Genomic DNA, 57671 nt, shown 5'->3' with positions numbered 1-57671 from the left:
GCGCAGATACCCCACGTACACCGCCAGCGAGTTGGAACCGGGCCCGAAGTCGCGGCCCCACACCAGCTCATGGATCAGCTCACGGGGCAGCACCTGGCCGGGGTGCCTCAGCAGCAGTTCGAGCAGTGCGCACTCGGTGCGGCTGAACTCCAGGGGCCGCCCGCCCCTGCTGCCGGTGCGGGCGACCGGATCCACCACCAGATCGGCGAAGCGCAGCTCGTCGCCTTCCCCGGGTTCCGGGGGCGCCGTGCGGCGGAGCAGCGCTCTCAGCCTGGCCGTCAGCTCGTCGAGGGCGAAGGGCTTCACCAGATAGTCGTCGGCGCCGGCGTCCAGCCCGTCGACGCGCTCGCTCACCGAGTCCAGGGCGGTCAGCACGATCACGGGCGTACGGTCACCGAGTGCCCGCAGGCGCCGGCAGACCGCCAGCCCGTCCAGGACCGGCATCATCACGTCGAGTACCAGGGCGTCCGGCTGCCAGGCGGCCATCTCCGACAGCGCGGCGAGGCCGTCGGCGGCCTCCCGCACCTCGTACCCCTCGACGGTGAGGGCATCCGCGACCGCCGCGCGCACCTCGGGGTCGTCGTCGACCACCAGGATCCTCGCCGCGCCCGCTGTCGCCCCCGCGCCTGTTCCTTCTCCCGGGCCTGCTCCCGCTCCTGCTCCCGCGCCGATGCTCATGCCCGTGCCGCCCAAGTCCGTGCCCATGCCGTAAAGCCTGCCAAACCGAGCTCTTAGAACCCTCTTAAGGCGCTTCGCGACCGTGGCGTCCATGCACACACCACCCACACCACCCGCCTCACACGGATCGGGGCCCGTCCCGCACCGTCCCCTGTCGGTGGTCATCGGCGCGGGCGGCACCGGCGGCCATATCTACCCCGGCCTCGCACTCGCCGACGCGCTGCGGCGCGCCCTGCCCGACGCGGTGATCTCGTTCGTCGGGACCACCCGGGGCCTGGAGGGCGAGCTGATACCGGCCGCCGGGTACCGGCTGCACACCGTCGACATGATCCCCTTCGATCCGTCGCTCGGCGCCCGTCGCTATCTGCTGCCCGCCGCGCTGCTGAAGTCGGGCGCCCAGTGCCGCGCCATCCTGCGGGCGCAGCGGGCGCAGGTCGCCGTCGGCATGGGCGGCTATCCGAGCGCGCCCGTCATCCTCGGGGCCCGGCTGGCCGCGCTGCCCAGCGTGATCCACGAGTCCAACGCGGTGCCCGGCCGGGCCAACCAGTTCGCCGCCCGCCTGACACCGCATCTCGCCGTCGCCTTCGACCACAGCCGCGCCCATCTGGCGGGCGGCGAGAACGCCCTGACCACGGGCATGCCGATCGCCGCGCCGCTGGCAGGGCTTGACCGTCCCGCTCTGCGCGAGCACGCCCGCCGGATGCTGGACGTCCCGGACGGGGCGCGGCTGCTGCTGGTCAACGGCGGCAGCCTCGGCGCCGCACGGCTCACCGACGCCGCCGTCGGGCTCGCACACCGGTGGCGCGAGCGCGCCGACGTCCATCTGCTGATCAAGACGGGACCGGCCGCCCTGGAGGAGACCCGCCGCCGCCTCGGCGACTCGCCCGTCGCCCGGGCCGTCCCGTATCTCGACCGGATGGACCTCGCCTACGCGGCGGCGGACCTGGTGGTCTGCCGGGCCGGCGCGGCGACCGTGGCGGAGCTCGCCAGCACAGGAGTCCCGGCCGTGCTCGTCCCGTACCCGCACGCACCCGGCGACCACCAGACACACAACGCGCGAGTGCTGACCGACGCCGGGGCCGGACTGCTGCTGCCGGACGCCGAGACCACCGCCGAACGCCTCGACGCGCTCACCGCGCCCCTGCTCGCCGACCCGGCACGGCTCGCCGCGATGAGCGGCGCCGCCGACCCAGGCCCCCACGCCCGCGCGGCGGACCTGCTGGCCGCCCGTGTCATCGAACTCGCCTCCCACACCAAGGAGTACGCAGCATGACCAACCCCATCGGCCGCAACAACGGGAACGACCGGAAGAGCGGGAATGACTGGAACAACCGCACCGTCCTCGTCACCGGAGCCGAAGGCTTCATCGGGTCCACCCTCGTGGATCTGCTCGTCGAGCGGGGAGCCGACGTCCGGGCGTTCGTCCACTACAAGCCGTACGCCGAACGCGGCCACCTCGCCCACCGCATCGGCGAGTTGGAGATGATCACGGGGGACGTGCGCGACCCGGGGCGCGTCATGGACGCCGTCGAGGGCTGTGACACCGTCTTCCACCTCGCCGCGCTGATCGGCATCCCCTACAGCTACGACTCACCCGGGGCGTACGTCCAGACGAACGTCAACGGCACCGAGAACATCGCCGAGGCCTGCCGCCGTCACGGGGTCCGGCGTCTGGTGCACACCTCCACCAGCGAGGTCTACGGCACGGCCCTGACCGCGCCGATCTCCGAGGACCATCCGCTCCAGCCGCAGTCGCCCTACTCGGCATCGAAGATCGGCGCGGACATGATGGCCCTCTCGCACTGGCACGCCTTCGAGCTGCCGGTGACGGTGGTGCGGCCCTTCAACACCTACGGCCCACGCCAGTCGGCCCGTGCCGTGATCCCCACGATCCTCGCCCAACTCCACGCGGGGACGACGGAGATCAGGCTGGGCTCGCTCAGCCCGACCCGCGACTTCACCTACGTCACGGACACGGCGCGCGGCTTCCTGGCGGCTGCCGACTGCGACCGGGCGCTCGGGCAGGTAGTCAACCTCGGTACGGGGCAGGAGATCTCGGTCGGTGAGCTGGCGACCCGGCTGATCGCCGCCTCGGGGCGCAGGGCCGAGGTCGTCGTGGACCCGGCGCGGCTGCGCCCGTCCGGCAGCGAGGTGGAGCGGCTGCTCTCGGACAACCGGAGGGCGCGGGAGTGGATGGGCTGGGAGCCCGAAGTCCCTCTGGACGAGGGCCTGAAGCGGACGTCGGAGTGGGTGGCGGAGAACCTGCACCTGTTCGCGGCGGAGCGCTACCAGGTGTGAGCCGGCGACGGGGGCGGCGGAGCCCGGCTCGTGCGGCAGCTCAGTCGGGCCGACCCGCCCCCGCCGGTCCGTCCGGGAGATCGGTCGAGCCGGCCCGCTGCCCGTCCGGGGCTCTGCCGATTCGCCCCGGCCCGCCCAGCAGCTCAGTCGAGCCCGCCCGCCGCCCCGAGCCCGCCCAAAAGCACCGCCGTGAAGCGCCTGACCCAGTCCTCGTCCACCGGTTCGCCGCTCACCAGGGCCCGGTGCACCACCGCCCCCGCGACCACGTCGAAGATCAGGTCCGCGGTGCGGGCCGCGGCTTCCGGGCTGGTCTCCACCGGGAGTTCGCCGCGCGCCTGCGCCCGCTCGCGGCCCGTCAGGACCAGTCGCTTCTGGCGGTCCACGATCGAGACCCGGATGCGCTCGCGCAGCGGTTCGTCGCGGGTCGACTCGGCGACCACCGCCATCATCGCCGTCTTGGCCTCCGGGCGCTGGAGCAGCTGGGCGAACTGCAGCACCACGCCCTCGATGTCCGCGGCCAGCGAGCCCCGATCGGGCAGCTCCAGCTCGTCGAAGAGCACCGCGACCGCGTCCACGACGAGCTCGCTCTTGTTGGCCCAGCGTCGGTAAAGCGTGGTTTTGGCCACCCCGGCGCGCTTCGCCACATCCCCCAGTGTCAGCTTCGACCAGCCGAGCTCGACCAGCGCAGCCCTGGTCGCGTCCAGGATGGCGGCATCCGCCTCGGCGCTGCGGGGGCGACCGGCGCGGATGGTTTTCGGACGGCTGTGGCTGCACATGACCGCGACCATACCGGCCAGTACGCCGATCGCCCGGGGTGCGGTGGCTGCCACGCGCTGTGAGCCACTTCACCGGTGGAATCCACACGCCGCGGTGGTATTGGAGTTACGCTACGACTCGTAGCGAAAACACTGCTGGGTGACGACCACAGGCGCCAGGTGGGGACCGGGCGCCACAGCACGACCGAAGACCGTGATGCCGCCGGTCATATGACTTCAGGCGGGCTTTTCACTCGTGCGCGCGGAGGGGGGAGGATGTAGACATGCAGCAGCCTAGGAACATGTCCATGAGCGGCGTCGTCGACCTCGCCGCGGTGAAGGCGGCCGGTGAGGCCAAGGCCAAGGCGGAGCAGGCCCGTGCCGAGGCCGCCCGTAGTGGCGGCGGCGGTGCCGTGTCTCCCTCCAGCCTCGTGATCGACGTAGACGAGGCGGGTTTTGAGCGCGACGTCCTCCAGCGCTCGACCGAAGTCCCGGTCGTCATCGACTTCTGGGCCGAATGGTGCGAGCCCTGCAAGCAGTTGAGCCCGGTGCTGGAGCGGCTCGCCCGTGAGTACAACGGCCGTTTCGTGCTCGCCAAGATCGATGTCGAAGCCAACCAGCTGCTGATGCAGCAGTTCGGGATCCAGGGGATCCCGGCCGTTTTCGCCGTGGTCGCGGGCCAGGCCCTCCCGCTCTTCCAGGGCCTCGCGCCCGAGCCGCAGATCCGGGGGACCCTCGACCAGCTGGTCGAGGTCGCCGAGCAGCGCTTCGGTCTCACCGGGATCACCGTCGACGCGGAGGCCGAGGACGGCGACGTTCAGGCAGCCCCCGCCGCCCCGGCAGGACCGCACGACGCGGCGCTCGAAGCGGCCGTGCAGGCGCTCGACGCGGGCGATCTGGGCGGTGCGGTGCAGGCGTACAAGAACGTGCTCGCCGACGACCCGGGCAATGTGGAGGCCAAGCTCGGCCTCGCCCAGGCCGAACTGCTGCACCGGGTTCAGAGCATGGACGCCTCCGTCGTACGCAAGCAGGCCGCTGACAAGCCGGACGACGTCGAGGCGCAGATCACCGTGGCCGACCTGGATCTGGTCGGCGGACATGTCGAGGACGCCTTCGGCCGGCTTGTCGACACCGTCAGCCGCACGGCGGGCGCGGACCGCGACACCGTCCGGCTGCATCTGCTGGAGCTGTTCGAGGTGATCGGTCCTGACGACCCGCGGGTGACCGCCGCGCGCACGGCGCTGGCACGGGTGCTGTTCTGACGCACCCGATATCTGCGGCCTCGGCTCCTGCTCCGTAGGGGCGGGGCGTGGTCGCCGATTTGGCGACAGAGTGACAAAGTGCGGTCGCGCTTTACCAAAACTTGGTAAACGCGACCGCTGTTACTCGTAGTAAATCGATCACGATGGTCTGTCCCGTTTTGGGCAACAATTCCCGCACCTTCTGTGGCGGGTGAGGCACCCTGTGTGGCTGGGCGATACCGCCGCGTCGCGGCGTGGTTATCGGCCCGTTACTACCGAGTAACGAACCCCCTTGTGCCTCGGCTTCTAATGCACCACGATCGGCCGCACTCGGTCCATCACCGCACCACTCGGCAGCCAGCCGCGTCAGGCGGTCCTGGGTCCCCACCGGGTCGGTCGGCGGCAGAGGCGTCGACCGCGGACAGGGGGGTTCCTGCCTGAGCGGCGGGGCCTGTCCATTGAGGTTGCGCGAAACGGCGTGGCCAGTGGTTGTCGCTCGGGGGTGATCGCCGGTGAAGCGGACGCGGCTCGCGCCCGTTGACTCGGTGCTCCCCTTCCCGAGGACGTAGCACTTCTCCCATCCCAGGGCGGACCCCCCGGTCCGTACCGGAGATGTACGTCCGTCGAAGGAGGAACAGATATGTCCCAGGTTCGTGGTGGGACCAGATGGAAGCGGTTCGCGGTCGTCATGGTGCCGTCCGTGGCCGCCACGGCTGCGATCGGCGTGGGCCTGGCCCAGGGCGCACTCGCGGCTTCGTTCGCGGTGTCGGGCCAGGAGTTCAAGGTTACGGCTGGGTATCTCAAGGGAACCGGCTTCGCCCAGTACGGCGGCGTCGACATGGGGTACGCGGACCTCAAGGGTGACGAGAAGGTGGCGCACCCGGTCGCGATCTCGTCGTTCCAGAACGCGACGATCGAGGACATGTGCCAGTCGGTCGTCACCGACGTGCCGTTCGTCGGCAAGATCACCCTTCAGCTGAAGGCCGGTGAGGGCGACAAGTCGGTAACGGCCAAGAACCTTTACCTGGATGTCTCCTACCTCAAGGGTGACGCCACATTCACCAACATCGACATCGGTGTTGCGGCCAAGAACACCGGCAACCCCGCGGCGGGTGGCAAGGGTCCCGCCGTCAAGCCGGGCGAGAACATCCTGCCGAACGGCTTCGCGCAGCAGGCTGAAGTCGCAGAGCTGCGGGACGTTCAGCAGAAGGCGTGGGCGACCACTGCCGGCACCTTCACGCTCGGCGGTCTTCAGATGGATCTGAAGAAGGGCTCTGGCGCCGGAGTCGAGTGCTACTGACGGTGAATCCGTCCGGACGGGCGGGCGAGGCCACACGGCTTCACCCGCCCGCCCAACTCTCCACATCGCAACACCAGTTCCAGGGAGCTGTTTTCCATGAGCGTCGCCGAGTCCACGGAACAGAACGAGCACTTCCTTAGCGTCTTCCGCCGGCGGTTCCGCGCATGGCGGGGGCAGCGGCCTTTCTGGGCGGGCCTGCTCACCCTGCTCGGCGGCATACCGATCATCTACTTCCCGTATGCGAGCCTGAAGCTCGGGCACATGACGCTCTCCCTGCAGACGAACGCAGGCTCAGGGGCGCTGATCATCGGCGTGCTGCTGTTCACGCTGGGGTTCACATTGTGGTTCCAGCCCCTGGTCAGGACCTTCGCGGGTATCGCCGCGATTCTGCTGGCGCTTGTCTCCATTCCGCTGGCGAACCTGGGCGGTTTCTTCTTCGGTTTCCTGTTCGCCCTGATCGGCGGAGCCCTCGGTGTCGCATGGGCGCCGGGGAAGCCGGCGGACGAATCGCCCGCCACCGACGGTGAAGTGCCCGACCCAGCCGAGCCGCCGCATGCCTACGCGTCGGACTCGGATCAGGGCCCGGAGCCGTGGGGCCCGCATGGCGAGAAGACGACGCACGCGACCACCATCGATGCAAACGGCGGGAGGAACAGTGCCGGGTGATGTCACACCGCTGAGCACGGCGGGGGGTGACGGGGCAGACGCCAGACGGGGTCCGCGTCATGCGGCCCCGAGGAAGTCGCTGCTGACCAAGCTCCAGATGCCCGCCGGTAAGGCGATGGCCCTGGCCGCCATGCCCACCGCTGTCTTCGTGGGGATGAGCCTGGCTCCCAGGCTCGCCCTCGCCGACGACAAGGACATACCCTTCGCGCCGGGACCGTGCGTTACGCGCTCCGACGAGCCATCCGAGTCGGAGTCACCGTCCCCGTCGGACTCGGCGAAGCCGTCCGACGAGGCGTCGGACGAGTCCTCGGACAAGAAGTCGGACGAGCCTTCGGCGAAGCCCTCCGGCAGTGCCTCCGATGCCGCGGACGACTCGGGTCAGACACGGGACGAGCCGAAGCCGGCCGAGTCCCCGTCGGCCTCCGAGTCGGCGGCCGAGGGTGACAGCGCGTCGAAGCCCGCTGAGGACGCTGAAGACTCCGAGTCGGGTGAGTCCAAGAGCCTGCTCGACCCGCTGGGCCTCGGCGACAAGATCAAGGATCTGTTCGACGGCTCTGACGGTTCCGACGACGAGGAATCGGCGGCCGAACCGGCCGCGAGCGAGTCGGCGAAGCCCACCGACGAGCCGTCGGACGAGCCCACCGCGGACCAGTCCGAGTCGGAGAGCACGTCCGACGACGAGGACCCGGCGCGCGACGAGGCCGACGAGCCCGACAAGACCGATGAAGGCGACAAGGCTGACGAGACCGAAAAGGTCACGGACAAGACCAAGGACGCCATCAAGGACGCGGCTGAGAAGGCCGGCGCCCAGGTCGAGGAGCTCGACGACAAGGTCAAGGGCACGGACCCGGTAAAGGACGAGGACATCCCGGAGGGCGCCAAGCCGCGCTTCCCGTGTCCGACCGCCGACCCGGAGGCCCTCGCGGCCGCCGAGGTGGAGCCGGGCATCCCCTCGCTCCCGGACGAGCCCTGGGTGCTGGAGAGCTCCCTGCTCACGCTGACGGGCCTGGACTACGAGGGCATCGTCGAGGTGAAGACCGGTAGCGGCAAGATCAAGAAGGCGCTGAAGTTCACCGCGTCGGGCGTCGACATCAAGGACCTGCACCAGACCGTGGTCGGTCCGAACGGCACCACGATGCACGTCGAGGCGAGCAAGGGCTCTACATCGAAGATCCGCAACGGCAAGGTGACGATGTACACGGAGGAGCTGAAGGGCAACCTCTTCGGCCTGATCCCCGTGACTTTCAGCCCCGAGACCCCGCCGCCCCTGAACGTCCCGTTCGCCTTCTTCACCAACGTGAAGGTGACCCAGGCGGCCCAGTTCGGCGGCACGCTGACCGTCCCCGGTCTGCACAACTACTTCACCGGCGGCAACGCCGGCTGAGCCCTCCGGGAGCCGCATAGAGCCGTGGGCCGCACTCCTGCGAAGGGGTGCGGCCCACAGTTCTTCATGTCACGAGTGGCGTCAGCGCAGTGCCTCACGGGCCGTGTGCCGGATCCGCTTCGTCCTGCCGTGGTCGGCGAGCGAACGTAGCAGGTCAGCGTCCTGGGCTGCGCTGGCAACGCGCAGCTGCAGCCAGTCGGTCCAGCCCTCGATCATGCCGATGGCTCCGCCTGCGGCGAACTCACCGGACTGGACGGCCTCCAGTACTCCGAGCTCCCGCGCGCGGCGTTCACTGAAGGAGCGAACCGAGGGGGCAAGAGCCTGGACCCACGCGTCTCGCTCCAACGGCGAAACCCGCTCAAGGACTTCCCCTACAACTCCAGAAGCCAGACTGCCGTCCGGCTCTATTGAGACAGCCTTCAGTAGGAGGGGTAGTGCCCCGTCGGAGCGAAGGGCTGCGCGGTAGAGGTCCCAGCGCGCATGCCCGTCTTCAGGTTTGGGTGTAGTCGGCCTGTCCAGGTACTTCTCCAAATTTCGGAGAAGGGCCAGCAGCTCAGGGGAAGGCTCAGCATCCACCATCGGCCTTGTGCCTCTCCATAGCGACTCGCAGATTCTCCCTGATGCTACGGATGTTGCTGTCGACAACAGCCCTCTGGAGACGTGACAACTCCGGCTCGTTCTTCAGCGGCTTGCCATTCTGGCCAATCCGGACCTCAGGGCCCTTGCCCTTGACATCTGCGTGAGCCGACGCGTGATCGGTGGAGTAGATCTGGATGGTGACGCCATCCTGGTTCACGATGCTGCCTACACCCGGGTAGTCGGAGGAGGAAGCCGAGCGTGTCGTAGTGCCACGACCGAACGCGACGGCGCTCATCCGAACCGCCGAAGGCTTCGGTTTCACCGGGCAGGAGGGTGACTTGCCCTCCTTGGCTTCCTTGATGATCTTCCGGAAGTGGTCTTGATGTCACCCGCAAAACTTCATGTCTGGCAGATTCAGGGCGTTATTGCTTTGTGAGTGCCCGAAGGTGCAGGTCGCGCCATCCGTGGCGTCCGCCTCACGCCGATCCGTCGGGAACGGCGAAGGCGGCGCCCCGGTCCGCACAAGTGGACCGGGGCGCCGCCTCTTTTGCTGCGAGGCTGCCGTCAGTGGTGCTTCTCGCCGCCCAGGTGGTGGACCCGCACCATGTTGGTGGTGCCGGGGACGCCGGGAGGGGATCCAGCGGTGATGATCATGGTGTCGCCCTGGTTGAAGCGCTTCAGCTTCAGCAGGGCCGCGTCCACCAGGTCCACCATCGCGTCGGTGGTCTCGACGAACGGGGCGATGAAGGGTTCCACGCCCCAGCTCAGGGTGAGCTGGTTGCGGGTGTTCTCGTCCGTCGTGAAGGCGAGGATCGCCTGCTCCGCGCGGTAGCGGGACAGGCGGCGGGCGGTGTCGCCGGACTGGGTGAAGGCGACCAGGGCGCGGCCGCCGAGGAAGTCGGCGATCTCGCAGGCGGCGCGGGCCACCGAACCGCCCTGGGTGCGGGGCTTCTTGCCGGGGACCAGGGGCTGGAGGCCCTTGGAGAGGAGCTCCTCCTCGGCGGCGGTGACGATCTTGGACATCGTCTTGACCGTCTCGATCGGGTACGCGCCCACGCTGGACTCCGCGGAGAGCATCACGGCGTCCGTGCCGTCCAGGATCGCGTTGGCGACGTCGGACGCCTCGGCGCGGGTCGGACGGGAGTTGGTGATCATCGATTCCATCATCTGGGTCGCCACGATCACCGGCTTGGCGTTGCGGCGGCACAGCTCGATGAGCCGCTTCTGCACCATCGGGACCCGTTCGAGCGGGTACTCGACGGCCAGGTCGCCGCGGGCCACCATCACGCCGTCGAAGGCCATGACGACGGCGTCCATGTTCTCGACGGCCTGCGGCTTCTCCACCTTGGCGATGACCGGGACCCGGCGGCCCTCGTCGTCCATCACCTTGTGGACGTCCTTGACGTCGCTGGCGTCCCGTACGAAGGACAGTGCCACGAGGTCGCAGCCCATCCGCAGGGCGAAGCGGAGATCCTCGACGTCCTTGTCGGACAGGGCCGGGACGTTGACCGCGGCACCGGGAAGGTTGATGCCCTTGTGGTCGGAGATGACACCGCCCTCGACCACGATCGTCTTCACCCGGGGGCCTTCGACCTCGACCACCCGCAGCTCGACGTTTCCGTCGTTGATCAGGACCTGGTCGCCCTTGGAGACGTCTCCGGGCAGGCCCTTGTACGTGGTGCCACAGATGGACTTGTCACCGGGGACGTCCTCGGTGGTGATGGTGAACTCGTCACCGCGGACCAGCTCGACCGGTCCCTCGGCGAAGGTCTCGAGGCGGATCTTGGGGCCCTGGAGGTCGGCGAGCACACCGACGGGGCGGCCGGTCTCGGCCGCCGCCCTGCGGAGGCGGTCGTACCGCTCCTGGTGCTCTGCCTGGGTCCCGTGGCTCATGTTGAAACGGGCCACGTTCATGCCGGCCTCGATGAGCGCTTTCAGCTGCTCGTAGGAGTCGACGGCGGGGCCCAGTGTGCAGACGATTTTGGAACGGCGCATAAGGCGATCCTATCGGTTTGTTTCTAGCCGGAATATTCCGTCTGGTGAAAAGTACAAATGGGCGCTCTGCCGCTCAGGCGTGAAACTCTCCAGTAGGTGTGTTCCCGATAGTCGTGTTCCCGATCAGCGCGAAGGTCTGCCGGGCGATTTCCAGCTCCTCGTCCGTCGGCACCACGGCGACCGCGACCCGTGCGTGGGCCGGCGAGACGAGCCGCGGCTCACCCGACCGTACGGCGTTGAGCTCCGCGTCCAGCACGAGCCCCAGCTCCTCCAGACCGGCGATGGCAGCCTCCCGTACCTCGGCCGCGTTCTCACCGACCCCCGCCGTGAACACCACCGCGTCCACCCGGCCGAGTACCGCGTAATAGGCGCCGATGTACTTCCGCAGCCGGTGGACGTAGATCTCGAAGGCGAGCAGCGCGGCGCGGTCGCCCTCGCCGATCCGGCGGCGGATCTCCCGCATGTCGTTGTCGCCGCACAGCCCGATCAGACCGCTCCGCTTGTTGAGCAGGGCGTCGATCTCGTCCAGGGACATTTCGGCCACCCGGCCCAGGTGGAAGATCACGGCCGGGTCGAGATCACCCGAGCGGGTGCCCATGACCAGCCCCTCCAGCGGGGTCAGCCCCATCGAGGTGTCCACGCAACGACCGCCCGCGACCGCCGAGGCCGAAGCGCCGTTGCCCAGGTGCAGCACGATGACGTTGACGTCTTCGGGTGACCTGCCGAGCAGCTCGGCGGCCCGGCGTGAGACATAGGCGTGCGAGGTGCCGTGGAAGCCGTAGCGCCGGATCCGGTACGTGTCCGCGGTTCCGGTGTCGATCGCGTACCGCGCCGCGTGCTCCGGCATCGTCGTGTGGAAGGCGGTGTCGAACACCGCGACCTGCGGCAGATCCGGGCGCAGCGCCCGGGCGGTGCGGATACCGGTGATGTTCGCCGGGTTGTGCAGCGGTGCCACGGGGACGAGGCGCTCGATCTCCGCCAGCACCTCGTCGTCCACCACGGTGGGCGCGGTGAACCGCTGGCCGCCGTGCACCACCCGGTGGCCGATGGCGGCGAGTTCGGGGGAGTCCAGGCCCAGGCCGTCCTGTGCCAGCTCCTCGCCCATGGCCTTCAGCGCCGCGCCGTGGTCAGGGACGGGGTCGGTACGCTCGCGCGTCCCTGCGTTCGGGCCCGCGGGCGCGGTGTGGACCAGCCGGGAGGTCTGCTCCCCGATGCGCTCGACCAGACCGACGGCGAGACGGGTGCCGTCGCGCATGTCCAGCAGCTGGTACTTGACCGAGGAGGAGCCGGAGTTCAGCACCAGGACGCGGGTCGCGGCAGGCGTCGTGGAGGCGGTGGAGGCGGCAGTGGCGGTCATGCGGGCAGCTCCTGGGCCTGGGACTGGATCGCGGTGATCGCGACCGTGTTGACGATGTCGCTGACCAGAGCGCCCCGCGAGAGGTCGTTGACCGGCTTGCGCAGCCCCTGGAGCACCGGTCCGACGGCTACGGCCCCGGCCGAACGCTGCACCGCCTTGTACGTGTTGTTGCCGGTGTTGAGGTCGGGGAACACCAGCACCGTCGCCTGGCCCGCCACTTCGGACCCGGGCAGTTTCGTCGCGGCGACGGACGGCGCCACCGCCGCGTCGTACTGGATGGGACCCTCGATCTTCAGCTCCGGGTGGCGCTCGCGCACCAGCTTCGTCGCCTCGCGCACCTTGTCCACGTCGGCGCCCGAGCCCGAGCTGCCGGTGGAGTACGACAGCATCGCGATCCGCGGCTCCACGCCGAAGCGCGCGGCGGTGGCCGCCGACTGCACGGCGATGTCGGCGAGCTGCTCGGCGTCCGGGTCCGGGTTGACCGCGCAGTCCCCGTACACCAGCACCCTGTCGGCGAGGCACATGAAGAACACCGAGGACACGATCCCGGCGCCCGGCCTGGTCTTGATGATCTCGAAGGCGGGACGGATCGTCGCCGCCGTGGAGTGCACCGACCCGGAGACCATGCCGTCGGCCAGGCCCTCCTGGACCATCAGGGTGCCGAAGTAGTTGACGTCCGCCACGACGTCGTGCGCCAGCTCCACGGACACACCGCGGTGGGCGCGCAGCTGTGCGTAGCGCTCGGCGAAGCGCTCCCGCAGCTCGGAGTGCACCGGATCGATGATCTGCACATCGCCGAGGTCGATACCGAGGTCGGCGGCCTTCTTGCGGATCGCCTCGGCGTCACCGAGCAGGGTCAGATCGCAGACGTTGCGGCGCTGCAGGACGTCGGCGGCGCGCAGCACGCGCTCCTCGGTGCCCTCGGGCAGCACGACCCGGCGCCGGCTGGCGCGGGCCTGCTCCAGCAGATCGTGCTCGAACATCATCGGGGTGAGCCGCCCGGTGCGCGCGACCTCGACCCGGGCGAGCAGGCCGGCCGTGTCGACATGGCGCTCGAAGAGCCCGATCGCGGTCTCCGCCTTGCGGGGTGTTGCCGCGCTCAACCTCCCCTCCATCGCGACGAGTTCCGCGGCGGTGGGGAAGGAGCCGCCGGGTACCGAGATCACCGGGGTGCCGGGTGCGAGCCGGGAGGCCAGGGTGAGGATCGAGTCGGCGGGCCGCTCGTCGAGGGTGAGCAGCAGACCCGCGATGGGCGGGGTGCCCGCGGAGTGCGCGGCGAGCGCCCCGACCACCAGGTCCGCGCGGTCACCCGGGGTGACGACCATGCAGCCGGGCGTCAGGGCCTTCAGCAGGTTCGGCAGCATCGCGCCGCCGAAGACGAAGCCGAGTGCGTCCCGGGCGAGCCCCGAGTCGTCCCCGAGCAGCACCTTCGCCCCCAGGGCCTGGGTGACCTGGGCGACCGTGGGCGCGGCCAGCGCCGGTTCGTCGGGAATCACGTAGCACGGGACGGGTACGCGGGCGGCCAGCCGCTCGGCGATCGCCTCGCGGTCCTGCGGCGCCACCCGGTTCGCGACCATCGCGAGGAGGTCGCAGCCCAGGACCTCGTAGGCGCGGTGGGCGTTGCGGGTCTCCGCGCGTACGGACTCCGCTGTCTGGCCCTTGCCGCCCACCACGGCGATGACGGACGCGCCGAACTCGTTGGCCAGCCTGGCGTTCAGCGCGAGCTCGTCGGGGAGTTGGGTCTCGTGGAAGTCCGTGCCGAGCACGAGCACCACCTCGTAGTCCCGCGCCACCGCGAGGAACCGCTCCACGAGCTGGGACACCAGCTCGTCGGTGCCTTTCTCGGCCTGGAGAGCGGCGGCCTCGTCGTAGGTCATGCCGTACACGGACGCCGGATCCTGGGAGAGCCGGTAGCGGACGCGCAGGAGGTCGAACAGCCGGTCGGGCCCGTCGTGCATCAGGGGGCGGAACACGCCCACGCGGTCCACCTGCCGGGTCAGGAGCTCCATCACCCCCAGCTCCACCACCTGCCGGCCGTCGCCGCGGTCGATCCCGGTCACGTACACGCTGCGCGCCACGCGTGATCTCCTGTTCCTGCTTCGAGTGCGGTGTGTCGTCCTGGGCGTGTGCCACCGGCAATCTGACGTGCGGGAATACCCCCGATAGGGTGGCATTGCCCTCTTGACAGTACCCCCGGGCGTGGGTAGAGCGCCCGCCGCATGCCACTGGAGTGCGCAGGCGGCCCGGCGTGGAAGAATCGACAGTGGCGCTCTATGCACGAGTGATGCTGCATGCACCCGCGATCGGAAGATCGGGAGAGACGGCACGATGCGTATCGGAGTCCTCACCGCCGGCGGCGACTGCCCGGGCCTGAACGCAGTGATCCGGTCGGTCGTGCACCGCGCCATGACCGGCTACGACGATGAAGTCATCGGTTTCGAAGACGGGTTCAAGGGCCTGCTCGACGGTCACTGCCGGCCCCTCGACCTCGACGCCGTGAGCGGCATCCTGGCCCGAGGTGGCACCATCCTCGGCTCCGCACGCCTCGAACGCTCCCGGCTCCGTGAAGCGGCCGAGAACTGCGCCGAGTTGGCCCTTCGGTACGGCATCGACGTGCTGATCCCGATCGGCGGAGAGGGCACCCTCAGCGCTGCCCGGATGCTGTCCGAGGCCGGGATGCCCGTGGTCGGTGTGCCGAAGACCATCGACAACGACATCTCGGCGACCGACCGCACTTTCGGTTTCGACACCGCGGTGATGGTTGCCACCGAGGCGATCGACCGCCTCAAGACGACAGCCGAGTCGCACCAGCGGGTCATGGTGGTCGAGGTGATGGGACGGCACGCGGGCTGGATCGCGCTGGAGTCGGGCATGGCGGGCGGGGCTCACGGGATCTGCCTGCCCGAACGCCCCTTCGAGGTCGACGACCTGGTGAAGATGGTCGAGGAACGCTTCGCCCGCGGCAAGAAGTTCGCGGTGATCTGCGTCGCCGAGGGCGCACACCCCGTTCAGGGCTCCATGGACTACCGCAGGGGCGAGATCGACCAGTACGGCCACGAGCGCTTCCTGGGCATCGGCGGACGCCTCGCCGTCGAGCTGGAACGCAGACTCGGCAAGGAGGCCAAGCCCGTGATCCTGGGGCATGTCCAGCGCGGCGGTGTGCCCACCGCGTACGACAGGGTGCTCGCGACCCGCTTCGGCTGGCACGCCGTGGAGGCGGCGCACCAGGGCGACTTCGGCAAGATGACCGCGCTGCGCGGCACACAGGTGGTGCTGGTGCCGCTGGCGGAGGCCGTCACGCGGCTGAAGACGGTGCCGCACGACCGGGTCCACGAGGCGGAGTCGGTCTTCTGAACGGCCGGCCCGGTACCCCGGTCCTCCGGACGACCTGCAGCGTTGTCAGTGGCCCGGGATACGGTGCGCAGCACGGGGCCGGAGGGCGATCGTGAGGGCCTCGCGGCTATGGGGGCGGCCCGCACAGGGTCCCGGTATCCGGTCCGGGACCGGGGAGGTGTCGCCGATTTCTCCCCCCACGTCCGCATGCCGGTACAGGCCCGGGGCGGTGCCGGGTGTCACCGGCCGGACGGGATCCAGCGGTACTGGAGCTCGGGACGGCCGATCTGCCCGTACTGCGGACTGCGGTCCGCCCGGCCCGCCGACACCAGGTGTTCCAGATAGCGGCGTGCGGTGATCCGGGAGATGCCCACGGCGGCCCCGGCCTCGGCGGCGGTGAGACCACCGGGGGAGTCCCGCAGCGTACGCGTGACGGCTTCCAGCGTGGGGCCGCTCAGCCCTTTCGGGAGCGCGGCGGGCTGTGGCGTGCGCAGGGTCGCGAGCGCCCGGTCCACATCGTCCTGACCGGCGGCCTCGCCCGCGGCGGCGCGGAACTCGGCGTACCGGACGAGACGGTCGCGCAGGGTCGCGAAGGTGAACGGTTTCAGGACGTACTGGACCACCCCGAGCGACACACCCTCGCGGACGACGGCCAGATCGCGGGCGGAGGTGACGGCGATGACATCCGCCGCATGGCCCGCCGCCCGGAGCGACCGCAGCAGCTGGAGCCCGTGCCCGTCAGGGAGGTACAGATCCAGCAGGATCAGATCGACGGGGATCCGCTCGAGCAGCCGGTGCGCCTCGGCTCGCGAGTGGGCCACCCCGGCGACACCGAAGCCGGGCACGCGTCCGACGTAGAGCGCGTGCGCGTCGGCCGCGACGGGGTCGTCCTCGACGACGAGCACACGGACGTTCTGGGCGCTCATACGCTCACCCTCCTGACCTCGTCGGCTCTCCGGCGCGCAAGGGCAGCCGTACGGTGAACCGGGCGCCGCCGTCCGGGCCCCGGGCGATCTCCACGGTGCCGCGTCCCCGGTGCGCGGCCTGCCGTACGAGGGCGAGGCCCAGGCCCCTGCCCGGCCCCCGGGTCGACCACCCGCGCTCGAACACGGCGTCCACGTCCGCCGAGCGCACCCCCGGACCGCTGTCGCCGACGCACAGGACGAGTTCATCCCCGTCGGCGCGGGCGGACACGGTGACACGCGACCGCGCCGACGTGGACGCGGACGTACGCGGACCCGGCTCCGCCTCGCCGTCCGGTGGGTCCGGTGCCGTCGACGCCGCCTCCACCGCGTTGTCGATCAGATTGCCCAGGATGGTCACCAGATCGCGCGGCGGCAGCCAGGGTGGCAGCACCCCGTCGTCGATACGGCTGTCCTCCGTGAGGACCAGCTCCACACCGCTCTCGTTGGCCTGGGCGGCCTTGCCCAGCAGCAGGGCGGCCAGCACCGGTTCCCCGACCGCGCTCACCACGCGGTCCGTGAGTGCCTGGGCCAGCTCCAGCTCGGCGGTGGCGAACCGGACGGCCTCGTCCGCGCGGTCCAGCTCGATCAGCGAGACCACGGTGTGCAGGCGGTTCGCGGCCTCATGGGCCTGGGCGCGCAGTGCCTGGGTGAAGCCCCGCTCCGAGTCCAGCTCGCCCGTGAGGGACTGGAGCTCGGTGTGGTCCCGCAGGGTCACCACCGTGCCCCTGCGTTCCCCGCCGACCACCGGCTGGGTGGAGACCACCAGCACGCGGTCCACGGTCATGTGCAGCTCGTCCACCCGTGCCTCGTCGGCCAGCAGGGCGCCCGTGAGCCCCGGTGGCAGGCCGAGTTCGGCCGGGCCGCGTCCGACGGCGCCCGGACCGAGGCCCAGCAGTTCCCGCGCGCCGTCGTTGATCAGCGCGATCCGCCGCTGCCCGTCCAGCATCAGCAGCCCTTCGCGCAGCGCGTGCAGGGTCGCCTCGTGGTAGTCGTGCAACCGGCTGAGCTCGGCCGCGTTCATCCCGTGCGTGTGCCGCCGCAGCCGGGCGTTGACCACATACGTGCCCGCACCGCCCAGGAGCAGCGCGGCTCCCGCCATCCCCAGCAGCGCGGTGAGCTGCTGACGCACCTGCGCGCTGATCCGGTCGATGGTGATGCCCGCGCTGACGAGTGCGACGATCCTGCCGCCGTCCCGCACCGGGGTCACCGTCCGCACCGACAGCCCGAGCACACCCTCGTGCGTCTCGGAGAACGTCCGGCCGCGCAGTGCCTCGTCGGTGTGCCCGATGTAGGTGCGGCCGATCTGCTGCGGCTCCGGATGCGTCCAGCGGGTCCCGTTCGGCGCCATGATCACCACGAAGTCGACGCCCGAGTCCCTGCGGACCCGCTCGGCGTAGGGCTGGAGCGCCGCGCTGGTCCGAGCGACCCCGTTGTACGCACCCGGCGCGCCGTCCGCCGTCCGCCCGCTGCCGGCCGTTCCCGTGGTGGCCGTCCGGGCGGCGGCCGTCAGAGCGGTCGCGACGACCGACGGCGAGTCGGCCACCGCCGTCGCGGTCGCCACCGTCTGCCGCCGCGCGGTCTCCTCCGCCTGGTCCCGGTCGGTGAGATACGCGAACACGGCGCACCCGGCCACGACCGCGGCGACCAGCACGACCTGCATCGCGAAGAGCTGGCCGGCGAGGCTCCGTGGCCGGGGGCGCCGTATGTGCATGCCCGTAAGTCTGCACGGCGGGGTTGGTGTGAACGAAACGTACGCAAGGGTGACCGGCGTCACAGGGTGGTGGATAGTCACGGCAGTCCAACGGGACGTGGACATTCACCAGGCCGAGGAGGAATCCCCGTGGCAGCACCAGCAACCGCACGGCGGGACCGTACGCACTATCTGTATCTCGCCGTCATCGGTGCCGTCGCCCTCGGCATCACCGTGGGCTTCGCGGCCCCCGGCGTGGCCGTCGAGCTCAAGCCGCTGGGCACCGGCTTTGTGAACCTGATCAAGATGATGATCTCCCCGATCATCTTCTGCACGATCGTGCTCGGCGTGGGTTCGGTCCGCAAGGCCGCCAAGGTCGGCGCGGTCGGGGGGCTCGCCCTCGGCTACTTCCTGGTGATGTCCACCATCGCCCTCGGGATCGGCCTCGTCGTCGGCAACATCCTGGAGCCGGGTTCCGGCCTTCATCTCACCGAGGCCGCGAAGGCCGCGGGCGAGAAGCAGGCGGCCGGCGCCAGCGAGGGCACCGTGGATTTCCTGCTGGGGGTCATCCCGAAGACCCTGGTGTCCGCCTTCACCGAGGGCGAGGTCCTCCAGACACTGCTGGTCGCCCTGCTGACCGGCTTCGCCCTCCAGGCCATGGGCACGGCCGGCGAGCCCGTCCTGCGCGGCATCGGACACATCCAGCGCCTGGTCTTCCGTGTCCTCGCGATGATCATGTGGGCCGCTCCGGTGGGGGCCTTCGGCGCGATCGCCGCGGTGGTGGGCGAGACCGGTGTCGACGCCCTGAAGTCGCTCGCCGTCATCATGATCGGCTTCTATCTGACCTGCGCGCTCTTCGTGCTGGTGGTCCTGGGGACGCTGCTGCGGCTGGCCGCCGGGGTGAACCTGTTCGCGCTGCTCAGGTACCTGGGCCGGGAGTTCCTGCTGATCCTCTCCACCTCGTCGTCGGAGTCCGCGCTGCCGCGCCTGATCGCGAAGATGGAGCACCTGGGTGTCTCGAAGCCCGTGGTCGGCATCACCGTGCCGACCGGCTACTCCTTCAACCTGGACGGCACCGCGATCTATCTGACGATGGGCTCGCTGTTCGTCGCCGAGGCGATGGGCACCCCACTGTCGGTGGGCGAGCAGATCTCGCTGCTGGTCTTCATGGTCATCGCGTCCAAGGGCGCGGCGGGCGTCACCGGAGCCGGACTGGCGACGCTGGCGGGCGGCCTGCAGTCGCACAAGCCGGCACTGGTCGACGGGGTCGGTCTCATCGTCGGCATCGACCGCTTCATGAGCGAGGCCCGTGCCCTGACCAACTTCGCGGGGAACGCGGTGGCGACCGTGCTCATCGGCACCTGGACCAAGGAGATCGACAAGGAGCGCGTCGCCGAGGTGCTCGCCGGGCGGGTCCCGTTCGACGAGCGGACGCTGATGGACGACCATGCGCCCGCGCCCGGGGGTGACGTACCGGAGCAGCGCGAGGAGCCGGTGCCGGCGGCGCCGGTCGCGAAGGTCTGAACCCTCTGCGGGCCCCGGCGCGTCGGCGCCGGGGCCCGTCAGGGCGTTCAGACCGGGAACGAGAACACCGCGCAGGTCGTCGTCCCGTGCGCGTACAGCTTCCCGTCCTCGACACCCACGGCCCGGCACTCGGCCGTGGCCGTCGTACGGCCCACGTGCAGCGCCGTTCCCGTGACCCGCAGCGGCGGGGTGCCGGCGAAGACCGGCCGGATCAGGTTCACGTTGATCTGCGAGGTGGTGTACGTCGTCCCGGCGGGGAGCCGGCTCATCACGGCGGATCCCAGCGCCGCGTCCATCACGGCGGTGAGGAAGCCGCCGTGCACGCTGCCCATCGGGTTGTAGAGGTGCTCGCCGTGCGTGGTCTCGAAGACCGCGAGGCCTTCCCCGACCTCCAGGAAGCGGAACCCGAGCGTGCTCATGATCGGCGCCGCCGGGAAGCGGCCGTCGATCCCCGCCTGGAGGATCTCGCGGCCCGTCATCTTCAGGATGTCTGCGTCCGGCCGCACCGGCGCACCCCAGGTGTGCGTGCGGGATCGGGTGCCCGTGCGGGCCTCTCCACTGCTGGCATGCGTGCTCATGCCTGGAATCCAACCCCGGGCGGCCGTCGCGGTGGGAGTGTCGTATGCGACGCGGTTGATACGATTCCCGACATGAAAGCGGTGGTGCGGTGAAGGTGGCGGTTCTCGCGCTCGACGGGGTCTTCGGCTCCGGACTGTCCGCGATCCTCGACGTGCTGCACTCCGCCAACGCCATGCGCGGTGAGCTTCCGCAGCCGCCGCCAGAGTGGGACATCCGCACGGTGGGATTCCACCGCCGGGTGAGCACCGGGGTGGGCCACACCGTGCCGACGGAGCCGGTCGGAGCCGTCCACGAGAGCGAACTGCTGATCGTGCCCGCGATCACCGAGCGCCGCCCCGCGAGCCTGGTCTCGTACGTGTCCGGGAACGGGGCCCGCGCGGCACGGGGCCTGCTCGCCGAGGTCCGGTCGCTGGGCACCCCGATCGCCTCCGCCTGCACCGGCACCTTCCTGCTGGCGGAGTCCGGTGTGCTCGACGGGCAGCGGGCGACGACGAGCTGGTGGCTGTCACCGGTGTTCCGGGCCCGCTACCCGGCCGTCGACCTGGACGAGACGACCATGGTCACGGTGTCCGGAGGCATCACCACGGCGGGCGCCGCCTTCTCCCACCTCGATCTGGCCCTGTCGATCGTCCGCACGGCCAGCCCCGCCCTCGCGGACCTCGTCTCCCGCTACCTGGTGATCGACGACCGCCCCTCCCAGGCCGCGTACACCATCCCCGCCGCGCTCGCCCAGAGCGATCCCACCGTCGCGGCCTTCGAACGCTGGGCCCGTGAGCACCTCCACGAACCCCTGGTGGTCTCCGAGGCCGCCCGCGCCCTCGGCATCAGCGAACGCACCCTGCAGCGGGCCGTCTCCCGCACCCTGGGCACCACGCCGGTGCGCTTCGTCCAGGACCTGCGCGTGGAGCAGGCGACCCACCTGCTGCGCACCACAGCGCTTCCGCTCCCCGTCATCGCCCGCCGCGTGGGCTACGAGAACCCGAGCACCCTCCGCCTGCTGCTGCGCACCCGCGCGGGCACCACGGCCACCCATCTGCGCGGCCGAGCCTGAGTGGCGGTCAGCCTCCCGTGCCCGAAGGTGAATCCGAGATCGCGCCGCCCAGCGGGGCGCCGGACGACGGGAGCATCGGATGCCGAAGTACCTGATCCAGTCGAGCTACACCGCCGAGGGCACCCGGGGCCTGATGGCCGAGGGCGGTACGGGCCGCAAGGAGGCCGTCGAGCGGGTCCTCCGCTCGTGCGGAGGCACGCTCGAATGGATGTACTACGCCATCGGTGGCGACGATCTGTACGTCGTCGCCGACATGCCCGACGAGGCCTCCCTGGTCGCCACCTCCATGGCGGCACGCGCGACGGGCGCCGTGACCTCGCGGGCCGTACCGCTGCTGAGTCCGGAGGACATCGACGCGGCAGTCCGGAAGACGATCGACTTCCGCGCACCGGGCACCTGATCGCGGGCGGGCTGGCGGTCGGTCCTGCCGGGCTCAGTCCAGGCCCAGCAGCGCCCGTTCCCCTTCCTCCAGGACGAGCTCGGCGGCCGCGGCCGAATCCCGCACCGACTCCGGCCGACTCGCTCCCGGGATGGGGATGACCACGGGCGACCGTGCCAGCAGCCAGGCGAGTGCCACCCGCTGCGGGCTCACCCCGCGCTCCCGGGCCACCTGGTGGAAGGCGGCGAACGCCGGGTCCGGGCCCTGCCGCGAGGCGCCGTCGAGGGAGCTTCGGGAGATGCCGCCGAGAGGACTCCAGGGCAGGAAGGCCAGGCCCAGATCGGTGCACAGGCGCAGTTCCGGCTCGCTGTCGCGGATGGCCGGCGAGTAGCGGTTCTGGACCGAGACCAGCCGGTCGCCGAGGATCTCCCCGGCCTGGCGGATCTGCGCCGTGTCCGCGTTGGAGATTCCGGCCAGTCTGATCGTGCCCTCGTCCAGCAACTCCCTGATCGCGCCCAGGGATTCCTCGTACGGCACAGCCGGATCGGGCTTGTGCAGCTGGTAGAGCCCGATCGCCTCGACACCCAGCCGGCTCGCCGACTCCCGTGCGGCGCGCTTGAGATGCCCGGGGTCGCCGTTGACCGACCAGTCGCCGTCGCGGGTGCGGCCGCGGCCGCCCTTGGTGGCGATCAGCACGCCGTCAGTGCCACCGCCGTACGAGGCGAGCGCGCGTGCCACCAACTCCTCACCCGGACCGCTGCGTTCACCCGGCGGATGGTACGAGTCGGCGGTGTCGATCAGCGTCACACCGGCGTCGAGCGCCGCGTGGATCGTGGCCACCGCCCGCGCCTCGCCGGGACGGCCCTCGATGGAGAGCGGCATCGCCCCCAGGCCGACGGGCCAGACCCGCCGGTCACCGATCGCACGCCGAGTGGTCCCGACCGTCATCCCCGCACCTCCGCAGCACGCGCGCCGACGGTCTCGGCGACCGCGCGCGCCAGCCACTCCCTGCTGTCGCCGAAGCGGAAACCGAGCTGCTCCGCCCGGGAGTTGTCCATTCCGTACGAGCGCGTGAACGAGAACGGGGACAGCTCCGCGTCCCCACCCACCACCTCGAAACGGGCCGTCCCGCCGATGGACCCGATCACCGCGGCGCAGATGTCGGCCGTGCCGAGCCGCCCGTGCGCCGCCGCGTTCACCGGGCCGGTGAAGTCGGCGCGCAGCACCCAGTCCAGGAAAGCGGCGATCTCCTCGACGTACACATAGGTGGCGGTACGGTTCACGGCCGGTACGGCGATCGGCTCGTCCGCCCGGATCCGCCCGGCGTAGTGGTCGATGCGGCCGGTGAAGTCGTCGGCGCCGCCCAGCACATGGCCGACCCGCACGGCCACGTACGGGAACACCGGCCCCGCCGCGAACACGGCCTCCGCCTGCCGCTTGCCCTCGCCGTAGTGCGCCTCCCGGAACTCCGCGTCGTCCCACGGCAGAGCGAGATCCACCGCGACCGTACGCGGATCGACGGCCTCCTCGCGGATCAGGCCGGCGGAGTCCTGGTGCTCGTACACCTCGACCGTCGAGGTCATCACATAGCGGCCGGTACGCCCGGCGAAGACCCGCCGAGCGATCTCCGCCTGCCGCGGTGTGTAGCAGACCTGGTCGACCACGGCGTCGAAACTCCGCTCGCCGAGCGCCGCCGTCAGGGCCGACTCGTCGTCCCGGTCCGCGACCAGGTGCTCGGCGCCTTCCGGCGGTGCGGAGGAGCCGCGGTTGATGACGGTGACGCGTACGCCCGCGTCCAGCAGGCGCCTGATCAGCCGTTTCCCGAAGTACCGGTTGCCACCGATGACACACACATCTCGGACATCCATGTCGTCCCCCCTGTCACTCCCGTCGCCCGCTTCGCGCCGGGATCACCAGTGTTACGTTGACGGCCCGCTTGATGAAGGGGGAGACATGGGAGTTCCGGCTTCCGCGCCAAAAGGACAACGGCATTCGCGCGCAGCCGCCGAGGAAACCCCGGGGAGCTCCTTCGACCGGGTCGACCGGCACATTCTGGAGATCATCCAGGCGGACGGCCGGATCACCCTGAGCGAGCTCGGCAGGCGTGTCAGCCTGAGCCCGGCCGCCGTCGGGGAGCGGGTACGGCGGCTGGAGGCGAACGGCGCGATCACCGGTTACGGCGCGTATGTCTCACCGGCACGGCTCGGCTACGGGGTCCAGGCCTTCATCCGGGTCAACCCGTACGGGGGCTATGGCCTCAGCCACCCGCGCTCCCAGGCACTCTTCGCCAGGCCCGAGGTCCTGGAGGTCCATCATGTCGTCGGCGAGGACTGCTGGATCCTCAAGGTCGCCACGACGGACACCGTGCATCTGGAGGACGTCCTGGAGCAGACCTCAGCGCTCGGGCGTACGACGACCTCGATCGTGCTCTCCTCCCCTCTGGAGCGCCGGCCCCTGCTGCCCGCCGACCGGAGTTGACCGGCTCCGGCCGGGGGCCTTCGCCCCGTACATCGGGACAGGACGGCGCCTCGCAGCAGAGGCGGGGCCGGGGTCTCGACGGTCATGAGGTCACGCTAGGAACGCCGTTGCTCGTGCCCCATCCGTCTTCGGTCGCCGCCGGACCGACGAAAGTATGCGGCTGCCTCGAAGCATGAGGCACGAGCGGCAAGGGACATGGGCAAACAGAAATGCCCCGGCCGAATTGACGGACGGGGCATTTCTTCGCGTATATTTGATGGTTCCGTGTGCGGGCACACCAAAAACGCGGGAAACTCGAATAGCTGAACTCTATCGCGTCGGGAGCTGAATTGTCAACTGAGGAATTGCGGCAGGAACAACAATTCGTCTCCGTCGTCCATGAGCGGCTGGACCAGCTCAGGGCGGAGGCCGAGGCCGCCGCGTCCGCCGCCGTCCAGCAGAACGGGACAGGGCGTCAGGCCCGCGTCGAGCGGGACATCGCGGTGATCGAGCACTCCGCCACGCTCGCCGCGCTCAACGCCGCCGACGCCGGGCTGTGCTTCGGGCGGATCGACCACCGGGACGGTGTGACCCACCACATCGGACGCACCGGTATCCGCCGCGACGACCGCGAGCGCACCCCGCTGCTGATCGACTGGCGGGCTCCCGTGGCGCGGCCGTTCTATCTCGCGACCGGATACGCACCCATGGGCCTGCGCCGACGCCGGCACATCACCACCGAGGGTCGCACCGTCACCGCCCTGCACGACGAGATCATGGACCTCAACGACACCACCCGCACCGGGTACGAGTCGCATGACGCCGACGAGGTGCTGCTGGCCTCCCTCAACAGCGCCCGCACCGGGCGGATGGCGGACATCGTCGCCACCATCCAGGCCGAGCAGGACCAGATCATCCGCGCCCCGCAGCACGGAGTGCTCGTGGTCGAGGGCGGGCCCGGCACCGGCAAGACCGCCGTCGCGCTGCACCGTGCCGCGTATCTGCTGTACGCGCACCGGGAGCAGCTCGCCAAGCGGGCGGTGCTGATCGTCGGCCCCAACCCCGCGTTCCTCGGCTACATCGGCGAGGTGCTGCCCTCGCTCGGTGAGACGGGTGTGCTCCTCGCGACCATCGGCGAGCTGTTCCCCGGAGTGCACGCCACCGGCACCGAAAGCCCCGCCGCCGCGGCCGTGAAAGGCCGCGCCGGTATGGCGCGCGTACTCGCCGAAGCGGTCAGGGACCGGCAGCAGGTGCCCGAGAAGGACGAGCCCATCGTCATCCCGCACGACGACGGCGAGCTGATCCTCGACTGGGACATGGCCGTCGAGGCCCGCCACAAGGCCCGCGAGACGGGACTGCCGCACAATCTCGCCCGCCCCTACTTCGTCTTCCACCTCATCGACGACCTGACCACCCAGCTCGTGGACCGCATCGGCGCCGACCCCTACGGTGGCCCCAACTTCCTCGGCCCCGACGACATCGCCCAGCTCGGCAGGGGCATCGCCGCCAGCGCCGACGTGCACTCCGCGATCGCCTCGCTGTGGCCGCCGCTGACCCCACGCGAGTTCCTCGCCGGCTTCCTCGCGGACCCGGCGCATCTGGACGACGACGAGGCCGCGCTGATCCGCCGCGCCCACGGCGAGTGGACACCCGCCGACGTGCCCCTGCTGGACGAGGTGGCGGAGCTGCTGGGCGAGGACGACTCCGCCGCCCGCGCCGCCGCCGAGGCCGAGCGCTCCCGCCAGATCGCCTACGCGCAGGGGGTGCTCGACGTCTCGTACGCCTCCCGTACCTACGAGTTCGAGGACAAGGAGGATGTCGACGCCGACGCGTCCGAGGTGCTGTCCGCCCATGACGTCATCGACGCCGAGCGCATGGCCGAGCGGCACGAGGAGCGCGACCACCGCAGCGCGGCCGAGCGTGCCGCCGCCGACCGCACCTGGGCTTTCGGGCACATCATCGTGGACGAGGCCCAGGAGCTGTCCGCCATGGCGTGGCGGCTGCTGATGCGGCGCAGTCCCAGCCGCTCCATGACCCTGGTGGGCGACCCGGCGCAGACCGCGGACGCGGCGGGGTGCGGATCGTGGCGGGACATCCTCGGACCGTACGTCCAGGACCGCTGGCAGCACACCAGACTCGGGGTCAACTACCGCACGCCCGCCGAGATCATGGAGCTCGCCGCGGCCGCCCGGCGGGCGAACCACCCGGACTTCGAACCGCCGGAGTCCGTACGGTCGACCGGGATCAGGCCCTGGGCCGAACGGGTCGCCGAGGGGGAGCTGGCCGCCGCTGTGCTCGCGGCCGCGGAGCGGGAGAAGCCGGCCGAAGGGCGGCTGGCGGTGATCGCCCCGCCTGAGCTGCACGGGGAGCTGCGGGCGCTCGGCCAGGCCGCGACCGTGGACCTGACCCGCTCGGTGGTGCTGCTGGACCCGAGGCAGGCGAAGGGCCTGGAGTTCGACGCCGTGATCGTGGTGGAGCCCGGACGCTTCGGGGAGAGCGACCTGTACGTGGCGCTGACCCGCGCCACCCAGCGGCTGGGGCTGGTGCACACGGGCGAACTGCCCGCGGGGTTCGCGGGTCAGCTGGCGCGGTGAGCGCACGGGGCGAGCCGACCGGCTCGCCCCGTACGGTGATCCGGCGGGGATCACATCGGCTTCAGCCACACCGTCGCCAGTGGCGGCAGGGTGAGCGGGATGCTGGTGCGGTGCCCGTGCGCGCCCACGGGCTCGGGCTTCAGCGGCTCCACGTTGCGCACATCACCCCCGCCGAAGCGCGCGGCGTCCGTGTTCAGCACCTCCGCCCAGGCGGAGACCACGGGGGGCACGCCGAGCCGGTACTCGTTCCGCACCACGGGCGAGAAGTTGGACACCGCGAGCAGCGGGCCGCCGTGCGCGTCGAAGCGGAGGAAGGCGAACACGTTGTCCTCGGCAGCGCCGCCGTCCACCCAGGCGAAGCCCTCCGGCACGGTGTCCCGCTGCCACAGCGCCGGGGTCGCCGCGTACACCGCGTTCAGCTCGCGCACCAGGTCCCGCACCCCGCGGTGGTCGCCCGCCGAGTGGTAGGTCTCGTCCATCAGCCACCACTCGGGGCCGTGCTCGTGCGACCACTCGGCCCCCTGAGCGAACTCCTGTCCCATGAAAAGCAGTTGCTTGCCCGGGTGCGCCCACATGAAGCCGAGGTAGGCACGGTGGTTGGCCCGTCGCTGCCACCAGTCGCCGGGCATCTTCGACACCAGCGCCTGCTTGCCGTGCACCACCTCGTCGTGCGAGATCGGCAGCACGTAGTTCTCGCTGTACGCGTACACCATCGAGAAGGTCATCTCGTTGTGGTGGTACTTGCGGTGCACCGGCTCGTGCGCGGCATAGCCGAGTGAGTCGTGCATCCAGCCCATGTTCCACTTCAGCCCGAACCCGAGACCGCCGAAACCGGCCGGGCCGACATGATGGGTGGCCCTGGTGACCCCGTCCCAGGCCGTGGACTCCTCGGCGATGGTGACCACGCCCGGGCAGCGCCGGTAGACCGTGGCGTTCATCTCCTGGAGGAAGGCCACCGCGTCCAGGTTCTCCCGGCCTCCGTGCTCGTTCGGGCTCCACTGGCCGTGCTCGCGCGAGTAGTCGAGGTAGAGCATGGACGCGACCGCGTCCACCCGCAGCCCGTCGATGTGGAACTCCTCGCACCAGTACACGGCGTTGGCGACCAGGAAGTTGCGCACCTCCTTGCGGCCGTAGTCGAACTCGAGGGTTCCCCAGTCGGGGTGCGCCGCCCGCGCCGGGTCCGTGTGCTCGTACAACGGACGCCCGTCGAACTCCGCCAGCGCCCAGTCGTCACGGGGGAAGTGCGCCGGGACCCAGTCCATGATCACGCCGATGCCGGCCCGGTGCAGGGCGTCGACCAGATGGCGGAAGTCGTCCGGGCTGCCCATCCGGGCCGTGGGGGCGTAGAAGCCGGTGACCTGATAGCCCCAGGAGCCCCCGAAGGGATGCTCGGCGACCGGCATGAACTCCACATGGGTGAAGCCCAGATCCCGCACATACCGGGGCAGCTGCTCCGCCAGCTGGCGGTAGCTCAGACCGGGGCGCCAGGAGGCCAGATGCACCTCGTACACCGAGAAGGGCGCCTCGTGCACCGGGCGTTCACCGCGCTGCGCCATCCACTCCCCGTCACCCCACACATGGCGGGACACGGTCACGACGGAGGCGTTCGCGGGCGGCACCTCGGTGCGGCGCGCCATGGGGTCGGAGCGCACGGTGTGCGAGCCGTCGGGCCGGGTGATGTCGAACTTGTACAGGGCCCCCTCGCCGACCTCCGGTACGAACAGCTCCCACACCCCGGACGAGCCGAGCGAGCGCAGCGGGAAGGCGGTGCCGTCCCAGTGGTTGAAGTCCCCGACGAGCCGTACGCCCTGGGCGTTCGGGGCCCACACCGTGAAGCGGGTGCCGGCCACACCCTGGTGGTTCATCGGCAGGGCACCGAGCGCCCCCCACAGCTCCTCGTGCCGCCCCTCGCCGATGAGGTGCAGATCGAGCTCGCCCAGAGACGGGAGGAAGCGGTACGGGTCGCCGAACTCGACCGTGTTGTCCGCGTTGCCTTCGTTTCCCTCGTACCGGACCTGGAGCGAGTATTCGGGCACCTGCCGCATCGGCAGCACCCCCGAGAAGAACCCGTCGCCCTCCTCGTGCAGCTCGGCTCGCAGGCCTTTGCCGAGCACGGTGACCGACAGGGCGTACGGGCGCAGTACGCGGATCACCACCCCGCTCCGGGTCAGATGGCCGCCGAGCAGCGCGTGCGGTTCGTGGTGGGCGCCGTTCAGCAGCCGCTCGCGGTCGGCGCCGGTGAGCGGCTTGGCGGGCCGCACACCGTGGCTGCCCGTCGCGACCTGCCTGGTGGGCGGCTGTTCGGGCGCCGGCGGTCGGTCGGCTGATGTGGTGCGGTCGGCTGGTGTGCGGGGGGTCACGGGGGCGGCCTCCTAGGCGCGTTGGGGGGTGGGCAGGGGGCGGGCGTCACTGCCCGGGTCCGGCCAGCCGCTCGATCGCCGCCATGGGGACCGGCAGCCAGTCCGGCCGGTGCCGGGCCTCGTACACGACCTCGTACACCGCTTTGTCCGTCTCATAGGCCCGCAGCAGCTCGGGCTCCGCCCGGGGGTCGGTGCCCGACGCCTCCGCGTAGCCCTCGCAGTACGCCGCCCGGCAGCGGGCCGCCCAGGCCGGGTTCCAGGGCCGGTGCGAGCGGGCCGCGTAGTCGAAGGAGCGCAGTATCCCGGCGATGTCGCGGACCGGTGGCTGCATCCGGCGGCGCTCGGCGGGCGGGCGGGCCGGTTCGCCCTCGAAGTCGATCACCGACCAGAGTCCGTCGGGGGTGCGCAGGGTCTGGCCGAGGTGCAGATCGCCGTGGATGCGCTGGGCGTGTCCGCCGCCGTTCAGCTCGGCCCCGGTGATCGCGTCGAAGGCGTCGCGCAGCCCCCGTGCGTACGGCAGCAGGTCGGGCACCGCCCGTACGGCGGCGTCCAGCCGTTCGTTCATCGCCGTCGCGAGGTGCCACGTCTGCGCCCGGCTCAGGGTCATGGTGGGCAGCGCCGCGGCCAGGGCGGTGTGCACCTCGGCGGTGGCTCTGCCCAGTGCCTGCGCCTCCTCGGTGAAGTCGTCGTCGGCGGCGAGCGCCTTCAGAGCGAGCTGCCAGCCGTCCTGGGAGCCGCGCAGATAGGGCTGGAGCACTCCGAGCGTCGCGGGCTCCGGGGTCGCCGACTCGTACCAGGCGACGGGCGCGGGTACCCGTTCGCAGCCTGCGCGAGCGAGGGCCAGCGGCAGCTCCAGATCGGGATTGACGCCCGGATACACCCGGCGGAAGATCTTGAGGATGTACGAATCCCCGTACACCAATGAGGAGTTGGACTGCTCCGCGTCCAGGATTCGGGCGGGCAGACCACCGGTCACGGGCACCGTCTGGTCGAAGCGCAGCGTGCCGAACCGGCCCGGGGTGCGCAGCCGCTCCAGAAGCAGCCCGGCGAGCCGCGGGTCGTGCAGCCCTTCATAGACGGTGCGGCCGGCCAGCGGGCCTTCGTCCATCTGGCCGATCAGGGCGGCGGCGAGATGGGGCGGCAGCGTCGTACGCACCCCGAGCAGCAGCTGGTAGCAGTCGGCGCTCTCACGGCCGGCCGCCTTGCCGCCGGCGGGGCCGGGGTGCTGGACGCGGATCAGCAGATGAAGCAGTCCGGGGCTGGTCGAGTCGACCGGCAGCAGTTCGGCGGCCGACACCAGGGAGAAGCCGGCGACCGGGCGCCCCTTGCCCGCGAACCAGCGCTGCCGGGGCAGCCACCGGTGGAGCAGGGGGGTGAGTGAGGGAAGCAGAGCCACGGGGGTCCGGGTGGATGCAGCCTCCGACATGGCATCGCGTCCTTTCCCCGGGCACACCACAGGATGCGAAGAGTGTCCCGGATTGCGGTAAATATAGGCTGTCCGGGCTGTGCGTGGGGGTCCCCCCGCCGAAGGAGGGGGGAATGTCGAGCGAGGATGGTCCGTACGGACTCGGTGCGTCGGTACGGACGTGGATATGAAGGGGAGCGTGCCCCGTGCGGGGCGATGCAACCGCCCCGCACCCGAGATGGCATGTGCCTCGGTCACACCTGCTTCGGCATGGTCCCCTTGGCCGGGGCCTCACGGTCCTTGACCTGCGTCGCCGTGTCCTTCGCCGGCTCCTTGCGCAGCCGGAACCAGTAGAAGCCGTGCCCTGCCAGGGTCAGCAGATACGGCCACTCACCGATGGCGGGGAAGCGCACCCCGCCGATCAGCTCCACCGGATGGCGGCCGTTGTAGCGGCGCAGATCGAGCTCCGTCGGCTGGGCGAACCGCGAGAAGTTGTTGACGCACAGCACCAGGTCGTCGCCGCCCCCGTCGGTGGCCGGCATCTCCCGCAGGAAGGCCAGCACCGCGGGGTTCGACGAGGGGAGCTCGGTGTAGGAGCCGAGCCCGAAGGCCGGGTTCTGCTTGCGGATCTCGATCATGCGCCGTGTCCAGTGCAGCAGCGACGACGGCGAGGCCATCGACGCCTCGACGTTGGCCACCTGGTAGCCGTAGACCGGGTCCATGATGGTCGGCAGATAGAGCCGCCCGGGATCGCAGGAGGAGAATCCGGCGTTGCGGTCCGGGGTCCACTGCATCGGTGTGCGCACCGCGTCCCGGTCGCCGAGCCAGATGTTGTCGCCCATCCCGATCTCGTCGCCGTAGTAGAGGATCGGAGAGCCGGGCAGTGACAGCAGCAGGGCCGTGAACAACTCGATCTGATTGCGGTCGTTGTCCAGCAGCGGGGCGAGCCGGCGCCTGATGCCGATGTTGGCGCGCATCCGCGGGTCCTTGGCGTACTCCGCGTACATGTAGTCGCGCTCTTCGTCGGTGACCATTTCGAGGGTCAGCTCGTCGTGGTTGCGCAGGAAGATGCCCCACTGGCAGTTGTCCGGGATCTGGGGGGTCTTGGCCAGGATCTCGGAGACCGGGTAGCGCGACTCCCGCCGTACCGCCATGAAGATCCGCGGCATCACCGGGAAATGGAACGCCATATGGCACTCGTCGCCGCCCGCCGAGTAGTCCCCGAAGTAGTCGACCACGTCCTCGGGCCACTGGTTCGCCTCGGCCAGCAGCACCGTGTCCGGGTAGTGGGCGTCGATCTCCTTGCGCACCCGCTTCAGGAACTCGTGGGTCGCCGGGAGGTTTTCGCAGTTGGTGCCCTCCTCCTGGTAGAGGTACGGCACGGCGTCGAGGCGGAAGCCGTCGATGCCGAGGTCGAGCCAGAAGCGCAGGGCCGCGAGGATCTCGTCCTGGACCACCGGGTTCTCGTAGTTGAGGTCCGGCTGGTGGGAGAAGAAGCGGTGCCAGTAGTACTGCTTGCGGACCGGGTCGAAGGTCCAGTTGGAGGTCTCCGTGTCGACGAAGATGATCCGGGCGTCCTGGAACTGCTTGTCGTTGTCCGCCCAGACGTAGTAGTCGCCGTACGGCCCTTCCGGATGCTTCCGGGACTCCAGGAACCACGGGTGCTGGTCGCTGGTGTGGTTCATGACGAAGTCGATGATGACCCGCATGCCGCGCTGGTGCGCGGCGTCGACGAACTCCACGAAGTCGGCGAGGTCACCGAAGTCGGGGAGCACGGACGTGTAGTCCGCGACGTCGTAACCTCCGTCACGGAGCGGGGACTTGAAGAACGGTGGCAGCCACAGGCAGTCGACGCCGAGCCACTGGAGGTAGTCCAGCTTGGATGTGATGCCCTTGAGGTCGCCGATGCCGTCGCCGTTGCTGTCGTGGAAGGACCGTACGAGCACCTCGTAGAACACCGCGCGTTTGAACCAGTCGGGGTCCCGGTCCTTGGCGGGGGTGTCCTCGAAGAGGTCGTGGACGGGCTCGTTGACGATCATGATGTGGGTGACCCTCCGGTCGGCGGGGACGGTCGCAGGACCACGATGTGCGCAGGCGTGACGCCCGGCTCGAGGCGCACATAGGCGGCCCTGCCCCAGTGATAGGTCTCGCCGGTGAGCTCGTCGCGCACCGGTACGGTCTCGTGCCAGTCGAGGCCGAGCTCCGGCATGTCAAACGAGACCGTTGCCTCCTGGGTGTGGTGGGGGTCGAGATTGACGACCACCAGAACGGTGTTCGAACCGGAACGCTTGCTGTAGGCGATCACGGCGTCGTTGTCGGTGTGATGGAAGTGCAGGTTCCGTAGTTGCTGGAGCGCGGGGTGGCGGCGCCTGATCCGGTTGAGCTCGGTGATCAGGGGCGCGATGCTGCGGCCGTCGCGTGCCGCCGAGTCCCAGTCCCTGGGCCGCAGTTGGTACTTCTCCGAGTCGAGGTACTCCTCGCTGCCCGGCTTCAGCGGGGTGTTCTCGCACAGCTCGTACCCCGCGTAGACACCCCAGGCGGGGGAGAGGGTCGCGGCGAGCACCGCCCGTGCCTCGAAGGCCGGGCGGCCGCCCTCCTGGAGGTAGGCATGCAGGATGTCCGGGGTGTTCACGAAGAAGTTGGGGCGCATGCAGGCGGCGGCCTCGCCGGTGAGCTCCGTCAGATACTCGGTGAGCTCGTGCTTGGTGTTCCGCCAGGTGAAGTACGTGTACGACTGCTGGAAGCCCACCGCGGCCAGGGTCTGCATCATCGCCGGCCGGGTGAAGGCCTCGGCCAGGAACACGACATCGGGATCCCTTCGGTTGATCTGCCCGATCACCGACTCCCAGAAGACCACCGGCTTGGTGTGCGGATTGTCGACACGGAAGATCCGCACACCGTGGGCCATCCAGTGCCGCAGCACCCGGACGGTCTCCCTGACCAGTCCCTCCATGTCCTGGTCGAAGGCGATCGGATAGATGTCCTGGTACTTCTTCGGCGGGTTCTCGGCGTAGGCGATGGTGCCGTCCGGGCGGTGGTGGAACCACTCGGGGTGCTTCTCCACCCAGGGATGGTCGGGGGAGCACTGGAGCGCGAAGTCCAGGGCGACCTCGAGCCGCAGCTCCCGGGCGCAGCGTACGAAGGCGTCGAAGTCCTCGATGGTGCCGAGGTCCGGGTGGACCGCGTCATGGCCGCCTTCTGGGGAGCCGATCGCCCATGGCACCCCGACATCCCCGGATCCTGCCTCCAGGGTGTTGTTGGGGCCCTTGCGGAAGGTGGTGCCGATGGGGTGGATGGGTGGCAGATAGACCACGTCGAAACCCATCGCAGCAATGGCCGGAAGGCGCTGGGCCGCTGTCCGGAAAGTGCCGGAAACCGGCCTTCCCCGCTCACCCTGCTCCAGCCGCGCGCCCTCGGAACGCGGGAAGAACTCGTACCACGAGCCGAACAGTGCGCGGTGGCGCTCGACCTGGAGCGGCAACGGGTCGCTGGAGGTGACCAGTTCGCGCAGCGGATGGCGCGCGAGCACCTCGGTGACCTCCGGGGCGAGCGCGGCGGCCATCCGCTCCCCGGGATCCCTGCTGTCGTCCCGCAGTGTGTCGGCGGCAGCCAGCACCGTCTCCCGGCCGTCCGTCTTCGGCACGCCGGCGGCGGCACGTTCATGCAGCTCGGCGCCCTCGGCGAGGACCAGCGCGGTGTCGATCCCGGCGGGGATCTTGATGCCCGCGTACCGGCGCCAGGTGGTCAGCGGATCGCTCCAGGCCTCGACCCCGTACGTCCAGCGGCCCTCGCAGCGGGGGGTCACGTCGGCGCCCCAGCGGTCGGTGCCGGGGGCCAGCTCCCGCATGGGGGTCCAGGGGCCCGGGCGCCCGTGCGGGTCGACCAGGACCACGTTGGCGGCCACCGCGTCGTGGCCTTCCCGGAAGACGGTGGCGGAGACCTGGAAGGTCTCCCCGGCCACCGCCTTGGCGGGCCTTCTGCCGCGGTCGACGAGGGGGCGTACGTCCAGGACGGGAATGCGGCCAATCAGCGGGTTCACGGCATCACCTGGGGGCTGAGCGGGCGTGGCTGGTCGGGGGGCGGGGTCCGCTGCACGGGGTGCGGAGGTCTTCGGGTGGGCGTTCTCTGCGCGGGTGGTGTTCGTGCGGGTGCTGTTCTTTGTAACCGCTCGGTCGACGACTGGCGGGCTGCGGGCATGGCCGCTCCTGTCCGCGTTCACTCGAATAGCTGCGTGGTCGCTGTGTGGGGAAGCGCGCGCCGGTGCGTACCGGGGGGAGCCTTCCCCATCCTGTGGTTGCTTAACTACTAGGAGTCAGCGGAGGGGACAAGAACCCCGACCGGCCCGCAAGCCCTGGGACACGGGCGGGCCGGACCCCGGCCGTGCCCGGAAAACACGACGCACCGCCCGGGGGCGGAAGCCCCCGGGCGGTGCGCCGGATGGTTGTCGCTGAGGTGCTGTCAGCCGACCTACGGGAAGGTCAGCTTGAAGTTGTTGATGTACCCGGTGTCGTATCGGGCGACGTCCTGGACCTTCAGGCCCCAGGTGCCGTTCGCGACCTCGCTGGACGCGTTCACCGTGTAGGTGGCGACCACGTTGTCCGCCGAGTCGCTGCCGCTGGAGTTCTTCAGCCGGTACGTGCTGCCGTCCGGGGCCACCAGGTCGATGACCAGGTCACCGCGCCAGGTGTGGACGATGTCGACGTCGACCTTGAGGGCGGACGGCGCGTTGCCGGTGATACCGGAGACGGTGACCGGGGACGTGGCGGTGCTCAGGTCGGGGATGTTCACGTTGGCGGAGTTCTCGAAGGTCTTGCCGGTGCCCGGGTCCCCGCCGCCGTAGCGGGCGCCGACGTTGATGCCGGCCCAGGCGTTGGTCACGGCCTGCGTCTCGGCGCTGGTGGCGCCGTACAGCTCGGTGGCGACGGCGATGGTGCCGGTGCGCGCGGCCGCGTAGTTGGTCGTCGAGTTGAACTTCGTGGTGAGCGCCTTGAACCAGATCAGGGACGCCTTGTCACGGCCGATACCGGTGACCGGGAGGCCGTCGGAGGTCGGCGAGTCGTAGTTCACGCCGTTGATGGTCTTGGCGCCGCTGCCTTCGGAGAGCAGGTAGTACCAGTGGTTCGCCGGGCCCGAGGAGTAGTGCACGTCGATGCCGCCGAGGCCCGAGTACCAGGCGTCCTTGGAGGCGCCGTCCTTGCTCGGCTTGTCCATGTAGCGCAGCGGGGTGCCGTCGCCGTTGATGTCGATCTTCTCGCCGACGAGGTAGTCGCCCTTGTCCTGGGCGTTGTTGGCGTAGAACTCGACCGCGGCGGCGAAGATGTCGGACGTCGCCTCGTTGAGACCGCCGGACTCACCGCTGTAGACAAGCTTCGCGGTGTTGGCGGTGACGCCGTGCGTCATCTCGTGCGCGGCCACGTCGATCGACGTCAGCGGCTTGGCGTTGCCGGAGCCGTCGCCGTAGGTCATGCAGAAGCAGCTGTCGGACCAGAAGGCGTTGACGTAGCCGCTGCTGTAGTGGACCCGGGAGTACGCGCCGACGCCGTCGCCCTTGATGCCGTTGCGACCCTGCACGTTCTTGTAGTAGTCCCAGGTGAGCGCCGCACCGTAGTGGGCGTCCGCACCCGCGGTCTCCATGTTCGAGGCGGTGCCGTCGCCCCAGATGTCGTCGGCGCCGGAGAACAGCGTGCCGGTGCCGGACGTACCGCGGTTGAGGTTGTACGTCTTGTGGTTGCCGCGCGTGGTGTCGGTCAGGGTGTACGAGGGCGCGGTGCCGAGCGTCACCTGGCCGCTGTACTGGGTGTTGCCGGTACCGGTGTTGATGGCCTGCCACTCGAAGAGCTTCTTGCCGGTGGCGGCGTCGGTGACGACATGCAGCTCGTTCGGCGTGCCGTCGTGCTGGAGCCCGCCGACGACCGTCTCGTACGCGAGCACCGGCTTGCCCTGGCCCATCCAGACCACCTTGCGCGGGGCGCGGTCGGCGGTGGTGTTCTTCGAGCCCTCGGCACGGGCTGCGGAGACGGCCTGCTTCACGGCGGTGGCCGGGGCGACATCGGCAGTGGTGCCGACGTTCTTGAGCGCCGACGGGGAGGCCTTGATGACCGACTCGGTCTTCCCGGCCTTCGTCTCGGCGACCACGAGGTCGCCACCGAGCACGGGCAGCCCGGCGTAGGTGCGCTCGTACCGTGTGTGGGTGGTGCCGTCGCGGTCCTGGGCGACATCACGGACGACGAGCTTCTCCTGGGCGGTGAGGCCCAGTTCCTTGGCGGTCGCCGCGGTGGTGGCGGTGGCCTTGCTGATCAGCTCGGCCCGCTGGGCGGGGGTGAGCTGCGCCGGCAGCGCGCCGGTGTTGCGGGCCAGGGAGGTCTGCTTCGCGGCTGCGGCCTGGTCGCCAGCGGCGGTGGCGGAACCGGCCTGGACTCCGACGGTGAGCAGGGCCGCGGTGGCGAGCAGCGCGCCGGTGGCCGTGGCGCGGCGGCGTCTGGGCATGGGTCTCACGCGAGACTCCTTCTGCGAGGGGGGTACCGGACGGCTGGGTAGGCCGTTCGGGCAGAGCAGCAAGAGCACAAGAGCTGTGAAAGCTGTGGAGCTGCGGTGCATGCAGAGCGTTCGGAGCATGTGGTGAGTGGATCGGGGGAAGCGTGGCAGGTATCAGGCTCTCCTGTCAGGAGCGCGTCAAAAGATTGGCCGGAAACCGTCCGTTCCCCGAAATGTCATGTTCGTTAAGCGGACGTTTCAGCGGTGATCACCGTCAGGCCATCGAGGCAGGTCGAGGGGCTCCAATGCCCTCGATGGCACGGTGTGTTGCCCGGCCCGGTCCGAATGGCGGGCAGAGGGTACGCGCCACCTGGCACCGGAGCCTCTTCGAGTGGCTCAATTCCTGCCGGGTGACGGGCGGTACGCCGGCGCCGGGTCGGCGTCAGGCCCCGGTGGCCGCGTCCCGGGGATCCACCCAGAGCGCCTGGGACACCGCGCACAGCTCCCCGTTCGCCGTGCTCACGGCGACGGCCATGGTGTGCTTGCGGCCCGACTCCGAGAGCAGCCAGGCGTACGAGATGTACCGCTCGCCGGCCATCACCGGCCGCAGCAGCGTCCCCGTGAGCGTGGCCGTGACCGCGCCTGCCTGTTGTGTACCCAGTGCCCGGCCCGCTGCATTCCCCGGGCAGTCGAGGGCGCCCCACACAAGCTCGGCGGGAAGCGTGCCGTCGTCCGACGCGAGGGCCGGGGACGGCACCCACGCGGTCGCCACCAGATCCCGCCCGGGGACCGGAGCGCAGTGCTGGCGCAGCCCACGCTCCGGCGTACGGTCCGGGCCGCAGCCGAAGCAGTCCACGCTCCCCGGTGGCGGGTCGGCGCGATACGCCTCGGCCGCGGCGAGCGCCTCGTCCCAGGAGGGGGCGTCCGGCACATCGAGTGAGACCCCGTCGACCGGGACCGCCGTCGCCAGCGGCTTCCCCGATTCCCCCAACTCGGCGCCCCCGCCGCCCGTCACGGCGATCCGCACCCCAGACCCCACGGGCACCGGGCCCCGGAAGTCCACCCGTACGGCCTTCGCTCCCGAGCGCTGTGCCAGCACCCCCGCGACAAAGCCACCGAAGGCCATCCCGGGATAGCCGCTGTACAGCGGCGGCACCACGATCACATCAGTCGTCATGGCGCACACTCCACCACACCGTGGTGCGGACGCCCGCGGGATGATCCTCGTGGTGGTCGTGGTGGTCGTGGTGGTCGTGGTGGCAGTACGCGTTGGTCCGGGGCGGTGCTGTCGCGCCATGGGGTACCGGCGCGAGCGGGCCAACGGGAACGGGGGTGCCTCTCCGACCATTGGTCCGCGAGGCACCCCCGTTCTCAACCGGCGGGGTGGCGGAACCGATCGCGTTTCCGCGTCGCTCCGCCACCTGTGTCACTCCGCCACGACCTCCAGGAAGTAGTCGCGGGTCTCCGGGGTGAACGTCAGCTGTGCCCAGTCGGTGAGCGCGGTCATGAGCCGCTCGTCCAGCGGGTAGACGTCGACGAACTCATCGAGGGGCACGCCGACCAGCCGCGCAAGCCGTTCGGAGCCGACGGCGGAGACATCAGTCTCCTGCTCGACGGTTTCGGAGACGCTGCCGTAGCCAACGACGAGGTACCTCACTTCTGCACCTTCCGGGTGGGGTCGCGGGGCTTTGTCTGAGCCCCGGTCTCGGGGTCGAACTCACCCACGTGCTTTCCGTTCTTGTTGTACTTCTCCACCTTGCCGTGCTGGGAGTCCCACTCGTAGATCTCCCCGGACTTGGGGTCCTTCCAGCGCTTGCGCATACCGCCGCCACCCTGCACGGGCGTCTTGGGCGTGGCGCGCGTCGCGTTGGGGAAGGCCGGCAGGTTGTTCGGCGCCGGCACCCGCTGGCCGTGGGACTGCGGGCCGTTGCGCAGTGCGTAGAGCCTGCTCTGGGCGTCCGCGATGGCGTCGTTCAGGCCCTGGCCCATGCGGCTGGCGCCGTCGACACTGGTATACGCGCCCCCGACGACCAGCGTGGTGCTGGCCGCGATGGCCGGGGCACCGGCCAGGCAGCCCACTCCGGTGATGCAGAGCGCGCCGCCCGCGATGTCACCGCTGGCACCGCCCACCATCATGACGACACCCAGCGCGGACTCGCCCGCACCGATGACGACATCGGGGTTGGTGAAGATCGCCTCGCCGTAGACGGCGACGGTCTCGCCGGTCTCCCGCAACCAGTCCGGGACCCAGCTGTCGTCCTTCTTCCCCTCTTCCTCCTCCTGCTGCTCCTGGTAGGCGCGCCATTCGGCCTCGGTGGCACGCCACTCGGCCTCTTCCTCCCGCTTCAGCTCGACCGCGGCCACGAAGGCCTCGGTCGCGGCCTGGGAGGCGGCCGCGGAGTCCTTCCCCGCGGCGACGGCCGAGTGCCGTGCCTGGGCCGCGGACGCCCAGGCGGAGTTGGCCGAACCACGCGCGAGGGCGCTGTAGGACTGGGCCTCGGTGGCGGAGTGGATGGCCCGGCTGGCCGCCGCCTCCGCGTCGGCCTGTGCCGCCCGGGCGGTCTTCGCGGAGGCCCGGCCCGCGACGAGCAGCTCGTAGACCCGGATGGCGTCCGACGCGGCGGCCGTCAGCCCGATGTCGGGCATCCGCCGTCCCACCAGCGGATCGGCGTAGGGGGCGGTGGGCGGGTAGGCGGTGTCGAGCGCGGAGACCCGGGCGGCGAGCCTGCGGTTGACCTCGTCCATGCCGAGGAGTCCTGCTGGACCAGTCGGGCCTCGACGCACTGACCATGCGGCGGCTCGCCGATGCGATGGGCGTCCAAGCCGGCGCGCTGTACCGCTACTTCGCGACCAAGCAGGATCTGCTCACGGCGATGGCCGAACAGATGATGGACGGGGCTGCGAACGCCACCGCCGCGGCCGACGGCGCCGACCGGGACACCGACCGGGACGTTCACTGGAGCGACCGTCTGGCCACCCTCGCCCGCTCGATGCGCACGGCACTCCTCGCCCGTCGCGACGGCGCCCGGGTCCACGCCGGTACGCACTCGACGGGAGCGAACACCCTCCGCTTCGCCGACGCCGTGATGGGCACACTGCGGGACGCCGGATTCCCCGAGGACGCAGCGGCGCGAGCGCTGTTCACGGTGGTCCACTTCACCGTGGGGCACACCCTGGAGGAACAGGCCGCCCTCCAGCCGGGACACGGGGACGCCGCCGCGGACCGGAAGTCCTGCGCGGCGCGGTGATGGCGAGCGACCTCCCGCAACTCAGGGTCGGCCTGTCCACGCTCACCAGCACGGACTACCCCCGGCTCTTCGAGTTCGGGCTCGACCTGCTCATCGAGGGGCTCAGGGCACGGCGCTGACGGTCACCCCGGACGGCGAGGAAGCGCTCGGTACCGCCCCCGCCGGCTGTTCCCGCGGATCGCAGGACAGCCGGCCGTCGGGCTGAACAGGGTCGCGTCAGACCGTCGTCGAGGCAGGGCGAGCCGGCGGAGCGCGCCGCCGGCGGGCCGCCTCCTCAGACCAGACTGTCCTGCCACGCCTGGTGCAGGTCGGCGAACCGGCCTGCCCCGCCGACCAGTTCGGCCGGGCTGCCGTCCTCCACGATCTGGCCATGCTCCATCACCAGCACCCGGTCCGCGATCTCCACCGTCGACAGCCGGTGGGCGATCACCACGGCCGTGCGGCCGCGCAGGACCGTGTCCATGGCCCGCTGCACCGCGCGCTCGCCGGGGATGTCGAGCGAGCTGGTCGCCTCATCCAGGATCAGTACGGCGGGATCGGCCAGCAGGGCACGCGCGAACGCGACGAGCTGGCGCTGACCGGCAGAGATCCGGCCGCCACGCTTGCGTACGTCCGTGTCGTAACCGTCGGGCAGAGCGGTGATGAAGTCATGCGCGCCGATCGCCTTCGCCGCCTGCTCGATCTCCTCGCGGGTCGCGTCCGGGCGGCCGATCGCGATGTTCTCCGCGACCGTGCCGGAGAACAGGAACGCCTCCTGGGTCACCATCACCACCCCGCGCCGCAGTTCGGGAAGGGACAGGTCGCGCAGGTCGACTCCGTCGAGCAGGACACGTCCGTCGGTCGGGTCGTAGAACCGGGCCAGCAGCTTGGCCAGCGTGGACTTGCCGGCGCCGGTCGAGCCGACGACCGCCACCGTCTGCCCGGCCGGGATGGTCAGACCGAAGTGGGGGAGCACCTCGCCTCCGGTGCGGTACGCGAAGCGCACATCGTCGAAGACCACCTCCCGGCCGGGACCGGTGGCACCTGGGTCACCGGCGTCACCGGCTCCGTCGGAGCGGGCGGGCAGCCCGGCCGGGCGCTCGGGCTCCGGGACGCTCGGGGTCTGGGCCAGCAGACCGGCGATCTTCGCCAGTGAGGCCGCCGCCGACTGGTACGAGTTGAGGAACATGCCCAGCCGGTCGATCGGGTCGTACAGCCTGCGCACGTACAGCACAGCGGCGGCGAGCACCCCCAGCGCCAGGGTGCCTTCGGTGACCCGGTACGCGCCCCACAGCACCATGCCTGCCACGGCCGTGTTGGCGACCAGCCGGGAGCCGACCACATAGCGGGCCATCTCCAGCAGCGCGTCCCCGTTGCTGTGGGCGTGCCGCTGGTTCAGCACTTGGAAGCGGTCGTCGTTGGCGCGCTCCCTGCGGAACACACGCACCGGCCTGATGCCGTTCATCGTCTCGGCGAACTTCACGATGACGGCGGCGATCGCCGTGGACCGATCGGCGTACACCGCGGCCGCGCGACGCTGGTAGAGCCGGATCAGAAGGCAGAGGGGCACGAAGCTCAGCACGGCCACCGAGCCGATACCGAGGTCCAGCCAGAGCAGCAGGGCCGAGATGTAGGCGAAGGCGAGGATGACGCCGATCAGCTCTTGGAGGCCCTCGCTGAGCAACTCCCTGAGGGATTCGACATCGGTCGTGGAGCGGGAGATCAACCGGCCCGAGGTATACCGCTCGTGGAAGTCCACGCTGAGCGCCTGCGCGTGGCGGAAGATCCTGCCGCGCAGATCCAGCAGCACATCCTGGTTGACGCGGGCGGACGCCCGGATGAAGCCGTACTGGAACAGCCCGGACGCGACCGCGCACACCGTGTACGCCACGGCCACGGCCACCAGCGGCCCGTGGTCACCGCGCCCGACGGCGGGCACCGCGCTGTCGATGGCGAAGGCGACGAGCAGGGGACCGGCCTGAGCGGCGGCCTGTTGCAGCAGCAACAGCAGGGCCGCGAGACCCACCGCGGCGCGGCGCGGTGCCAGCAGCGACCTCAGCAGGGCCCCGGTGGCGTCCTCGGGCGCGGGAAGAGCATCGCGGTCGAACGGATCGGCGTCGCTCCCAGCGCGTACGGCATCGGCCGCGTCGGCGTGGGTCTCAGCGGTGCGGTCCTCGGCGGTCCCGTCCGCAGCCGGGTCCGTACCCGGACCCGGGGTGGACTGCGTGGTCGTCGATGAGCTCATCGGACGTGCTCCTCGGCATGGCTGCCCGACATCAGCCAGGCGTACTCGGCGTTGTCCCGCAGCAGTTCATGGTGGGTGCCCACGGCCGTGATCCGGCCGTCCGACAGCAGTGCCACCCGGTCGGCGAGCAACACCGTCGAAGGCCGGTGCGCCACGACGAGCGCGGTCGTGTCCTGGAGCACACGTCTGAGCGCGGCCTCCACCAGGGCCTCCGTGTGCACGTCCAGCGCCGACAGCGGGTCGTCGAGCACCAGGAACCGGGGCCCGCCCACGACCGCCCGGGCGAGTGCGAGCCGCTGTCGCTGACCGCCGGACAGGCTCAGCCCCTGCTCGCCGACCTGGGTACGGACGCCCTGCGGCAGCGCGTCCACGAAGCCGGCCTGCGCCACGTCCAGGGCGCGCCGCAACTGCTCGTCCCCGGCCTTGCCGTCGGCGCCCATCAGCACGTTCTCGGCGACACTCGCCGAGAACAGCGTGGGCTCCTCGAAGGCCATGGACACCAGCCGGCGTAGCTCGTCGCGCGGCATGGCGGCGATGTCCCGCCCGTCGAGCGTGATCCGTCCTCCGGTCAGCTCGTACAGCCGCGGCACCAGGGCCGTCAGGGTGGTCTTGCCCGACCCGGTGGCGCCCACCAGGGCCATCGTCTCGCCGGGGCGTACGTGAAGGTCGATCCGCTGCAGCACCGGCGGCGACGCAGGGCCGGCGTCCGGGTAGCGGAACTCGACCGCGTCGAAGACCAGTCCCTCGCCGGTGTGCGCGGGCCGCCCGGGGCGTGCGGCGGGCTTCGCGGGCTCCGCTGTCTCCTCCGGTGCGTCCAGTACCTCGAAGAATCGGTCCGTCGCCGTCGCCGCTTCCTGGCTCATCGCCAGCAGGAAGCCGATCGACTCCACCGGCCAGCGCAGCGCGAGCGCCGTCGACAGGAAGGCCACCAGCGTGCCCGCGGAGAGCTCGCCTTCGGAGACCTGAAGGGTGCCGAGCACCAGGGCTGCACCGATCGCGAGCTCGGGCGCCGCCATGATGACGGCCCAGATGCCCGCCAGCATCCGGGCCTTGACCAGCTCGGTGCCCCGCAGCCGCGCCGCCAGGGTGCGGAAGGCGGCGGCCTGGCTGCGGTGCCGCCCGAAGCCCTTGACGACGCGGATGCCGAGCACGCTCTCCTCGACCACCGTCGTCAGATCGCCGACCTGATCCTGCGCCGCGCGTGCCGCGACCGAGAACCGCTTCTCGAACAGGGAGAGGAGCACCACCAGCGGTGCCGCGGGTACCAGAAGGATCAGGCCCAGCGCCCAGTCCTGCACCAGCAGGATCACGGCACCGGCCAGAATCGTCACACCGTTGACCAGCAGGAACGTCAGCGGGAACGCCAGGAACATCCGCAACAGCATCAGATCCGTCGTCCCGCGCGACAGCAGCTGGCCCGAGGGCCAGCGGTCATGGAAGGCCACCGGCAGCCGTTGCAGATGCCGGAAGAGGTCGGCCCGCATCGACGCTTCCACCCCCGCCAGCGGACGCGCCACCAGCCAGCGCCGGAACCCGAAGAGCACCGCTTCCGCGATCCCCAGCAGCAGTACGTACAGCGCCCCCAGCCACACCCCGCCGACGTTGCGCTCGGCGACCGGCCCGTCCACCAGCCACTTGAGGACGAGCGGGATCACCAGGCTGAGGCACGACGCGACGATCGCCACGACCGCGGCGCTGAACAGCCGGGCCCGCACGGGCCGAACGTAGGGCCACAGCCGCAGCAGGGAGCGCACAACGGACCGGTCATCGGGGGTGGCTTGTGTGGTGGACATCAGCTGCGAGCCTACGGTTCACCACTGACACTGCCCACCGAGTTTTTCCCGCCGTCCGCCGCGTCCGGGTCCGCTGCCAGCACCTTCAGCAGCAGTACGGACCGCTCGGGCACCGTCATCCGTCCTCCGCCCCGGTACACCGTCCCCGGCGCCGAGGTCTGGTCCTCCAGCGAGGTGTCCACGACCACTTCGTACGCCTCGCCCCACGGCGGGCCCGGCAGCCGGAAGTCCAGCGGGCCGGCGCCGGCGTGCAGGACCACCAGGAAGCTGTCGTCGGCCACCGGGGCCCCGCGGGCGTCGCGGCCCGGGATGTCGCGGCCCGAGAGGTAGAAGGCCACGGTCGACGCGGGCGCGTACCAGTCCCCTTCGGTCATCTCGGTGCCGTACGGGGTGAACCAGGCGAGGTCCCGCAGTCCGTCCGGGGTCTGCGAGCGACCGGAGAAGAACGCCTTGCGGCGCAGCACCGGATGCGCCGCGCGCAGTGTCAGCAGCCGGGAGGCCAAGGCCAGCAGCCCGGCCGGACCCGGCTGGTCCCGCAGCGACCAGTCCAACCAGCTGACCTCGTTGTCCTGGCAGTACGCGTTGTTGTTGCCGCCCTGCGTACGGCCCATCTCGTCTCCCGCGACCAGCATCGGCACCCCGGTGGACAGCAGCAGCGTGCTGAGCAGACCCCGCAGCTGGCGGCGCCGCACGGCGTTGATCGCGGGATCGTCCGTCTCGCCCTCCGCCCCGCAGTTCCAGGCGCGGTTGTCGTGGGTGCCGTCCCGGTTGCCCTCCCCGTTGGCCCCGTTGTGCTTGTGCTCGTAGCTGACAAGATCGCGCAGGGTGAAGCCGTCGTGGGCGGTGAGGAAGTTCACCGAGGCATACGGGCGGCGCCCGCCCCAGGCGTACAGGTCGCTGGATCCGGAGAGCCGGTAGCCGAGGTCCCGCACATCGGGCAGCGCGCCGCGCCAGAAGTCCCGTACCGCGTCGCGGTAGCGGTCGTTCCACTCCGTCCACAGCGGCGGGAAAGCGCCCACCTGGTAGCCGCCGCTGCCCACGTCCCAGGGTTCGGCGATCAGCTTCACCCGGCGCAGCACCGGGTCCTGGGCGATCACCGCGAGAAACGGCGAGAGCATGTCGACATCGTGCATCGACCGGGCGAGCGCCGCAGCCAGGTCGAAGCGGAAGCCGTCGACGCCCATCTCGGTGACCCAGTAGCGCAGCGAGTCGGTGATCAGCCGCAGCACCTGGGGCTGGACCACATGCAGGGTGTTGCCGCAGCCCGTGTAGTCGGCGTAGCGGCGGGCGTCGGGCTGGAGGCGGTAGTAGCCGCGGTTGTCGATGCCCTTGAGGCTGAGGGTCGGACCCAGCTCGCCCGCCTCAGCCGTGTGGTTGTAGACCACGTCGAGGATGACCTCGATACCCGCCGCGTGCAGCGCCCGCACCATCCGCTTGAACTCGCCGACCTGCTGCCCGGCAGTCCCCGATGCGCTGTAGGCGGCGTGCGGGGCGAAGTAGCCGATCGAGTTGTAACCCCAGTAGTTCCGCAGCCCGCGCCGCAGCAGATGGTCCTCGTGCGCGAACTGGTGCACCGGCAGCAGCTCCACGGCCGTCACCCCGAGCCGTACGAGGTGGTCGATCGCGGCGGGGTGCGCGAGGCCCGCGTAGGTGCCACGCAGCTCTTCGGGGATGTCCGGGTGCAGCCTGGTGAAGCCGCGGACATGCAGCTCGTAGATGACCGAGTCCGCCCACGGGGTCTTGGGACGGCGGTCATCGGCCCATTCGTCGCCGGGCGCGTCGTCGTGGACGACGACCCCCTTGGGCACGTACGGAGCCGAATCGCGGTCATCGCGCACGGTGTCGGCGACATGCTGCTCGGGCCAGTCGCGCACATGACCGTAGATCTGCGGAGCGCGCCCCGACACCCCGAAGTCGCCGTCCACGGCCCGTGCGTACGGGTCGAGCAGCAGCTTCGCCGGGTTCCAGCGGGCGCCGGTCCACGGGTCCCAGCGGCCGTGCACGCGGAAGCCGTAGCGGCGGCCCGGCAGTACCCCGGGCACGAAGCCGTGCCAGATCTCATGGGTCAGCTCGGTCAGCGGAAGCCGGGTCTCGGTGCCCGCCTCGTCGAACAGGCACAGCTCCACGGCCTCGGCACCGCCCGCCCACAGCGCGAAGTTCGTGCCCGCGACACCGTCGGGACCGGTGCGGAACCTCGCTCCGAGCGGGGTCGGCGAGCCGGGCCAGACCGCGGCCACCTCACTCCGGACGTCCCTTTCACCGGATTCCCCTGATTCCCCTGAGTCCCCGGGATGCCCTGGCTCTCCTGAATTCCCGGGCCGGTGGCGCCGCCCGTTCAGCGCCGGGCGACGCTGAACTTCAGGGGACGGCGCCCCACCCTCCCGCACTGCCTCCTGCCCGGCTGCGCTCGACACCTGTCGGCCTCCCGCGGCTCATCGGGCCACGCCGTGCCGGACCGGCCGGACAGGCCCACGCGTGGTCCTCCCACCTGTTCTGCCCGCGCTCGCCCCCTCCCAACATCAGGGCGCTCACGTACCCACACGCGGGGGCCGGTCGTTGGGCGGAACGTGCTGTGTCTCTGCGACCCGACGAGGTGGACGACCAAGTGAACGAGCAGGTGAACGAGCAGCTGAACGACGAGGTGAACCCTGTGGGCAACACGGTGGGCAACACGGTGGCGAGCAACTCGGCGAGGCGGGCGAGGGCCACCCTGGCCGTCGCTGTCGTCTGGACGTCACTGCTGGCCGCCCTGACCGGCTGCACCCAGAGGCCGCCGGCCGACGTGGGCAGCAAACCGGGCCCCCCGGCCGACATCATCAGGATCACTCCCGATGACGGTGCGAAGGGCGTGGCGGCCGACGGCAAACTCGAAGTGAAGCTGTCCAGCGGACGGCTGGAACGGGTCAGGGTGACCCGGATCGAGGACGCCCAGCCCATCGACGTGCCCGGGTCGATCTCCGAGGACGGACTGCGCTGGCGGCCCAGCGCCGGCACCAGGCTCGCCCTCGCCGCCGAATACCGGGTCGACGCGGTGGCGCTCGATGCCCACGGCCGGCGCGCCGCCCGGAACGCCACCTTCACCACCCTCGTTCCCGAGCACCGCTTCATCGGCTACTTCAACCCCGAGAACCGCTCCACCGTGGGCACCGGCATGATCGTCTCGTTCGTCTTCAACCGGAAGATCAAGGAGCGGGCGGCGGTTCAGCGCGCCATCCGCATCACGGCGCATCCGCCGGTGGAGGTCGTCGGCCACTGGTTCGACGGGCAGCGCCTCGACTTCCGGCCGCGTACCTACTGGCGGCCGGGCACCAAGGTCAGTGTCGATCTGCGGCTGCGCGATGTCGAGGGGGCGCCGGACGTGTACGGGATCCAGCACAAGACCACCAGCTTCACCGTGGGCCGTTCACAGATCTCGACCGTCGACGTGCGAAACCACACGATGGAGGTACGCCGGGGTGAGCGGTTGCTGGCGACCCTGCCCGTGACGGCCGGGGCCAGGGAGAACACGACGTACAACGGCAAGATGGTCGTGAGCGAGATGTTCGATGTCACCCGCATGGACGGTGCGACGGTCGGCTTCCGCAATGAGACGGGCAAGAGCGAATACGACATCAAGGACGTACCGCACGCGATGCGGCTCACCACGTCGGGCACGTTCCTGCACGGGAACTACTGGGCGCATCCCTCGGTGTTCGGCTCGGCCAACACCAGTCACGGCTGTGTGGGGCTGCGGGACGAGAAGGGCGGCAGCCAGAGCACCCCGGCGGGCTGGTTCTTCGACCGGACGCTCATCGGGGACATCGTCGAGGTGATCAACTCTCCTGACCGGGAGGTCGATCCCTGGAACGGGCTGAGCGGCTGGAACATGGGCTGGGCGGAATGGAGGGCTGGTTCAGCGGTGCGGTGACCTCCGCTGCCGCCCCGGCCGCCCCGCCGGATTCCGGAGATCTCCGTCGACTCGCATGGCCCGCACCAGTCCTGGACATCTTGGGACTGAACGGTGACATCCGTGGGGAGTTGCCACGGCTCGCGGTGTGATTATCTATCGCCAAGACGCGCGCAGGAAGCGTGCGCGGGGGTAGTAGTCCGGCTCGAGGCCGGGCTCCACGGGCCGTGGCGGGGCCAGGCCGTGCGAGGGGAGAAGACCGATCGTGAACGGGCAGCCGATATCGGGGGCATCGGCCGGGTCATACGGCAGGCGGACACGTACGGGCACGGGCGTGCTCGCCCTGCTGCTCGGCGCATTGCTGCTGTTGGTGACCGCGTGCGGAGGCGGGGGAACCGGCAAGAGCAGTCCTGGCAAGGGCGAGAAGGAGGGTGCCGGCAAGGCCGGCACCACCGCCTCGCAGGCGGTGGTGACCATCGCGCCCAAGGACGGCGCGGACTCGGTCGCCACCAGCGGCGCCCTCAAGGTGACCGCCGACCAGGGCAAGCTGACCGCCGTCAGCGTCAACGACGACAGGGGCAACGCCGTCGAGGGCAAGCTCAGCGCGGACGGCGCCGCCTGGGAGCCGCTCGCCCACCTCGCCGCCGCCACCAAGTACAAGGTGCACGCGGTCGCCAAGGACTCCGAGGGCCGGGAGTCCGCCAAGGACACCAGCTTCACCACGCTGGTGCCCAAGAACACCTTCATCGGTCAGTACGCCCCAGAGGACGGCTCCACCGTCGGTGTCGGGATGCCCGTCAAGATCAATTTCACCCGGGGCATCACCGACCCCGAGGCCGTCGAGAAGGCCATCACGGTGACCGCCGAGCCGTCGGTCCCGATCGAGGGTCACTGGTTCGGCAATGACCGGCTGGACTTCCGCCCCGAGAAGTACTGGACGCCGGGCACCAAGGTGACGGTCAAGCTCAATCTGGACGGTGTCGAGGGCCGGCCGGGTGTGTACGGCAAGCAGTCCAAGACCGTGACGTTCACCATCGGCCGCAGCCAGGTCTCCACCGTGGACGCGAGCGAGCACACCATGGAGGTCGTCCGGGACGGCAAGCTCCTCAAGACCGTCCCGATCACCGCAGGCGCGCCGTCGACGACGACGTACAACGGGCAGATGGTCATCAGCGAGAAGTACGAGGTGACCCGGATGAACGGTGCCACCGTCGGCTTCGGCGGCGAGTACGACATCAAGGACGTCCCGCACGCCATGCGCCTGTCCGACTCGGGCACCTTCATGCACGGCAACTACTGGGCCTCATCCGGCACCTTCGGCTCGGCCAACGTCAGCCACGGCTGTGTCGGACTGCGCGATGTGCGGGGCGGCTGGGACAAGAAGGCCCCCGCGGCCTGGATGTACGAGAACTCGATCATCGGTGACGTGGTGATCGTGAAGAACTCCAAGGACAAGCAGATCGCCCCGAGCAACGGGCTCAACGGCTGGAACATGTCCTGGGCCGAGTGGACCAGGTGACCAGGTAGGGGACGACTGAGCGGACGGGCCCGGTGCTGTGATGGACGGCACCGGGTCCGTCCGCGTTAACGGGGGCTAACCTCCCCGTATGACAGTCACTCTCGAAGTCTCCGAAGGCGTCGGCACCATCCGTCTGGACCGCCCCCCGATGAACGCCCTGGACATCGCCACCCAGGACCGCCTTCGCGAGCTCGCCGCCGAGGCGAGCGATCGCGACGACGTCCGGGCCGTGATCCTGTACGGCGGGGAGAAGGTGTTCGCGGCCGGCGCGGACATCAAGGAGATGCAGCGGATGGACCACGCCGCGATGGTGAAGCGGTCCAAGGGCCTCCAGGACGCTTTCACCGCCGTCGCCCGCATTCCGAAGCCCGTGGTCGCTGCCGTCACCGGCTACGCCCTGGGCGGAGGCTGCGAGCTGGCGCTCTGCGCTGACTACCGGATCGCCGCGGACAACGCCAAGCTCGGCCAGCCGGAGATCCTGCTCGGGCTGATCCCGGGCGCGGGCGGCACCCAGCGGCTGGGCCGGCTGGTGGGGCCCTCCAAGGCGAAGGACCTCATCTTCACGGGCCGTCATGTGAGGGCCGACGAGGCGCTGGCGATCGGCCTGGTGGACCGTGTCGTACCCGCGGCCGAGGTCTACGAGCAGGCGCACGCCTGGGCGGCGAAGCTCGCCCAGGGGCCGGCGCTGGCGCTGCGCGCGGCCAAGGAGTGCGTCGACGCGGGCCTGGAGGCGGACATCGACACGGGCCTCGCGATCGAACGGAACTGGTTCGCGGGGCTGTTCGCGACGGAGGACCGGGAGCGCGGGATGCGCAGCTTCGTGGAAGAGGGGCCGGGCAAGGCGAAGTTCGTCTGAGTCCCTCTGAGTTCTTCCGAGCTCCTCTGGGTCGCTCGGAGCTCTTCTGCGCTCTTCGGGTCCTTCTACGGGATTCGCTGTCAGCGACGGGGTTGCAGTGGGTTGCACCCGCGTTTCCCGGCTTAAGAGAACCTTAAGAGAGCCTTCCGGCGGCAGGGGTCGAAGCGCTTCGCGATCATCCGTATGCGGTGCGTCAGGGCTGGTCAGGGGACATCATGGGCTATTTCTGCCCCTGGCATATGCGGAATCCATACCCCCGGGGCCCTCTGCCCCGGGGTGTGGATTACTCCGGAACGGCCGCGGAACGGCGTCCGAACAGCCATCATGGACGCCATGGCGGGGCTGGAGGGCATGGAGCAACCACGACAGCGCGGCGGTGCGACCGCCGAGCGCTGGAGGCCGTTGGCCGATGACGAGCGGGTCTTCAGGGCCCTCGAGGCGTTCGGCAGCCCGGCCGACGGCGAGGTGGAACTGCCGTCGTTGCCCGAGTCGGCCGCGATCGCGCGCCGACTGACCCAGTATGTGCTGCTGCGTCAGTGGGCCCTGTCCCCGCAGACCGCCGAGGACACGATCCTGCTCGTCTCCGAGCTCGTCGGCAACGCGGTGCAGCACACCGGCGCCCGTGTCTTCGGGCTGCGCATGCTGCGCCGGCCCGGCAGGATCAAGGTGGAGGTACGTGACCCCTCGCGGGGGCTGCCGTGTCTGCTCCCGGTGCGTGATCTGGACACCAGCGGCCGTGGGCTGTTCCTCGTCGACAAGCTGTCCGCTCGCTGGGGGGTCGATCTGCTGCCGCGCGGCAAGACGACCTGGTTCGAGATGCGGGTGTCCGACCGCTGAGCCCCCTGGGCGCACGAAAGCCCCCTGCTGCCATCGTGTGGCGCCTCGGGGGCTTCATGCGTGCGGTCGTGGACAGGAGGGGGTGTGATCCACGACCGCTGAGACGACCTGGCCCGGGTCAATGGGGGTCGTGCCACCGACTATGACAGACGGGCGGCCTCTCTGCCAAAAGTCCCCACCCGGCCAAAATCGAACAATCCAGTCAAATGGAAAGTGAATCTAAGGTGAACTAGGCCACTCTCCTTGCAAACAATGAATGGCTATGGGTCATCCCGAGTGATTCATCGATGCGGCGACCGGTGTGGAAAGTCTCTGTCCGCCGGAAGCAGCAGCGCCTCCGAGCCCACCGGCCGGAACCCCGCCAGCTGGAAGGTCCGCACGCTGCGGGCGTTCCCCGGGGACTTCTGGGCCCAGACGTGCGCGCCCTCCGGAATCAGATGCCGCGCCGCGTCCGCGAGGCGTGGCCCCAGCCCGGCGCCGCGAGCCTCCAGATCCACTTCGACCGCCGCCTCCCAGCGCCCGGCCACCCCGCGGCCGAGCACCAGTACACCTCCGTCGGCGGTCCACATCCGGACGTCGTCGCGGTGCTGGAGGGCCCTGGCCACCCGTGGATGATCCGGGTCCTCGATCTCGCGCAGCGGCAGCTCGGGCGGCCCCGACCGTGCCGGGGCGACCGAGAGCAGGTCGATGGTGTTCATGGTCCGCCCGGTCCGCGCCATCAGGGCGCTCAGGAAGCCGGGGTTCATGCTCGCCGCGAGCGGATCACTCGAGGTCGCGGCGAGTGTGTCGCGTACCCACTCGGGGTCCTCGTCCGTGAACACCACCGAGTGTGCCGTGAAGGCCAGCACACCCGCGTCCCGCCCACTGGGCTGCGGCACCACTGTGGTCATGCCGTCCGGCGGTGGGAACTCGCCCCGCTCCGCCGCCGCCAGGATCCTGGTCAGCGCATCGCTCATACCCCCATATTCCTCCCAGAACCCGCACGGGTGGTCCTTGGCCTCCCCCCGGCGGCGGTCCGCGGCCTCGCGGATACCCTGCATCCATCAGTAAGGCACCAAGAAGGGGTGGACCAGTGGCGGACATCGAGTCGGCGCGCAAGGCCTTCGATCGTTATGACCTGAACGGCGACGGGCTGATCTCGGCTGCCGAGTACAAGAGCGTGATGGCACAGCTGGGCGACTTCCATGTCACGGAGACCGTCGCCGAGGCCGTCATCAAGTCGAAGGACGGCAACGGCGACGGCCTGCTGACCTTCGACGAGTTCTGGGCGTCGCTCGACAAGGACTGACGCTCCCGGCGCACGACGGCCCCCCGGCACACGCCGGGGGGCCGTGGCATGTCGTCCGCGGGCCCGGTACGACGAGGTCACTGGCCCGTGCCGACGCGGCGCCGGGCCTGCCCGTCAGGTCACCGCCCTCCGCCGAACTCCCCGTGGTGACCGGTCCCGTGAGTTCACCACTGACCGGTTCCTCGATCCGCCTCTGTTCGTGACGCACCAGGGGCGGCATTGAAGGAAACGCAAAAGGCGCCGCCGGTTGAGTAGTCGCTACTCTCGTGCCGGCGAATACGGCTCGATGACGATTGACGTCACCCCTGGCGTCTGCGCAGAAGAAGCGAGCATCGAGTGAACCGGACCCTTGACCAGCCCCCGAGAGAGCTCTAGCAATGCCTCGAGTCCTCCTCGTCGAAGACGATCCCGGCATTCGTGAAGCACTTAATCTCGCTCTGCGTCGTCGCGGCCACGAAGTGGAATCAACCTCCTGTGCCGAGTCGGGGATCGAGGCCATCGGAGTCTTCCGTCCGGACCTCATGCTGCTCGATCTGATGCTGCCCGGCATGAATGGCGTCCAGGCTTGCCGCCAGGTGCGCATGACCAGCCAGCTTCCGATCATCATGCTCACCGCGCGCAGTGACGACTTCGACATGGTCGTCGGGCTGGACGCGGGGGCTGATGACTACATCGTCAAGCCGGCTCGCACCGAGGTGATCGAGGCCCGGATCCGGGCCGTGCTACGCCGCCATGAAGGGCAGGGCGGCGCGGAGCCACCCAGCGAGGTCCAGGGCGCGCTCGCCATCGATCGTTCGCTGCTCGCCGTCACCAAGAACGGCCAGCGCCTCCAGCTCGCGGCTTCCGAACTCAAGCTGCTCCTCTATCTGGCCGACTCGCCCGAACACGTCTTCAGCAGACAGGAATTGCTGGAGCATGTGTGGGAGCACGGCTACGACGGGGATCTGCGGTTGGTCGATGCGTGTGTGCACCGATTGCGCAGCAAGATCGAGGATGTACAGGCCGCTCCTCGCTACATCCAGACCGTGCGGGGTTTCGGTTACCGCTTCGGGCCGCTGTAAACGGTCCTGCGGACCTCTCCGTGTCCTGTGTACTCGGTACTTTCAATCGGCCGAGCCGGTACGCGGTATCCGAGGGTGGCGCCACTCGCTTCGCGGGCGGCCGGTTAAACTCTCGGCCCCGAAGGGTGATGCGGCCCGAACAGATCCGGCGGAATCGCCGGACGTGCTCCTCGTCCATGGAACGGAAACACTGAATCCCGCTTCGGCGAAGTTCGAGGAGACAAACAATGAGGTCGCCTTTCGCATCCGGACGCAGTGCGCGGCTGTGGCCCCTGGTCGAGCGGGAGCAGGAGGTGGAGACCTGCGTCCAGGCCCTGTCCGACCCGCACTGCGGCGGCGTGCTGCTGCAGGGGCCCGCCGGTGTGGGCAAGACACGCGTCGCACGCGAGGTCTGGCAGCGCGCACTGGCCGCGGGCCACGAAGGCAGGCGCGCGACCGCGAGTGCGGCAGCGGCGGCCATGCCCTTCGGTGCCATCGCGCATCTGCTGCCCCAGGATCTGGACTTCCGGGAACCTGCCAGGACGTTCGCCAGGGCTGCGGAGGCGTTCAGACGTCCGGCCGGCCAGCGCTATGTGCTGCTGCTCGACGACGCGCATCTGCTCGACGCGACGTCGGCGACTCTGATCGGGCAACTCCTCGACTCGGGAGTGCTCTTCGTGATCGGCACCGTCCGAGCGGACGCGCTTTCCTCGGATGCGGTCCAGGTATTCGACCGCGCCGAGGAAGTGGTGCGTGTCGAGGTACGCGAGCTGTCTCCGGAGCAGGTGGAGCACGCCCTGGTCATGATCCTCCACGGAGTGGTGGAACGCCGCACCGCGAACCAGCTCCACCACTACAGCGGCGGGAACTTCCTGTTCCTGCGCGAGCTCGTGCTGGGCCTGCTGGACACCGGCGCCCTGCTGCGCGTGGGCGGCCTGTGGCGCCTGGCCAAGGCGGCGCCCGACGCGATGGCGTCACTGCGGGTGCGTCAGCTCATCCGCACCCGCCTGCACCAGGCCGACCACGAAGCAGTCCGCGTGCTGGAAACCCTGGCCGTGGTGGACAGCCTCAGCCTCACCGAGCTCCGGGAGATCGCGTCCCTGGAATCGATCGCCGCGCTGGAGGAAACGGACCTCATCCAGATCCAGAGCTCCCGGCGCAGACACTCTGCCCGTCTTGCCCATCCGCTCTACGGTGAGGTCCTGCACGAAGACATTGCCGTGAGCAGGCGAATCGCCGTCCTCACCCGGTGCGCGGACCGGATCCTCGCCCATGGAGCCCGGCGCCTCGAAGACCACCTCCATGTGGCGACATGGCAGCTCGCCGCCTCGCAGACACCCGACCCCGCGCTCATCCGCAGTGCTGCCCGGCTGGCCCGCTACAGCCATGACTACGCCCAGGTGATCGCACTCATCGACTGCCTTCCCCCGCACGAGATGACCTGGGAGACCAGACTCCAGCTGGGCGAATGCTTTTACGTGCTGCACCGCTTCAGTGAGTGCGAGGACGTGCTCCGCCAGGCGTACCAGGAGTCCGAAACCGACGCCCAGCGGCTCGCCGTCACCATGGAGCGCACCCAGAACCTGTTCTGGGGTGCCACCGACCTGGACACCGCACTGGCCGTCAACGACGAGGCACGCTCACAGGTCACCGACCCCTCGGTCCAGGCCGCCCTGGCCGCCAACGAAGGGGCCATGCGTGTCTACGCCGGCCAGCCACGAGTCGGCCTGCCCCTGCTCCAGGACTCACCGGGCAGCATCCGGGAGGAGCGGGTACGCCTGTACGCCAACGCCATGAAGAGCTTTGGACTCAGCGCGGTGGGACGGACGAAAGAGGCCGTCGACCTGGCAACCCGGAACCACGCGGCACACGCCGAAGCCAGTCGGCGCGTCGTGATCCAGCACCCCTCGGCGGCCTTGTCGACGCTGGCCCTCACCCTGGTCGACCACGGCGACCTCGAGGCGGCGCAACGCGCCGCCGAGGAAGGCCACCGCCAGGCAGTGGCCGACAACGCGGCACACCCCGCGGCGTGGCTGTCCTGTGTCATGGGCCGAATCGCCTGGCACCAGGGACGTATCGCCGACTCACACCGCTGGTACACGGAAGCGCTGGCGGTCAGTCTGGACGACGACGTCCACATCGCTCTTCGCCCCGCGGCCGCAGGCCTGGCCGCAGCCGCCGCCGTCCTCGGCGACATCGAACGCGCCGAGCACGCGCTCGCCGACCTCAAGCAGTATCCGGACCTCTTCTTCCTCCCCGGCGACAGCACGGTGGGCGAGGCGTGGGTACATGCCGCCAACGGACGTATGACCGCGGCGATCCAGGCACTTCTGGAGGGAGCCGGCGCAGCCCGGGACGCAGGCGCGGTGTCCAGTGAAATGACGCTGCTCACCGAAGTGGCCCGGCTGGGCGCCGCCGCACGCGTGGTGGGCAGACTCACCGAGCTGGCCGAGGTGTGTGACGGTCTCCTGGCTGTTCCACGTGTCGGTTTCGCCCGGGCGATGGCGGCAGGGAACGCCGATGACCTGCTTGAGGCATCACGTCAGCTGGAGGAAGCAGGCGCGCTGCTCATCGCAGCCGAAGCCGCGGCGACCGCGGCACAGTGCCTGCGCAAGGAAGGACTGTCACGCCAGGCCACGAACGCCGCCGGTCTCGCCGAGAGACTGGCGAGGTCCTGCCAAGGCGCGATCACGCCCGGACTCAGCGCGCTCCAGCTCCACGAACCGCTCACCGGCCGGGAGATGGAGATCGCGACCATGGCGGCGAGCGGTCTGGCCACCAAGGACATCGCACTCCAACTGCATCTGTCACCTCGCACCGTCGACAACCACCTGTACCGCATCTACAACAAGGTGGGCGTCACCTCACGGCGGGCGCTTGCCGAGACGCTCGGCAACCGCCACGGCGGAGGCTCGGGTCAGGCCTAGGCCGTGTTTGTGAACTGGCGTCGTCCGCCCGAAGGGCGGGGCTCGCGGTGTCTGGTGCCTGCCATCGCAAGGCGGTGGGGGTTCCCCCGCCGGAGGCAGGGGGAGGTCGTCCTCGTACGGGGCGTACTCGGACGATTCGACAACGCAGCGAATGTGGGTGCCAGACGCCGCGAGCCAGGCGGGAGTTCTGAATACTAGGCCGCCGAGTCGGCTGCTGCCTGCCCGGTGTGCCGGGGGTGGCAGAGTGCGAGGAAGCAGCCGATGGCGCCGAGTGCGCACACGAGCTGTACCGCGGCCATGGGCACGGCGGTGGTCTCGCCCGCGATCCCGACCAGCGGGGACGCGATCGCTCCGACGAGGAACGCGGATGTGCCGAGCAGCGCGGATGCGGAGCCGGCGGCGTGCGGGGTGCGCATCAGCGCCAGCGCGTTGGTGTTGGGCAGCACCAGACCCATCGCGGACATCAGCACGAACAACCCGGCCGCGATCGGGACCAGCCCCACCTGTCCGAAGACCCCGGAGGTCATCAGCAGCAGCGCGAGCGCGGCGAGGCTGATCACGGCCAGTCCGGTGCCGAGCGCCTTGTCCAGGCTGACCCGGCCCACCAGCAGCTTCCCGTTGATCTGCCCCACCGCCACCAGACCCAGCGAGTTGAGCCCGAACAGCAGGCTGAACGTCTGCGGCGAGGCCCCGTAGATCTCCTGCACCACGAACGGGGACGCGGATATGTAGGCGAACAGGGTCGCGAAGGCCAGCCCGCCCGCCAGCACGTAACCGGTGAACACCCGGTCCGACAGCAACCCCCGCATCGTGCGCAGCGCCTGGCCCACGCCCCCGCCATGCCGCCGCTCCGGCGGCAGCGTCTCCCGCAGGAACCTCGCCACGACCAGGGTGAGCAGCAGCCCCACCCCGGCGAGCACATAGAACACCCCGCGCCAGTCCGTCACCCGCAGGACCTGCCCGCCGATCAACGGCGCGATGATCGGCGC

Annotated in this window: 43 protein-coding genes and 2 pseudogenes (1 of these 45 running past the window's edge); 20 read left to right on the top strand and 25 right to left on the bottom strand. The window is 70.2% G+C overall.

The features are described from left to right. Positions 1-705 carry the 5' portion of a response regulator transcription factor gene (locus tag ACFV6V_RS08000; protein ID WP_385560744.1) on the bottom strand. Its footprint begins 78 nt before the window's first position, so only the first 705 of its 783 coding nucleotides appear in the window; its start codon is at positions 703-705; its stop codon lies off the left edge, out of view. Positions 706-769: 64 nt separating this feature from the next. Between ACFV6V_RS08000 and ACFV6V_RS07995 the strand changes: the two genes are divergently transcribed. After that, complete coding sequence (locus ACFV6V_RS07995) at positions 770-1951, top strand: glycosyltransferase (protein ID WP_385560741.1); 1182 nt, start codon at positions 770-772, stop codon at positions 1949-1951. Continuing rightward, complete coding sequence (locus tag ACFV6V_RS07990) at positions 1948-2976, top strand: GDP-mannose 4,6-dehydratase (protein WP_385560738.1); 1029 nt, start codon at positions 1948-1950, stop codon at positions 2974-2976. Before ACFV6V_RS07995 ends, ACFV6V_RS07990 begins: the two co-directional genes overlap by 4 nt. Positions 2977-3119: 143 nt before the next feature. Here ACFV6V_RS07990 and ACFV6V_RS07985 read toward each other — a convergent pair whose 3' ends face one another. Then, a complete protein-coding gene (locus ACFV6V_RS07985; RefSeq protein ID WP_385561041.1) occupies positions 3120-3752 on the bottom strand; it encodes a TetR/AcrR family transcriptional regulator in 633 nt (210 codons plus the stop codon). 263 nt (positions 3753-4015) lie between these two features. On the opposite strand from ACFV6V_RS07985, the gene ACFV6V_RS07980 reads away from it, so the two are divergent. The 4 genes from ACFV6V_RS07980 (at position 4016) to ACFV6V_RS07965 (ending at position 8322) form a co-directional block, all read left to right on the top strand. Further along, a complete protein-coding gene (locus ACFV6V_RS07980; RefSeq protein WP_385560735.1) occupies positions 4016-4993 on the top strand; it encodes a tetratricopeptide repeat protein in 978 nt (325 codons plus the stop codon). Between the two features lie 619 nt (positions 4994-5612). Beyond that, the gene (locus ACFV6V_RS07975; RefSeq protein ID WP_385560732.1) at positions 5613-6272 is read left to right on the top strand and encodes a DUF6230 family protein; all 660 of its coding nucleotides are present in this window, start codon (positions 5613-5615) and stop codon (positions 6270-6272) included. Between the two features lie 96 nt (positions 6273-6368). Next, positions 6369-6938, top strand: a complete 570-nt coding sequence (locus ACFV6V_RS07970) for a DUF6114 domain-containing protein (protein ID WP_385560729.1) — start codon at positions 6369-6371, stop codon at positions 6936-6938. Beyond that, positions 6907-8322: a hypothetical protein gene (locus ACFV6V_RS07965; protein ID WP_385560727.1), complete on the top strand. Its 1416-nt coding sequence runs from the start codon at positions 6907-6909 to the stop codon at positions 8320-8322. Before ACFV6V_RS07970 ends, ACFV6V_RS07965 begins: the two co-directional genes overlap by 32 nt. Before the next feature lie 81 nt (positions 8323-8403). Here the strand turns inward: ACFV6V_RS07965 and ACFV6V_RS07960 are convergent, their stop codons facing one another. The 4 genes from ACFV6V_RS07960 to pta form a co-directional block, all read right to left on the bottom strand. Next, entirely contained in the window at positions 8404-8667 is a 264-nt protein-coding gene (locus ACFV6V_RS07960; RefSeq protein ID WP_385560724.1) for a hypothetical protein, read from the bottom strand. A gap of 798 nt (positions 8668-9465) precedes the next feature. Then, positions 9466-10896, bottom strand: a complete 1431-nt coding sequence (pyk, locus tag ACFV6V_RS07955) for a pyruvate kinase (RefSeq protein ID WP_385560721.1) — start codon at positions 10894-10896, stop codon at positions 9466-9468. A 73-nt stretch (positions 10897-10969) separates the two neighbouring features. Further along, positions 10970-12253, bottom strand: a complete 1284-nt coding sequence (locus tag ACFV6V_RS07950) for an acetate kinase (RefSeq protein ID WP_385560718.1) — start codon at positions 12251-12253, stop codon at positions 10970-10972. Continuing rightward, on the bottom strand, positions 12250-14331 hold the full coding sequence (gene pta, locus ACFV6V_RS07945; RefSeq protein ID WP_385560715.1) for a phosphate acetyltransferase: 2082 nt from the start codon (positions 14329-14331) through the stop codon (positions 12250-12252). The genes ACFV6V_RS07950 and pta overlap by 4 nt, the downstream gene beginning before the upstream one ends. A gap of 250 nt (positions 14332-14581) precedes the next feature. Between pta and ACFV6V_RS07940 the strand changes: the two genes are divergently transcribed. Next, a complete protein-coding gene (locus ACFV6V_RS07940; protein WP_385560712.1) occupies positions 14582-15607 on the top strand; it encodes an ATP-dependent 6-phosphofructokinase in 1026 nt (341 codons plus the stop codon). Between the two features lie 218 nt (positions 15608-15825). Here ACFV6V_RS07940 and ACFV6V_RS07935 read toward each other — a convergent pair whose 3' ends face one another. Together ACFV6V_RS07935 and ACFV6V_RS07930 are read right to left on the bottom strand one after the other, a co-directional pair. Continuing rightward, the gene (locus tag ACFV6V_RS07935) at positions 15826-16512 is read right to left on the bottom strand and encodes a response regulator (RefSeq protein WP_385560709.1); all 687 of its coding nucleotides are present in this window, start codon (positions 16510-16512) and stop codon (positions 15826-15828) included. A 4-nt stretch (positions 16513-16516) separates the two neighbouring features. Further along, entirely contained in the window at positions 16517-18262 is a 1746-nt protein-coding gene (locus tag ACFV6V_RS07930) for an ATP-binding protein (protein ID WP_385560706.1), read from the bottom strand. A 129-nt stretch (positions 18263-18391) separates the two neighbouring features. Between ACFV6V_RS07930 and ACFV6V_RS07925 the strand changes: the two genes are divergently transcribed. Further along, positions 18392-19765 carry a cation:dicarboxylate symporter family transporter gene (locus tag ACFV6V_RS07925; protein ID WP_385560704.1) on the top strand — a complete coding sequence of 458 codons (1374 nt, stop codon included), beginning with the start codon at positions 18392-18394 and terminating at the stop codon, positions 19763-19765. A 47-nt stretch (positions 19766-19812) separates the two neighbouring features. Here the strand turns inward: ACFV6V_RS07925 and ACFV6V_RS07920 are convergent, their stop codons facing one another. Next, complete coding sequence (locus ACFV6V_RS07920; protein ID WP_385560701.1) at positions 19813-20343, bottom strand: PaaI family thioesterase; 531 nt, start codon at positions 20341-20343, stop codon at positions 19813-19815. A 95-nt stretch (positions 20344-20438) separates the two neighbouring features. Between ACFV6V_RS07920 and ACFV6V_RS07915 the strand changes: the two genes are divergently transcribed. Then, the gene (locus tag ACFV6V_RS07915; RefSeq protein ID WP_385560699.1) at positions 20439-21395 is read left to right on the top strand and encodes a GlxA family transcriptional regulator; all 957 of its coding nucleotides are present in this window, start codon (positions 20439-20441) and stop codon (positions 21393-21395) included. 79 nt (positions 21396-21474) lie between these two features. Next, entirely contained in the window at positions 21475-21795 is a 321-nt protein-coding gene (locus ACFV6V_RS07910) for a GYD domain-containing protein (protein ID WP_385560697.1), read from the top strand. 33 nt (positions 21796-21828) lie between these two features. On the opposite strand, the gene ACFV6V_RS07905 is transcribed toward ACFV6V_RS07910, so the two are convergent. Both ACFV6V_RS07905 and ACFV6V_RS07900 read right to left on the bottom strand, forming a co-directional pair. After that, positions 21829-22722 (bottom strand): aldo/keto reductase, encoded by an 894-nt coding sequence (locus tag ACFV6V_RS07905; RefSeq protein WP_385560694.1) that lies wholly within the window; start codon positions 22720-22722, stop codon positions 21829-21831. Beyond that, positions 22719-23642, bottom strand: a complete 924-nt coding sequence (locus tag ACFV6V_RS07900; protein WP_385560692.1) for an NAD-dependent epimerase/dehydratase family protein — start codon at positions 23640-23642, stop codon at positions 22719-22721. Before ACFV6V_RS07900 ends, ACFV6V_RS07905 begins: the two co-directional genes overlap by 4 nt. Positions 23643-23727: 85 nt before the next feature. On the opposite strand from ACFV6V_RS07900, the gene ACFV6V_RS07895 reads away from it, so the two are divergent. Both ACFV6V_RS07895 and ACFV6V_RS07890 read left to right on the top strand, forming a co-directional pair. Beyond that, positions 23728-24252, top strand: a complete 525-nt coding sequence (locus ACFV6V_RS07895) for an Lrp/AsnC family transcriptional regulator (RefSeq protein WP_385560689.1) — start codon at positions 23728-23730, stop codon at positions 24250-24252. 329 nt (positions 24253-24581) lie between these two features. Beyond that, entirely contained in the window at positions 24582-26825 is a 2244-nt protein-coding gene (locus ACFV6V_RS07890) for a HelD family protein (RefSeq protein ID WP_385560686.1), read from the top strand. 50 nt (positions 26826-26875) lie between these two features. Here the strand turns inward: ACFV6V_RS07890 and glgB are convergent, their stop codons facing one another. The 9 genes and pseudogenes from glgB to ACFV6V_RS07845 all read right to left on the bottom strand — a co-directional run. Beyond that, the gene (gene glgB / locus ACFV6V_RS07885; protein ID WP_385561038.1) at positions 26876-29086 is read right to left on the bottom strand and encodes a 1,4-alpha-glucan branching enzyme; all 2211 of its coding nucleotides are present in this window, start codon (positions 29084-29086) and stop codon (positions 26876-26878) included. A gap of 145 nt (positions 29087-29231) precedes the next feature. Continuing rightward, the gene (locus ACFV6V_RS07880) at positions 29232-30611 is read right to left on the bottom strand and encodes a maltokinase (RefSeq protein WP_385560683.1); all 1380 of its coding nucleotides are present in this window, start codon (positions 30609-30611) and stop codon (positions 29232-29234) included. 233 nt (positions 30612-30844) lie between these two features. Further along, entirely contained in the window at positions 30845-32629 is a 1785-nt protein-coding gene (gene treS, locus ACFV6V_RS07875; RefSeq protein ID WP_385560680.1) for a maltose alpha-D-glucosyltransferase, read from the bottom strand. Next, positions 32626-34620, bottom strand: coding sequence for an alpha-1,4-glucan--maltose-1-phosphate maltosyltransferase (locus ACFV6V_RS07870; protein ID WP_385561035.1), 1995 nt, complete (start codon positions 34618-34620; stop codon positions 32626-32628). The genes treS and ACFV6V_RS07870 overlap by 4 nt, the downstream gene beginning before the upstream one ends. Before the next feature lie 437 nt (positions 34621-35057). Then, entirely contained in the window at positions 35058-37076 is a 2019-nt protein-coding gene (locus tag ACFV6V_RS07865; RefSeq protein WP_385561032.1) for a M4 family metallopeptidase, read from the bottom strand. 430 nt (positions 37077-37506) lie between these two features. Continuing rightward, on the bottom strand, positions 37507-38241 hold the full coding sequence (locus ACFV6V_RS07860) for a PaaI family thioesterase (protein ID WP_385560677.1): 735 nt from the start codon (positions 38239-38241) through the stop codon (positions 37507-37509). 249 nt (positions 38242-38490) lie between these two features. After that, positions 38491-38721: a hypothetical protein gene (locus ACFV6V_RS07855; protein WP_385560674.1), complete on the bottom strand. Its 231-nt coding sequence runs from the start codon at positions 38719-38721 to the stop codon at positions 38491-38493. Beyond that, positions 38718-39053 carry a colicin E3/pyocin S6 family cytotoxin gene (locus ACFV6V_RS07850; RefSeq protein ID WP_385561029.1) on the bottom strand — a complete coding sequence of 112 codons (336 nt, stop codon included), beginning with the start codon at positions 39051-39053 and terminating at the stop codon, positions 38718-38720. The genes ACFV6V_RS07855 and ACFV6V_RS07850 overlap by 4 nt, the downstream gene beginning before the upstream one ends. A 585-nt stretch (positions 39054-39638) precedes the next feature. Then, positions 39639-39818: pseudogene (locus ACFV6V_RS07845) on the bottom strand (monooxygenase); the annotation flags it as partial. Between the two features lie 2 nt (positions 39819-39820). Between ACFV6V_RS07845 and ACFV6V_RS07840 the strand changes: the two are divergent. Next, a pseudogene (locus ACFV6V_RS07840) lies at positions 39821-40431 on the top strand (TetR/AcrR family transcriptional regulator); the annotation flags it as partial. Between the two features lie 155 nt (positions 40432-40586). Here ACFV6V_RS07840 and ACFV6V_RS07835 read toward each other — a convergent pair. Genes ACFV6V_RS07835 through glgX form a run of 3 tightly spaced genes read right to left on the bottom strand, consistent with a single transcriptional unit; the run spans position 40587 to position 46743 of the window. Further along, positions 40587-42536 carry an ABC transporter ATP-binding protein gene (locus ACFV6V_RS07835; RefSeq protein ID WP_385560671.1) on the bottom strand — a complete coding sequence of 650 codons (1950 nt, stop codon included), beginning with the start codon at positions 42534-42536 and terminating at the stop codon, positions 40587-40589. Next, the gene (locus tag ACFV6V_RS07830; RefSeq protein WP_385560668.1) at positions 42533-44329 is read right to left on the bottom strand and encodes an ABC transporter ATP-binding protein; all 1797 of its coding nucleotides are present in this window, start codon (positions 44327-44329) and stop codon (positions 42533-42535) included. Before ACFV6V_RS07830 ends, ACFV6V_RS07835 begins: the two co-directional genes overlap by 4 nt. A gap of 11 nt (positions 44330-44340) precedes the next feature. Next, a complete protein-coding gene (gene glgX, locus ACFV6V_RS07825) occupies positions 44341-46743 on the bottom strand; it encodes a glycogen debranching protein GlgX (RefSeq protein WP_385560665.1) in 2403 nt (800 codons plus the stop codon). 323 nt (positions 46744-47066) lie between these two features. Between glgX and ACFV6V_RS07820 the strand changes: the two genes are divergently transcribed. From ACFV6V_RS07820 to ACFV6V_RS07805, 4 genes are all read left to right on the top strand, one after another. Beyond that, a complete protein-coding gene (locus ACFV6V_RS07820; RefSeq protein WP_385561026.1) occupies positions 47067-48236 on the top strand; it encodes an Ig-like domain-containing protein in 1170 nt (389 codons plus the stop codon). A 244-nt stretch (positions 48237-48480) separates the two neighbouring features. Next, entirely contained in the window at positions 48481-49734 is a 1254-nt protein-coding gene (locus ACFV6V_RS07815; protein ID WP_385560662.1) for an Ig-like domain-containing protein, read from the top strand. 88 nt (positions 49735-49822) lie between these two features. Beyond that, positions 49823-50590 carry an enoyl-CoA hydratase/isomerase family protein gene (locus ACFV6V_RS07810; protein WP_385560660.1) on the top strand — a complete coding sequence of 256 codons (768 nt, stop codon included), beginning with the start codon at positions 49823-49825 and terminating at the stop codon, positions 50588-50590. A gap of 333 nt (positions 50591-50923) precedes the next feature. Next, positions 50924-51427 carry an ATP-binding protein gene (locus tag ACFV6V_RS07805; RefSeq protein WP_385560657.1) on the top strand — a complete coding sequence of 168 codons (504 nt, stop codon included), beginning with the start codon at positions 50924-50926 and terminating at the stop codon, positions 51425-51427. 281 nt (positions 51428-51708) lie between these two features. On the opposite strand, the gene ACFV6V_RS07800 is transcribed toward ACFV6V_RS07805, so the two are convergent. Next, on the bottom strand, positions 51709-52383 hold the full coding sequence (locus ACFV6V_RS07800; RefSeq protein WP_385560654.1) for a GNAT family N-acetyltransferase: 675 nt from the start codon (positions 52381-52383) through the stop codon (positions 51709-51711). Positions 52384-52499: 116 nt separating this feature from the next. On the opposite strand from ACFV6V_RS07800, the gene ACFV6V_RS07795 reads away from it, so the two are divergent. The 3 genes from ACFV6V_RS07795 to ACFV6V_RS07785 all read left to right on the top strand — a co-directional run bounded on the left by ACFV6V_RS07795 (position 52500) and on the right by ACFV6V_RS07785 (position 56682). Then, entirely contained in the window at positions 52500-52715 is a 216-nt protein-coding gene (locus ACFV6V_RS07795) for an EF-hand domain-containing protein (protein WP_385560651.1), read from the top strand. Between the two features lie 377 nt (positions 52716-53092). After that, positions 53093-53776, top strand: a complete 684-nt coding sequence (locus tag ACFV6V_RS07790; RefSeq protein ID WP_385560648.1) for a response regulator — start codon at positions 53093-53095, stop codon at positions 53774-53776. A gap of 227 nt (positions 53777-54003) precedes the next feature. Next, complete coding sequence (locus ACFV6V_RS07785; protein ID WP_385560645.1) at positions 54004-56682, top strand: LuxR C-terminal-related transcriptional regulator; 2679 nt, start codon at positions 54004-54006, stop codon at positions 56680-56682. 194 nt (positions 56683-56876) lie between these two features. Here the strand turns inward: ACFV6V_RS07785 and ACFV6V_RS07780 are convergent. Further along, positions 56877-57671: MFS transporter (locus tag ACFV6V_RS07780; RefSeq protein WP_385560642.1), on the bottom strand; the 795-nt coding region annotated here is incomplete at its 5' end.

The organism is Streptomyces sp. NPDC059828, assembly GCF_042731955.1.
GTDB lineage: Bacteria > Actinomycetota > Actinomycetes > Streptomycetales > Streptomycetaceae > Streptomyces.
This window is presented reverse-complemented; position numbering and strand designations above follow the sequence as displayed.

Coding starts and splice junctions, on each gene's coding strand:
- ACFV6V_RS07995 (WP_385560741.1), top strand. CDS start 770: ATGCACACACCACCCACACCACCCGCCTCACACGGATCGGGGCCCGTC.
- ACFV6V_RS07990 (WP_385560738.1), top strand. CDS start 1,948: ATGACCAACCCCATCGGCCGCAACAACGGGAACGACCGGAAGAGCGGG.
- ACFV6V_RS07985 (WP_385561041.1), bottom strand. CDS start 3,752: ATGTGCAGCCACAGCCGTCCGAAAACCATCCGCGCCGGTCGCCCCCGC.
- ACFV6V_RS07980 (WP_385560735.1), top strand. CDS start 4,016: ATGCAGCAGCCTAGGAACATGTCCATGAGCGGCGTCGTCGACCTCGCC.
- ACFV6V_RS07975 (WP_385560732.1), top strand. CDS start 5,613: ATGTCCCAGGTTCGTGGTGGGACCAGATGGAAGCGGTTCGCGGTCGTC.
- ACFV6V_RS07970 (WP_385560729.1), top strand. CDS start 6,369: ATGAGCGTCGCCGAGTCCACGGAACAGAACGAGCACTTCCTTAGCGTC.
- ACFV6V_RS07965 (WP_385560727.1), top strand. CDS start 6,907: ATGCAAACGGCGGGAGGAACAGTGCCGGGTGATGTCACACCGCTGAGC.
- pyk (WP_385560721.1), bottom strand. CDS start 10,896: ATGCGCCGTTCCAAAATCGTCTGCACACTGGGCCCCGCCGTCGACTCC.
- ACFV6V_RS07950 (WP_385560718.1), bottom strand. CDS start 12,253: ATGACCGCCACTGCCGCCTCCACCGCCTCCACGACGCCTGCCGCGACC.
- ACFV6V_RS07940 (WP_385560712.1), top strand. CDS start 14,582: ATGCGTATCGGAGTCCTCACCGCCGGCGGCGACTGCCCGGGCCTGAAC.
- ACFV6V_RS07935 (WP_385560709.1), bottom strand. CDS start 16,512: ATGAGCGCCCAGAACGTCCGTGTGCTCGTCGTCGAGGACGACCCCGTC.
- ACFV6V_RS07930 (WP_385560706.1), bottom strand. CDS start 18,262: ATGCACATACGGCGCCCCCGGCCACGGAGCCTCGCCGGCCAGCTCTTC.
- ACFV6V_RS07920 (WP_385560701.1), bottom strand. CDS start 20,343: ATGAGCACGCATGCCAGCAGTGGAGAGGCCCGCACGGGCACCCGATCC.
- ACFV6V_RS07910 (WP_385560697.1), top strand. CDS start 21,475: ATGCCGAAGTACCTGATCCAGTCGAGCTACACCGCCGAGGGCACCCGG.
- ACFV6V_RS07905 (WP_385560694.1), bottom strand. CDS start 22,722: ATGACGGTCGGGACCACTCGGCGTGCGATCGGTGACCGGCGGGTCTGG.
- ACFV6V_RS07900 (WP_385560692.1), bottom strand. CDS start 23,642: ATGGATGTCCGAGATGTGTGTGTCATCGGTGGCAACCGGTACTTCGGG.
- ACFV6V_RS07895 (WP_385560689.1), top strand. CDS start 23,728: ATGGGAGTTCCGGCTTCCGCGCCAAAAGGACAACGGCATTCGCGCGCA.
- ACFV6V_RS07880 (WP_385560683.1), bottom strand. CDS start 30,611: ATGTCGGAGGCTGCATCCACCCGGACCCCCGTGGCTCTGCTTCCCTCA.
- treS (WP_385560680.1), bottom strand. CDS start 32,629: ATGATCGTCAACGAGCCCGTCCACGACCTCTTCGAGGACACCCCCGCC.
- ACFV6V_RS07865 (WP_385561032.1), bottom strand. CDS start 37,076: ATGCCCAGACGCCGCCGCGCCACGGCCACCGGCGCGCTGCTCGCCACC.
- ACFV6V_RS07860 (WP_385560677.1), bottom strand. CDS start 38,241: ATGACGACTGATGTGATCGTGGTGCCGCCGCTGTACAGCGGCTATCCC.
- ACFV6V_RS07850 (WP_385561029.1), bottom strand. CDS start 39,053: ATGGGCCAGGGCCTGAACGACGCCATCGCGGACGCCCAGAGCAGGCTC.
- ACFV6V_RS07835 (WP_385560671.1), bottom strand. CDS start 42,536: ATGAGCTCATCGACGACCACGCAGTCCACCCCGGGTCCGGGTACGGAC.
- ACFV6V_RS07830 (WP_385560668.1), bottom strand. CDS start 44,329: ATGTCCACCACACAAGCCACCCCCGATGACCGGTCCGTTGTGCGCTCC.
- ACFV6V_RS07810 (WP_385560660.1), top strand. CDS start 49,823: ATGACAGTCACTCTCGAAGTCTCCGAAGGCGTCGGCACCATCCGTCTG.
- ACFV6V_RS07805 (WP_385560657.1), top strand. CDS start 50,924: ATGGCGGGGCTGGAGGGCATGGAGCAACCACGACAGCGCGGCGGTGCG.
- ACFV6V_RS07800 (WP_385560654.1), bottom strand. CDS start 52,383: ATGAGCGATGCGCTGACCAGGATCCTGGCGGCGGCGGAGCGGGGCGAG.
- ACFV6V_RS07790 (WP_385560648.1), top strand. CDS start 53,093: ATGCCTCGAGTCCTCCTCGTCGAAGACGATCCCGGCATTCGTGAAGCA.
- ACFV6V_RS07785 (WP_385560645.1), top strand. CDS start 54,004: ATGAGGTCGCCTTTCGCATCCGGACGCAGTGCGCGGCTGTGGCCCCTG.